General features: G+C 71.7%; 52 protein-coding genes and 2 pseudogenes (2 of these 54 only partly in view). 36 read left to right on the top strand and 18 right to left on the bottom strand.

What is annotated here, in order from left to right; all coding sequences use genetic code 11:
- From BMY07_RS19575 to BMY07_RS19515, 13 genes are all read left to right on the top strand, one after another.
- Positions 1 to 188 carry the 3' portion of a ribbon-helix-helix domain-containing protein gene (locus tag BMY07_RS19575; protein ID WP_092780376.1) on the top strand. Its footprint begins 49 nt before the window's first position, so only the last 188 of its 237 coding nucleotides appear in the window; the start codon falls outside the window, past its left edge; the stop codon is at positions 186 to 188.
- Complete coding sequence (locus BMY07_RS19570; protein WP_092780371.1) at positions 175 to 522, top strand: type II toxin-antitoxin system PemK/MazF family toxin; 348 nt, start codon at positions 175 to 177, stop codon at positions 520 to 522. The genes BMY07_RS19575 and BMY07_RS19570 overlap by 14 nt, the downstream gene beginning before the upstream one ends.
- Positions 523 to 650: 128 nt before the next feature.
- Positions 651 to 1,169 (top strand): Rieske (2Fe-2S) protein, encoded by a 519-nt coding sequence (locus BMY07_RS19565; protein ID WP_245782503.1) that lies wholly within the window; start codon positions 651 to 653, stop codon positions 1,167 to 1,169.
- 148 nt (positions 1,170 to 1,317) lie between these two features.
- Positions 1,318 to 2,337: a GDSL-type esterase/lipase family protein gene (locus BMY07_RS19560; RefSeq protein ID WP_177215653.1), complete on the top strand. Its 1,020-nt coding sequence runs from the start codon at positions 1,318 to 1,320 to the stop codon at positions 2,335 to 2,337.
- A gap of 117 nt (positions 2,338 to 2,454) precedes the next feature.
- Entirely contained in the window at positions 2,455 to 4,407 is a 1,953-nt protein-coding gene (uvrC, locus tag BMY07_RS19555) for an excinuclease ABC subunit UvrC (RefSeq protein ID WP_092780368.1), read from the top strand.
- Entirely contained in the window at positions 4,404 to 5,288 is an 885-nt protein-coding gene (rapZ, locus tag BMY07_RS19550) for an RNase adapter RapZ (RefSeq protein WP_092780365.1), read from the top strand. The genes uvrC and rapZ overlap by 4 nt, the downstream gene beginning before the upstream one ends.
- 125 nt (positions 5,289 to 5,413) lie before the next feature.
- Positions 5,414 to 6,361, top strand: coding sequence for a gluconeogenesis factor YvcK family protein (locus BMY07_RS19545; RefSeq protein WP_092781086.1), 948 nt, complete (start codon positions 5,414 to 5,416; stop codon positions 6,359 to 6,361).
- A gap of 64 nt (positions 6,362 to 6,425) precedes the next feature.
- A complete protein-coding gene (gene whiA / locus BMY07_RS19540; protein ID WP_092780362.1) occupies positions 6,426 to 7,412 on the top strand; it encodes a DNA-binding protein WhiA in 987 nt (328 codons plus the stop codon).
- A gap of 407 nt (positions 7,413 to 7,819) precedes the next feature.
- On the top strand, positions 7,820 to 8,824 hold the full coding sequence (gene gap / locus BMY07_RS19535) for a type I glyceraldehyde-3-phosphate dehydrogenase (protein WP_092780359.1): 1,005 nt from the start codon (positions 7,820 to 7,822) through the stop codon (positions 8,822 to 8,824).
- Between the two features lie 11 nt (positions 8,825 to 8,835).
- On the top strand, positions 8,836 to 10,035 hold the full coding sequence (locus BMY07_RS19530) for a phosphoglycerate kinase (RefSeq protein ID WP_092780356.1): 1,200 nt from the start codon (positions 8,836 to 8,838) through the stop codon (positions 10,033 to 10,035).
- Positions 10,035 to 10,820 (top strand): triose-phosphate isomerase, encoded by a 786-nt coding sequence (tpiA, locus tag BMY07_RS19525; protein WP_092780353.1) that lies wholly within the window; start codon positions 10,035 to 10,037, stop codon positions 10,818 to 10,820. Before BMY07_RS19530 ends, tpiA begins: the two co-directional genes overlap by 1 nt.
- Positions 10,821 to 11,050: 230 nt before the next feature.
- Complete coding sequence (gene secG / locus BMY07_RS19520) at positions 11,051 to 11,284, top strand: preprotein translocase subunit SecG (protein WP_092780350.1); 234 nt, start codon at positions 11,051 to 11,053, stop codon at positions 11,282 to 11,284.
- A 90-nt stretch (positions 11,285 to 11,374) separates the two neighbouring features.
- Entirely contained in the window at positions 11,375 to 11,716 is a 342-nt protein-coding gene (locus BMY07_RS19515; protein WP_092780347.1) for an RNA polymerase-binding protein RbpA, read from the top strand.
- 576 nt (positions 11,717 to 12,292) lie between these two features.
- Here BMY07_RS19515 and BMY07_RS19510 read toward each other — a convergent pair.
- Both BMY07_RS19510 and BMY07_RS19505 read right to left on the bottom strand, forming a co-directional pair.
- A complete protein-coding gene (locus BMY07_RS19510; RefSeq protein WP_092780344.1) occupies positions 12,293 to 13,906 on the bottom strand; it encodes a methyl-accepting chemotaxis protein in 1,614 nt (537 codons plus the stop codon).
- A gap of 125 nt (positions 13,907 to 14,031) precedes the next feature.
- Complete coding sequence (locus BMY07_RS19505; RefSeq protein WP_245782502.1) at positions 14,032 to 15,435, bottom strand: histidine kinase; 1,404 nt, start codon at positions 15,433 to 15,435, stop codon at positions 14,032 to 14,034.
- A gap of 201 nt (positions 15,436 to 15,636) precedes the next feature.
- Here BMY07_RS19505 and pabB point away from each other — a divergent pair, with 201 nt between their 5' ends.
- From pabB to BMY07_RS35470, 3 genes and pseudogenes are all read left to right on the top strand, one after another.
- Complete coding sequence (pabB, locus tag BMY07_RS19500) at positions 15,637 to 17,697, top strand: aminodeoxychorismate synthase component I (protein ID WP_092780338.1); 2,061 nt, start codon at positions 15,637 to 15,639, stop codon at positions 17,695 to 17,697.
- Between the two features lie 107 nt (positions 17,698 to 17,804).
- A pseudogene (locus BMY07_RS35475) lies at positions 17,805 to 18,851 on the top strand (glycerophosphodiester phosphodiesterase family protein); the annotation flags it as partial.
- Complete coding sequence (locus BMY07_RS35470) at positions 18,837 to 19,844, top strand: glycerophosphodiester phosphodiesterase family protein (RefSeq protein ID WP_245782530.1); 1,008 nt, start codon at positions 18,837 to 18,839, stop codon at positions 19,842 to 19,844. The pseudogene BMY07_RS35475 and the gene BMY07_RS35470, both read left to right, overlap by 15 nt.
- A 61-nt stretch (positions 19,845 to 19,905) precedes the next feature.
- On the opposite strand, the gene pgl is transcribed toward BMY07_RS35470, so the two are convergent.
- The 6 genes from pgl to tkt form a co-directional block, all read right to left on the bottom strand.
- On the bottom strand, positions 19,906 to 20,619 hold the full coding sequence (pgl, locus tag BMY07_RS19490; RefSeq protein WP_092780332.1) for a 6-phosphogluconolactonase: 714 nt from the start codon (positions 20,617 to 20,619) through the stop codon (positions 19,906 to 19,908).
- Complete coding sequence (opcA, locus tag BMY07_RS19485; RefSeq protein WP_092780329.1) at positions 20,616 to 21,743, bottom strand: glucose-6-phosphate dehydrogenase assembly protein OpcA; 1,128 nt, start codon at positions 21,741 to 21,743, stop codon at positions 20,616 to 20,618. The genes pgl and opcA overlap by 4 nt, the downstream gene beginning before the upstream one ends.
- Positions 21,744 to 21,813: 70 nt before the next feature.
- Entirely contained in the window at positions 21,814 to 23,346 is a 1,533-nt protein-coding gene (gene zwf / locus BMY07_RS19480; RefSeq protein WP_092780326.1) for a glucose-6-phosphate dehydrogenase, read from the bottom strand.
- The gene (locus BMY07_RS19475) at positions 23,343 to 24,968 is read right to left on the bottom strand and encodes a glucose-6-phosphate isomerase (RefSeq protein ID WP_092780323.1); all 1,626 of its coding nucleotides are present in this window, start codon (positions 24,966 to 24,968) and stop codon (positions 23,343 to 23,345) included. The genes zwf and BMY07_RS19475 overlap by 4 nt, the downstream gene beginning before the upstream one ends.
- 26 nt (positions 24,969 to 24,994) lie before the next feature.
- The gene (tal, locus tag BMY07_RS19470) at positions 24,995 to 26,104 is read right to left on the bottom strand and encodes a transaldolase (RefSeq protein ID WP_092780320.1); all 1,110 of its coding nucleotides are present in this window, start codon (positions 26,102 to 26,104) and stop codon (positions 24,995 to 24,997) included.
- On the bottom strand, positions 26,101 to 28,218 hold the full coding sequence (gene tkt / locus BMY07_RS19465) for a transketolase (protein ID WP_425426328.1): 2,118 nt from the start codon (positions 28,216 to 28,218) through the stop codon (positions 26,101 to 26,103). Before tkt ends, tal begins: the two co-directional genes overlap by 4 nt.
- Before the next feature lie 320 nt (positions 28,219 to 28,538).
- Here tkt and BMY07_RS19460 point away from each other — a divergent pair, with 320 nt between their 5' ends.
- The 3 genes and pseudogenes from BMY07_RS19460 to BMY07_RS35465 all read left to right on the top strand — a co-directional run bounded on the left by BMY07_RS19460 (position 28,539) and on the right by BMY07_RS35465 (position 30,411).
- Complete coding sequence (locus BMY07_RS19460) at positions 28,539 to 29,486, top strand: heme o synthase (protein ID WP_092780317.1); 948 nt, start codon at positions 28,539 to 28,541, stop codon at positions 29,484 to 29,486.
- A gap of 526 nt (positions 29,487 to 30,012) precedes the next feature.
- Positions 30,013 to 30,168 (top strand): annotated as a pseudogene (locus BMY07_RS36235) (peptidoglycan-binding domain-containing protein); the annotation flags it as partial.
- A gap of 93 nt (positions 30,169 to 30,261) precedes the next feature.
- Positions 30,262 to 30,411, top strand: coding sequence for a peptidoglycan-binding protein (locus BMY07_RS35465; RefSeq protein WP_245782501.1), 150 nt, complete (start codon positions 30,262 to 30,264; stop codon positions 30,409 to 30,411).
- 60 nt (positions 30,412 to 30,471) lie between these two features.
- On the opposite strand, the gene BMY07_RS19450 is transcribed toward BMY07_RS35465, so the two are convergent.
- The 3 genes from BMY07_RS19450 to BMY07_RS19440 form a co-directional block, all read right to left on the bottom strand.
- Complete coding sequence (locus BMY07_RS19450) at positions 30,472 to 31,137, bottom strand: HD domain-containing protein (RefSeq protein ID WP_092780311.1); 666 nt, start codon at positions 31,135 to 31,137, stop codon at positions 30,472 to 30,474.
- Positions 31,138 to 31,213: 76 nt separating this feature from the next.
- On the bottom strand, positions 31,214 to 31,867 hold the full coding sequence (locus BMY07_RS19445) for a hypothetical protein (protein WP_092780308.1): 654 nt from the start codon (positions 31,865 to 31,867) through the stop codon (positions 31,214 to 31,216).
- Positions 31,867 to 32,826, bottom strand: a complete 960-nt coding sequence (locus BMY07_RS19440; RefSeq protein WP_092781081.1) for a hypothetical protein — start codon at positions 32,824 to 32,826, stop codon at positions 31,867 to 31,869. The genes BMY07_RS19445 and BMY07_RS19440 overlap by 1 nt, the downstream gene beginning before the upstream one ends.
- A gap of 239 nt (positions 32,827 to 33,065) precedes the next feature.
- On the opposite strand from BMY07_RS19440, the gene BMY07_RS19435 reads away from it, so the two are divergent.
- Positions 33,066 to 33,662, top strand: coding sequence for an FKBP-type peptidyl-prolyl cis-trans isomerase (locus tag BMY07_RS19435; protein WP_092780305.1), 597 nt, complete (start codon positions 33,066 to 33,068; stop codon positions 33,660 to 33,662).
- A gap of 69 nt (positions 33,663 to 33,731) precedes the next feature.
- On the opposite strand, the gene BMY07_RS19430 is transcribed toward BMY07_RS19435, so the two are convergent.
- Positions 33,732 to 35,789 (bottom strand): MMPL family transporter, encoded by a 2,058-nt coding sequence (locus BMY07_RS19430; protein ID WP_092780302.1) that lies wholly within the window; start codon positions 35,787 to 35,789, stop codon positions 33,732 to 33,734.
- A gap of 83 nt (positions 35,790 to 35,872) precedes the next feature.
- Here BMY07_RS19430 and BMY07_RS19425 point away from each other — a divergent pair, with 83 nt between their 5' ends.
- Complete coding sequence (locus BMY07_RS19425) at positions 35,873 to 36,334, top strand: MarR family winged helix-turn-helix transcriptional regulator (protein ID WP_245782500.1); 462 nt, start codon at positions 35,873 to 35,875, stop codon at positions 36,332 to 36,334.
- Positions 36,335 to 36,686: 352 nt separating this feature from the next.
- Here the strand turns inward: BMY07_RS19425 and BMY07_RS19420 are convergent, their stop codons facing one another.
- A complete protein-coding gene (locus BMY07_RS19420; protein WP_092780299.1) occupies positions 36,687 to 37,664 on the bottom strand; it encodes a quinone oxidoreductase family protein in 978 nt (325 codons plus the stop codon).
- Between the two features lie 145 nt (positions 37,665 to 37,809).
- Between BMY07_RS19420 and BMY07_RS19415 the strand changes: the two genes are divergently transcribed.
- On the top strand, positions 37,810 to 38,127 hold the full coding sequence (locus tag BMY07_RS19415; RefSeq protein ID WP_092780296.1) for a hypothetical protein: 318 nt from the start codon (positions 37,810 to 37,812) through the stop codon (positions 38,125 to 38,127).
- A gap of 76 nt (positions 38,128 to 38,203) precedes the next feature.
- Here the strand turns inward: BMY07_RS19415 and BMY07_RS19410 are convergent, their stop codons facing one another.
- From BMY07_RS19410 to mptB, 4 genes are all read right to left on the bottom strand, one after another.
- Positions 38,204 to 39,148, bottom strand: a complete 945-nt coding sequence (locus tag BMY07_RS19410) for a COX15/CtaA family protein (protein WP_092781075.1) — start codon at positions 39,146 to 39,148, stop codon at positions 38,204 to 38,206.
- Between the two features lie 315 nt (positions 39,149 to 39,463).
- The gene (locus BMY07_RS19405; RefSeq protein ID WP_092781071.1) at positions 39,464 to 40,180 is read right to left on the bottom strand and encodes an ABC transporter permease; all 717 of its coding nucleotides are present in this window, start codon (positions 40,178 to 40,180) and stop codon (positions 39,464 to 39,466) included.
- 163 nt (positions 40,181 to 40,343) lie between these two features.
- The gene (locus BMY07_RS19400) at positions 40,344 to 41,270 is read right to left on the bottom strand and encodes an ABC transporter ATP-binding protein (protein ID WP_092781067.1); all 927 of its coding nucleotides are present in this window, start codon (positions 41,268 to 41,270) and stop codon (positions 40,344 to 40,346) included.
- 11 nt (positions 41,271 to 41,281) lie between these two features.
- Positions 41,282 to 42,907 carry a polyprenol phosphomannose-dependent alpha 1,6 mannosyltransferase MptB gene (gene mptB, locus BMY07_RS19395; RefSeq protein WP_245782499.1) on the bottom strand — a complete coding sequence of 542 codons (1,626 nt, stop codon included), beginning with the start codon at positions 42,905 to 42,907 and terminating at the stop codon, positions 41,282 to 41,284.
- A 144-nt stretch (positions 42,908 to 43,051) separates the two neighbouring features.
- Here mptB and BMY07_RS19390 point away from each other — a divergent pair, with 144 nt between their 5' ends.
- From BMY07_RS19390 to BMY07_RS19325, 14 genes are all read left to right on the top strand, one after another.
- The gene (locus tag BMY07_RS19390) at positions 43,052 to 44,296 is read left to right on the top strand and encodes a hypothetical protein (RefSeq protein WP_143073554.1); all 1,245 of its coding nucleotides are present in this window, start codon (positions 43,052 to 43,054) and stop codon (positions 44,294 to 44,296) included.
- 46 nt (positions 44,297 to 44,342) lie between these two features.
- A complete protein-coding gene (locus BMY07_RS19385; protein WP_092780287.1) occupies positions 44,343 to 44,744 on the top strand; it encodes a hypothetical protein in 402 nt (133 codons plus the stop codon).
- A 102-nt stretch (positions 44,745 to 44,846) separates the two neighbouring features.
- Positions 44,847 to 45,554, top strand: a complete 708-nt coding sequence (locus BMY07_RS19380; RefSeq protein WP_177215652.1) for a helix-turn-helix transcriptional regulator — start codon at positions 44,847 to 44,849, stop codon at positions 45,552 to 45,554.
- 70 nt (positions 45,555 to 45,624) lie between these two features.
- Positions 45,625 to 47,073 carry a Fe-S cluster assembly protein SufB gene (gene sufB, locus BMY07_RS19375; protein WP_092780281.1) on the top strand — a complete coding sequence of 483 codons (1,449 nt, stop codon included), beginning with the start codon at positions 45,625 to 45,627 and terminating at the stop codon, positions 47,071 to 47,073.
- On the top strand, positions 47,074 to 48,237 hold the full coding sequence (sufD, locus tag BMY07_RS19370) for a Fe-S cluster assembly protein SufD (RefSeq protein WP_092780279.1): 1,164 nt from the start codon (positions 47,074 to 47,076) through the stop codon (positions 48,235 to 48,237).
- A complete protein-coding gene (locus tag BMY07_RS19365) occupies positions 48,234 to 48,560 on the top strand; it encodes a non-heme iron oxygenase ferredoxin subunit (protein WP_092780276.1) in 327 nt (108 codons plus the stop codon). Before sufD ends, BMY07_RS19365 begins: the two co-directional genes overlap by 4 nt.
- A gap of 35 nt (positions 48,561 to 48,595) precedes the next feature.
- Entirely contained in the window at positions 48,596 to 49,366 is a 771-nt protein-coding gene (sufC, locus tag BMY07_RS19360; RefSeq protein ID WP_092780273.1) for a Fe-S cluster assembly ATPase SufC, read from the top strand.
- 48 nt (positions 49,367 to 49,414) lie between these two features.
- Complete coding sequence (locus BMY07_RS19355; protein ID WP_092780271.1) at positions 49,415 to 50,692, top strand: cysteine desulfurase; 1,278 nt, start codon at positions 49,415 to 49,417, stop codon at positions 50,690 to 50,692.
- The gene (gene sufU / locus BMY07_RS19350; protein ID WP_092780269.1) at positions 50,692 to 51,141 is read left to right on the top strand and encodes a Fe-S cluster assembly sulfur transfer protein SufU; all 450 of its coding nucleotides are present in this window, start codon (positions 50,692 to 50,694) and stop codon (positions 51,139 to 51,141) included. Before BMY07_RS19355 ends, sufU begins: the two co-directional genes overlap by 1 nt.
- Before the next feature lie 140 nt (positions 51,142 to 51,281).
- Complete coding sequence (locus tag BMY07_RS19345) at positions 51,282 to 51,623, top strand: metal-sulfur cluster assembly factor (RefSeq protein ID WP_092781064.1); 342 nt, start codon at positions 51,282 to 51,284, stop codon at positions 51,621 to 51,623.
- Positions 51,624 to 51,942: 319 nt separating this feature from the next.
- Positions 51,943 to 52,485, top strand: coding sequence for a G/U mismatch-specific DNA glycosylase (gene mug, locus BMY07_RS19340; RefSeq protein WP_245782498.1), 543 nt, complete (start codon positions 51,943 to 51,945; stop codon positions 52,483 to 52,485).
- Positions 52,486 to 52,540: 55 nt separating this feature from the next.
- On the top strand, positions 52,541 to 52,807 hold the full coding sequence (locus BMY07_RS19335; RefSeq protein ID WP_092780267.1) for a hypothetical protein: 267 nt from the start codon (positions 52,541 to 52,543) through the stop codon (positions 52,805 to 52,807).
- An 11-nt stretch (positions 52,808 to 52,818) separates the two neighbouring features.
- Positions 52,819 to 54,633, top strand: a complete 1,815-nt coding sequence (glmS, locus tag BMY07_RS19330) for a glutamine--fructose-6-phosphate transaminase (isomerizing) (RefSeq protein ID WP_092780265.1) — start codon at positions 52,819 to 52,821, stop codon at positions 54,631 to 54,633.
- A 169-nt stretch (positions 54,634 to 54,802) separates the two neighbouring features.
- The gene (locus tag BMY07_RS19325) at positions 54,803 to 56,938 is read left to right on the top strand and encodes a M4 family metallopeptidase (RefSeq protein WP_092780263.1); all 2,136 of its coding nucleotides are present in this window, start codon (positions 54,803 to 54,805) and stop codon (positions 56,936 to 56,938) included.
- A gap of 244 nt (positions 56,939 to 57,182) precedes the next feature.
- Here BMY07_RS19325 and BMY07_RS19320 read toward each other — a convergent pair whose 3' ends face one another.
- On the bottom strand, positions 57,183 to 57,671 hold the 3' portion of the coding sequence (locus tag BMY07_RS19320) for a helix-turn-helix transcriptional regulator (protein ID WP_092780261.1). Its footprint extends 2,187 nt past the window's final position; only the last 489 of its 2,676 coding nucleotides appear in the window; its start codon lies off the right edge, out of view; the stop codon is at positions 57,183 to 57,185.

Below are 57,671 nucleotides of genomic sequence, written 5' to 3'. Positions count from 1 at the left end.
AGTACCTGTCGCGGGGGGAGGGGGGGAGTCGGTCGGCGGTTATCCAGCTGGCGCTGGGGTTGCTGCGGGAGTCCTCGATGCGCGAGGAGTACGCGGTGGCCTTCGCCGAGTGGGATGCCTCGGATGATGCCGCGTTGTGGGAGTCGACCGCCGCCGATGACTTCGTGGTTGTCGATGCGGCGCGGTGATATCCGCCTGGTCGACCTGGATCCCGGTCGGGGGTCGGAGGCGAACAAGGTTCGGCCTGCGGTGATCGTCAGCAACGACGCGGCCAACCAGGCCGCGCAGCGCGCTGGGCGTGGGGTGGTCACGGTCGTTCCGATCACGTCCAACACCGCGCGGGTGTTCCCGTTCCAGGTGCTGCTGCCCGCCGGTGACTGCGGCCTGGTCACCGACTCGAAAGCGCAGGCCGAGCAGGTTCGCTCGGTCGCCACCGCCAGGATCGGCCGCCGTCTCGGGCGTGTTCCGGACCGGCTGCTGCCATCCCTCGACGACGCTCTGCGGGTGCACCTCGGCCTCTGACCGGGTCGCTCGCACGGGTGGGTGGTTCCTGTGCACGCACTGTGAAAACCCCAGATCGGTGAACCCGCCGCCGCGCGGAGGCGTTGGCCTCGGTGTATCCCTGGACTGATTTCCCGAGGAGGCCCAGCGTGACTGTCGTCGACCCCACCACCACCGATCCCCGCAGCCCGGCCCAGCCCGTCGAGCGCAACCGCAGGCAGGTCCTGTGCGGCCTGATGGTGGCCCTGGTGGCGCCCGGTGTGCTCGCCGCGTGCGGCACCAGCGATACCCCGGGCGGGACCACCACTCCCGCCCCGGGTACGACCGGCGGTAGCACCCCCACCGGCGGCGGCGCGACCACCGGCGGAGGGTCGACCGGCGCGCTGAGCACCGTGGCGGCCATCCCCGACGGCGGTGGCGTGCTGGTCGACAGCCCCTCCGGCGGGAAGGTCCTGCTCGTCCGCTCCGGCAGCACGGTCGCCGGTTTCGACCCGTCCTGCCCGCACCAGGGCGCGACCGTCGACCCGCCGAAGGACGGCGTGATCACCTGCCCCCGGCACTTCAGCACCTTCAACGCGACCACCGGCGCGCGCATCAGCGGCCAGGCCCAGACCGGCCTCAAGACCGTCGCGGTGAAGGTCGACGGCGACAGCGTGGTGCTGGCCTGACCCCCCGGCTCACCCCTACCGTCGCTCCACAGTGGACGGTAGGGGTAAGCCGGACGGCCCCCGGACCCAGGTCCGTTCGGGTTATGGATTCACCGGATCCGGCGTGGTTGGGTCAGAGCTGACCATCACCTGATCCGGGGAGGCCCCCATGCCGTCCATCCGTGTCCTGGGCCTCGTCGCGGGGGTGCTGGCCGCTGGCCTGTTGGCCGCGCCGCAGGCCGCCGCCGACGAGCGGCCCACCGCCGTCGTCTCCCTCGGCGACAGCGCGATCTCCGGGGAGGGCGCGGGCGACTACGAACCGGGCACCCGCGGCGAGAACGGCAACTGGTGCCACCGCTCGGCCAACGCGCTGATCCACAAGACCCAGGTCGCCCAGCGCACCGTCAACCTCGCCTGCTCCGGCGCCGACGCGGCCAACGTGTCCCTCGCCGACACCACGCACTACACCGAGGGCTCGCAGGCCCGCCGCCTGATCGACGTCGCCAAGGCCAACCGGGTCGTCGCCGTCGTGCTCCAGGTCGGCGCGAACGACGAACCGGCCTTCGCCGACACCCTCGTCGGCTGCATCAAGAAGTGGTTCAACCCCTTCGGCACGGGCTGCGCCAAGGACCTGCGCGTGCAGTGGCCCGCCCGCCTCGCCGCGATGGCACCGAGGGTCGAGCGCGCTGTCGCCGACGTGAAAACCGCCATGCGCCAAGCCGGTTACGCTGACGGCAGCTACAAGTTCGTCATCACCTCTTACGCTTCCCCGGTGACCGAGAAGATGGACGCGATCAACCACGGCCCCCAGGGCTGCCCACTACGCCTCGCCGACGCCGCCTACGGTCGCACCGAGGCCGTGCCGCAGTTCGCTGACACGTACCGAGGTATCGCCGCCCGCAACGGACTGTCCTACCTGGACATCTCCCGCGCCACCGAGGGCCACGAAGCGTGCAGCGGCGGCGAGAACTCGGCCACCGAGTGGCAGAACCGGGTCCTGGTCGACCCCTACGCCTGGGTCTTCGGCGGCCTCGACTCCGTCGGCATCCACATGGCCCAGCAGTCCTTCCACCCCAACGCCCGCGGCCACGCCCAGCTGGGTCGCTGCCTCACCGAGTACCTCGCCACCACCGCCCCCGCCGCCCGCTGCCTGACCGGCGCGGACGGCAACCTGCACGCCGTGGCCTGATCGCCGCGCCAGGACGGCCCCCGGCCCACCAGGACCGGGGGCCGTCCGCGATCTGCCGGGTGATCGCCCGGCGGGTGCGGTGGGTGAGTGTCGGTGGGCGGTCGTAGGGTTGGTGGTGTGCCTGATCCGTCCACCTACCGCCCCTCGGCCGGGACCATTCCGGAAGCCCCGGGGGTCTACAAGTTCCGGGATCCCGGCGGCCGGGTCATCTACGTCGGCAAGGCGAAGAGCCTGCGCAGCCGGTTGAACTCCTACTTCGCCGACGTCTCCTCGCTGCACCCCAGGACGCGGCAGATGGTGACGACCGCGGGGGCCGTCGAGTGGACCGTGGTGTCCACCGAGGTCGAGGCGCTGCAGCTGGAGTACAACTGGATCAAGGAGTTCGACCCGCGGTTCAACGTCCGCTACCGCGACGACAAGTCCTACCCCGTCCTCGCCGTCACCCTCAACGAGGACTACCCCCGCCTGCACGTCTACCGCGGTCCGCGCAAGAAGGGCGTCCGCTACTTCGGCCCCTACGCCCACGCCTGGGCCATCCGCGAGACCCTGGACCTGCTGCTGCGCGTCTTCCCGGCCCGCACCTGCTCCAAGGGCGTGTTCAAGCGGCACGGCCAGATCGGGCGGCCCTGCCTGCTCGGCTACATCGACAAGTGCTCGGCGCCCTGCGTCGGCCGGGTCGACGAGGCCGAGCACCGGGGCATCGTCGAGGACTTCTGCGACTTCCTCTCCGGCAAGACCGACGCCATGGTCCGGCGGCTGGAGAAGGAGATGGGCGCCGCCTCCGCCGAGCTGGAGTTCGAGCGGGCCGCCCGGCTGCGCGACGACATCGGCGCGCTCAAGCGGGCCCTGGAGAAGCAGGCCGTCGTGCTCGGCGACGGGACCGACGCCGACGTGGTGGCCTTCGCCTTCGACGAACTGGAGGCCGCCGTCCAGGTGTTCCACGTGCGCGGCGGCCGGGTCCGCGGCCAGCGCGGCTGGGTGATCGACCGGCTCGACGACGCCGACGAGTCGCCGGTGGCCGCGCTGGTCGACCGGTTCCTCAGCCAGTTCTACGGCGACCAGGTCGAGCTGGCCGAGGAGGGCAGCCCGGTGCCCAAGGAGATCCTGGTCCCCGAACTGCCCGGCGACGCCGACGCGGTCGCCGACTGGCTCAGCGGCCTGCGCGGGTCAAGGACGGCGTTGCGGGTGCCGCAGCGCGGCGACAAGCGGGCGCTGATGGAGACCGTCGAGCGCAACGCGAAAGAGGCCTTCACCCAGCACAAGCTGCGCCGCGCCGGTGACCTGACCGCCCGCTCGGCCGCACTGCAGGAGTTGCAGGACAACCTCGGTCTCGACACCGCGCCGCTGCGCATCGAGTGCGTCGACATCTCCCACATCCAGGGCAGCGATGTGGTGGCCTCGCTGGTGGTGTTCGAGGACGGCCTGGCGCGCAAGTCCGAGTACCGCCGGTTCGCGCTGCGCGAGGCCGCCACCGAGGGCGACGTCGCCTCGATCGCCGAGGTGGTGCGGCGCCGGTTCGCGAAGTACCGCGGTGAGACCGGCGGGCAGGACCCGACCCCCGGCATCGACCCCGAGACCGGCAAGCCCAAGCGCTTCGCCTACCCGCCCAACCTGCTCGTCGTCGACGGCGCCGGACCGCAGGCCAACGCCGCCGCCGACGTGCTCGCCGATCTCGGCGTCACCGACGTCGCGGTGATCGGGCTGGCCAAGCGGCTCGAAGAGGTCTGGCTGCCCGGCGACCCCGACCCGGCGATCCTGCCGCGCACCAGCGAGGCGCTCTACCTGCTGCAGCGCGTGCGCGACGAGGCGCACCGCTTCGCCATCGCCTACCACCGGCAGAAGCGGTCCACGAAGCTCACCGCCTCCGCCCTCGACGAGATCCCCGGACTCGGCCAGGGCCGCAAGGCGGTGCTGATCAAGCACTTCGGCTCGCTGAAACGACTGCGAGCGGCCAGCATCGACGAGATCAGCGGGGTACCCGGCATCGGGGTGGCCACCGCGAAGGCAGTGCACAGCGCGCTGGCGGGCGAGCCCGCCGCGCACCCGAGAGCAGGGGAACAACAGCAGTGAGCACCGATACGGGTGGCCCCGGCATCGAGGTCGCCGTCGTCACCGGACTGTCCGGAGCGGGCCGCAGCACCGCGGCCAAGTGCCTCGAGGACCTCGGCTGGTTCGTCGTGGACAACCTGCCACCCGAGCTGATCTCCACCATGGTCGAGCTCGGCGCGCAGGCGCGCGGGGTGATCACCAAGGTCGCGGTCGTGATGGACGTGCGCAGCCGCGCGTTCACCGAGGACCTCTCCTCGATCATCAAGGACCTCGACGCCAAGGGCTACCGGCCGCGCGTGCTGTTCCTGGAGGCCACCACCGACGTGCTGGTGCGCCGCTTCGAGCACGTCCGCCGCGGCCACCCCATGCAGGGCGAGGGCAGGCTCATCGACGGCATCGGCGCCGAGCGGGAACTGCTGCGCCCGCTGCGCGAGGAGGCCGACCTGGTGCTCGACACCTCGACGCTGTCGGTGCACCAGCTGCGCGCCAAGATCGAGGACGCGTTCGGCTCCGACGCCGCGGCCACCACCCGGGTCACCGTGCTGTCCTTCGGCTACAAGTACGGCCTGCCGATGGACGCCGACCTGGTGATGGACGTGCGCTTCCTGCCCAACCCGTTCTGGATCCCCGAGCTCAAGGACCAGACCGGCCGCGACTCCGACGTGCGCAACTACGTCCTGAGCCAGGAGGGCGCCGACGAGTTCCTCGACCGCTACCACGAACTCCTCCGCCTCATCGGCGCCGGTTACCGCCGCGAGGGCAAGCGCTACCTGACCCTGGCCATCGGCTGCACCGGCGGCAAGCACCGCAGCGTCGCCATCTCCGAGGAACTCGCCAGGCGCCTGGCCGACGAGGACGGCATGGCGGTCAAGGTCGTCCACCGCGACCTGGGGCGCGAGTGACCAACCCCGACCCGACACCCCCAGCCATAACCCCACCCGGCACCACCGCGCCGGACCCACGACCGAGCAGGACCGCGCCGTCGAACGGTGCTGCTGTGCCGAGCGGTGCGCCGGCGGAGCGGCCGTTGCGGGCGGTGGCGTTGGGGGGTGGGCGGGGGTTGCACGTGACGCTCAGTGCGTTGCGGTTGATCACGGATGATGTGACCGCTGTGGTCACCGTCGCTGATGACGGGGGGTCGTCGGGGCGGTTGCGGCGGGAGTTGGGGTTGTTGCCGCCGGGGGACCTGCGCAAGGCGTTGACCGCGCTGGCGGGGGCCGGGGGGCCGTGGCCCGAGGTGTTCGAGCACCGGTTCGGGGGGACCGGGGCGCTGGCCGGGCACGCGGTGGGGAACCTGCTCCTCGCCGGGCTGCTGGAGGTCACGCAGGACCCGGTGCGGGCCCTCGCGGAGGCGGCCGCGCTGATGGGGGTCACCGGGCGCGTCCTGCCGATGTCGACCGGGCCGCTCGACATCGAGGCCGAGGTGACCGGGCTGGAGGAGAACCCGGACACGGTGCGGCGGATCAGGGGGCAGGTCGCGGTGGCCACCACGCCGGGGCGGGTCCGGCGGATCCGGCTGCACAACGCCAACCGCAAGGACGAGGCGCCCACGGCGTGCCCGGAGGCGGTCGAGGCGGTGCTCGGGGCCGATGTCGTGCTGCTCGGGCCGGGCTCGTGGTTCACCAGCGTGCTGCCGCACCTGCTCGTGCCGGAACTGCACGAGGCGCTCGTGCGGACCGCCGCGGCGCGGGTCGTGGTGCTCAACCTCGTCCCCCAACCGGGGGAAACCGCCGGGTTCTCGCCGGAGCGCCACCTCGACGTACTCTGCGAGCACGCGCCCCGGCTCCGGGTCGACGCCGTCATCGCCGACGCCGACTCCGTGCCCACCCCGGACCGGCTCCGACGTGCGGCCTCGGTGCTGGGCGCGGACATGTGGCTGGCGTCGGTGGCCGCCCCCGCGCGGCCGGACCGGCACGACCCGGCGGCGCTGGCGACCAGCCTGCGCCGGGCGATCACCTCGGTGAGGGCGCGCTGAACCCACCCGGCGCTCGTGGTGGGATGTACCGGCGCCCGAACCGGGGCTGGGAAAGGAGGACCCTGTGGCGATGACCGCCGCTGTCAAGGACGAGCTGAGCAGGCTGGCCGTTGCCAAGACCTGTTGCCGCCGCGCCGAGGTGTCCTCGCTGCTGCGCTTCGCGGGCGGCCTGCACATCGTCGCGGGCCGGGTCGTGGTCGAGGCCGAGCTGGACACCGGGGCGACCGCCCGGCGGCTGCGCAAGGAGATCCACGAGCTCTACGGCCACCACGCCGACGTGCACGTGATCACCTCGGGCGGCCTGCGCAAGGGCACGCGGTACGTGGTGCGGGTGGTCAAGGACGGCGACGGGCTCGCCCGCCAGACCGGGCTGCTCGACCCGCGCGGCCGACCGGTGCGCGGACTGCCCGCTCCGGTCGTCTCCGGCGGGGTGTGCGACGCCGAGGCCGCCTGGCGCGGCGCGTTCCTCGCGCACGGCTCGCTCACCGAGCCCGGCCGCTCGTCCGCGCTGGAGATCACCTGCCCCGGCCCCGAGGCCGCGCTGGCCATCGTCGGCGCCGCCCGCCGGATGGGCATCGCCGCCAAGTCCCGCGAGGTCCGCGGCGCCGACCGGGTGGTCGTGCGCGACGGCGACGCGATCGGCGCGCTGCTGACCAGGCTCGGCGCGCACTCCAGCGTGCTCGCCTGGGAGGAGCGCCGGATGCGGCGCGAGGTCAGGGCCACCGCCAACCGGCTGGCCAACTTCGACGACGCCAACCTGCGCCGCTCGGCCAGGGCCGCCGTCGCCGCCGCGGCCAGGGTCCAGCGGGCGATGGAGATCCTCGGCCCCGACGCCCCGGAGCACCTCACCGCGGCGGGGGAGTTGCGGCTGCAGAACAAGCAGGCCTCCCTGGAGGAACTCGGCCAGCTCTCCGACCCGCCGATGACCAAGGACGCCGTCGCGGGCCGCATCCGCCGCCTGCTGGCCATGGCCGACAAGCGCGCCAAGGACCTGGGCCTGCCCGACACCGAATCCGCCGTCACCCCGGACATGCTCGAGGCCGACGCGTAGTCCGTCACCTGGCCGTGTGACGTGGGTCTCGCCGGGTATCTGGTGCTGGATCCCCCGCCTCCTGACTTCCGGGAGCGCGGGTGCCGCTTGGGGGAGGGGCACCCGCGGGGGGAGAAGTGGAGTGGAGTCCGCCCGGCGTGGGGGCTGGCGGACTCCACTCCACTGTTGTGCGGGGACTGCACCGGTTCCGATAAGGGCGATTCGGTCACAGCCCAGAGGTGCTCGCGCGTCCGACTACGCGCTCGTCGAACAGTTGTCCCTGGCCGCGCGGTCTGATTCGATAAAGAGAGACCGCTGACCTCGTGACCTGCGCGCGGACTGGTGAACGCTAGGGTTCGTGGGAGGGCGGATGCTTCCGCCGGGCCCGTTCGGCCCGGCCAACCAGTCGCAGAAACGAGGAGACCCAGGTGACGGTTCGCGTAGGTGTCAACGGTTTCGGTCGGATCGGTCGCAACTTCTGGCGAGCCGTGCAGGCGAGCGACCACGACATCGAGATCGTGGCCTTCAACGACCTCGGTGACGTCGCGACCATGGCCCACCTGCTCAAGTACGACAGCATCCTGGGCAGGCTGCCGCAGGACGTGTCGGTGACGGCCGAGGGCATCAAGGTCGGCGACACCACCATCAAGGCGCTCGCCGAGCGCGACCCGGGCAAGCTGCCCTGGAAGGACCTGGGCGTCGACGTCGTCGTCGAGTCCACCGGGTTCTTCACCAAGGCCGCCGACGCCCGCAAGCACGTCGACGAGGGTGGCGCCAAGAAGGTCATCATCTCCGCGCCAGCCAAGGGCGAGGACCTGACCGTGGTGCTCGGCGCGAACGAGGGCCAGTACGACGGTTCGCAGACGGTGATCTCCAACGCCTCCTGCACCACCAACTGCCTGGCGCCGCTGGCGAAGGTCCTGCACGACGCGTTCACCATCGAGCGCGGCCTGATGACCACGATCCACGCCTACACCCAGGACCAGAACCTGCAGGACGCCCCGCACAGCGACCTGCGCAGGGCCCGCGCCGCCGCGCTCAACATCGTGCCCACCTCGACCGGCGCCGCGAAGGCGATCGGCCTGGTGCTGCCCGACCTCAACGGCAAGCTCGACGGCTACGCGCTGCGCGTCCCGGTGCCGACCGGCTCGGCGACCGACCTGACCGTCACCCTGGGCCGCGACGTGACCCTCGACGAGGTCCAGGCCGCCTACCAGGCCGCCGCCGACGGCCCGCTCAAGGGCATCCTGCGCTACAACACCGACCCGATCGTCTCCGCCGACATCGTCACCGACCCGGCGTCGTGCATCTACGACGCGCCGCTGACCAAGGTCAGCGGGAACCTGGTCAAGGTCGTCGGCTGGTACGACAACGAGTGGGGCTACTCCAACCGCCTCGCCGACCTGACCGCGCTCGTCGCCTCGAAGCTGTAGAGGGGTCCGGCTTGAAGACTCTCGACGACCTGCTCGCCGAGGGCGTGACCGGTCGGCGCGTGCTCGTGCGCGCCGACCTCAACGTCCCGCTCGACGGTGACGTGATCACCGACGACGGCCGGATCCGCGCGTCGCTGCCCACCATCACCCGCCTCGCCGAGGCCGGTGCCCGGGTGGTCGTCGCCGCGCACCTGGGCCGCCCCAAGGGCGCGCCCGAGGCCAGGTACTCGCTCGCCCCGGTCGCCAAGCGGCTCGGTGAGCTGCTCGGCCGCCCGGTGTCCCTGGCCGCCGATGTGGCGGGCGAGTCGGCGGCGGCCACCACCGGGGGCCTCGCCGACGGTGACGTGGCCCTGCTGGAGAACGTGCGGTTCGACCCGCGCGAGACCAGCAAGGACGCCGCGGAGCGGGACGCGCTGGCCGACGAGCTCGCCGCGCTGGCCGACGCGTTCGTCTCCGACGGGTTCGGCGTGGTGCACCGCAAGCAGGCCTCGGTCTACGAGGTCGCCACCAAGCTCCCGGCCTACGCCGGTGGCCTGGTGCTCGCCGAGGTCGAGGTGCTGCGCAAGCTCACCGGCGACGCGGCCCGCCCGTACGTGGTGGTGCTCGGCGGCTCGAAGGTCTCCGACAAGCTCGCCGTCATCGAGTCGCTGCTGCCCAAGGTGGACGCGATCCTGGTCGGCGGCGGCATGTGCTTCACCTTCCTGGCCGCCGAGGGGCTCGGGGTGGGTGACTCGCTGCTGGAGGCCGAGATGATCGACACCTGCAAGCGGCTGCTCGCCGAGCACCCGGAGAAGATCCTGCTCCCGGCCGACGTGGTCATCGCCGACGCGTTCGCCGCCGACGCCAACACCCACACCGTGCTCGCGGCCAACATCCGCGAGGGCTGGAAGGGCCTCGACGTCGGACCGATCACCGTCGAGCGCTACCGCGAGGTCATCGCGGGCGCGGGCACGGTGTTCTGGAACGGCCCGATGGGCGTGTTCGAGCTCGCCCCGTTCGCCGAGGGCACCAGGGGGGTCGCCGAGGCCATCGTCGCCTCGGACGCCTTCTCGGTGGTCGGCGGCGGCGACTCGGCCGCCGCGGTCCGGCTGCTGGGGCTGCCCGAGGACGGGTTCTCGCACATCTCCACCGGCGGCGGTGCCTCCCTGGAGTTCCTCGAGGGCAAGGACCTGCCCGGCGTCCGGGTCATCGAGACCGGGGTGGGTGGCTGATGGCCAGGCAGGTGCTCGTCGCGGGCAACTGGAAGATGAACCTCAACCACCTCGAGGCCATCTCCCTGGTGCAGAAGATCGCCTTCTCGCTGCCGGAGAAGTACTACGCCAAGGTCGAGGTGGCGGTGCTGCCGCCGTTCACCGACATCCGGTCGATCCAGACCATGGTCGACGGCGACAAGCTGCTGCTGCGCTACGGCGCCCAGGACATCTCGCGCTACGACTCCGGTGCCTACACCGGTGAGGTGTCCGGCCTGATGCTGGCCAAGCTCGGCTGCTCCTACGTCACCGTGGGGCACTCGGAGCGGCGCGAGTACCACGCCGAGACCGACGAGCTGGTGAACTCCAAGGTCAAGGCCGCCCTCAAGCACGGCGTCGCGCCGATCCTGTGCCTGGGCGAGCGGCTGGAGGTCCGCGAGTCCGGCGAGCACGTGGCGCACTGCGTCGCACAACTCGTCGCCGGTCTCAAGGGGCTCAAGGCCGAGCAGGTCACCAAGGTCGTCGTGGCCTACGAGCCGGTCTGGGCGATCGGCACCGGCAAGGTCGCCACCGCGGCCGACGCCCAGGAGGTCTGCGGCGCGCTGCGGGCCGCCCTGGCCGAGAAGTACGGCGACGAGGTCGCCGCGACCGTCCGCGTGCTCTACGGCGGGTCGGTGAAATCGGGCAACATCGGCGAGTTGGTGGCCCAGGACGACATCGATGGCGCGTTGGTCGGCGGCGCGAGCCTGCAGGCCGACGAGTTCACGAAACTGTGCGCGATGGCAGCAGGCGGGCCGCTGCCCTAATGGTCGCGCCGCTGCCGTAGCGCTGTTCACGCAGGTCAGGGCGTCGGGAATGATTTCTCCCGGCGCCCTGGCGCATTCTTGCGTCCGTGCAGGTGCACGTGCGGACGCCGCGTCGGCGGTGGTCGTGGGGAAACTGGTAACGGCCTGGGCACGCCACGTCGGGGCGGTGGTCGAACACGGGCGGGTCACCGGGTAATCTGAGGCCTCAACCACACGACCGCGAGGACCCGATGATTCTGACGCTGCAGATCGCTCTGATCGCCTCCAGCCTTCTGCTGATCCTGCTGGTGCTGCTGCACCGCGGCCGCGGTGGCGGTCTGTCCTCGCTGTTCGGCGGCGGCATGCAGTCGAGCCTGTCCGGGTCCAGCGTCGTGGAGAAGAACCTGGACCGGGTCACCCTGTTCGTCGGCGCGGTGTGGATCATCTGCGTCATCGGCCTCGGCCTGCTGGTCAAGATCAGCTGAAACCCGCGCAGGCGGTTCGGCGGTCCATGAAGAGAGCGACGGACGCGGCACAGCCCCGCGTCCGACCACGTGGTGGGGGTGTGAACGTCAATGGCCGGTGGTAACGCGATCCGGGGTACCCGGGTCGGTGCTGGTCCCATGGGTGAGTCCGAGCGCGGGGAGTCCGCGCCTCGGCAGCGGGTGTCCTACTGGTGCGCCAACGGCCACGAGTCGCGGCCGTCCTTCGCGCTGGAGGCCGAGAAGCCGGAATCCTGGGACTGCCCGCGCTGCGGCCTCCCAGCGGGCCTGGACGAACAAGCGCCACCGAAGGCGCCCCGCAACGAGCCGTACAAGACCCACCTCGCCTACGTCAAGGAGCGCCGCTCCGACGCCGACGGCGAGGCGATTCTTGCCGAGGCCCTGGCGAAGCTGCGCGCGAGGCGCGAGGGCTGAGCTAGGCGCCCTCCGGGGCGAGACGGTGTGGTGGGTAGTGCGATGGCCCCGTGTCCTGGCGGACGCGGGGCTGTTTGCTGTCCTGGGCGGGCTGCCCACAGAGGCCCCTCCCAGGTGTTGGCCCACAACCAGCCCCTCTACGACGTTGGCCCCACCGCGCTCCTCGGATCCGCTGGTGCCAAGCCGGCTCGATGGGGCGGACTTGTTTTGTGTGGGGGGGACGGCACCCGTAGCGTCGTTCGCGGCAGGGCCTGCTTTTCGGCCCCTGCTTTGCGGTTCTGCCCGGGTGTCGTAGGGCCCCGCACAAAACAAGTTCGCCCCATCGAGCTCTTCGCCTTCTCGCGCCCCACCGCAATGCCGAAGGCGAGCCGTCGACCGTCGACGCCGCAGGCGAGACCGAGAGCCGCCCCTCAAGATCAAACCGCCCCAAGCGCCCCCCGATATACAGCTTACCGAGAGCCACCGACAAGCCGCTCCCAGCGAACCACAGAGCGAACCACAGACTGTGGACAACCCACCACCGACAGACAGCTGCCCCGCGTTCACGAGGAACGCGGGGCAGCGGTTGGAGCGAGATCAGTAGCGGAACGCGCTGATCAGGGTGCGGAGGTCGGCCGAGGCCTCGCTCAGGGTCTCCGCGGTGCGCTTGGCGGCGCTGGCGGCGGAGCTGGTGTCCTCGGTGGCGGTGGCGAGTCCGCCGATGCCGTTGCCGATCTGGACGACGGCGTTGGCGGTTTCGTGGACGTTGCGGCTCATCTCGGCGGTGGTGGCGGTCTGCTCCTCGACGGCGGCGGCGATGACGGTCTGGGTGTCGCAGATGGAGCTGACGACCTGGCCGATCTGGTGGATGGCCGAGGTGGCCTCCGCGCTGCCCTGCTCGATGGCCTTGATCCGGCGGATGATGTCCTCGGTGGCCGTCGCGGTCTGCTGGGCCAGTTCCTTGACCTCACCGGCGACCACGGCGAAGCCCTTGCCGGACTCGCCCGCGCGGGCCGCCTCGATGGTGGCGTTGAGGGCGAGCAGGTTGGTCTGCTCGGCGATGGAGCTGATCAGCTTCACCACGGCGCCGATCTCGGCGGTGGCCTCACCCAGGGCGGCGACGGCCAGGTTGGCGGTCTCGGTGTCGCGGACGCCGTCGGTGGCGACGTCGGCGGCGCGGCTGGCGTTCTGGGTGATCTCGTCGATCGCGGCGCGCATCTGCTCCGAGGCGCTGGCCATCGCGGTGACCATGTTGGACACGTCGGTGGCGGTCTCGTTGATCGAGTTGGCCTCCTGGCTGGTCTCGCCCGCGGTCTCGGCCAGCTTGCCGCTGACCGTGGTCAGCTCGCTCGACGCCCCGGCGACCTCCTCGGCGCGGGCGGCGACCCGGCCGATGAGCTCCTGGGTGCGCTCGGCGAGCAGGTTGAAGCCGGTGGCGACCTCGCCGAGCTCGTCGGCGCGGCCCTGCTCGATGCGCTGGGTCAGGTCGCCACCGGCGATCCCGGCCAGCCCGGCGCGCAGCCTGCTCAGCGGCTTGGTGATCGAGCGCACCAGCAGCACGGTCAGCCCGGCGCCGGTGAGGAAGGCCGCGATGGCCAGCAGGATGGTGGTCAGCACGCCCTCGTCGGCGCGGGTACCGGCCATCGCGATGGCCGCCGCCGACTCCTTCTCCACGTCCTGGACCAGCACGTCGATCCGCTCGGCGATCTTGTTGAAGATCTCGATCTCGTCGACAGCGACCAGCTCGTTGGCCTTGAGGTAGTCGGCCCACGCGCCGGAGCGGTAGTCGCCGACGATCTGCTCGTCGAGCTTCATGAAGTCGCCGAAGAGCCCGGAGATGGTGGTGACGTCGGCGCTCTGGTCGGCGTCGAGGCCGAAGGCCTGCAGCGCCGCGAGCTCCTTGCGGAACGACTCGGCGGAGGCCAGGAAGGTGGCCCGCGCGCCGGTCGTGTCACCGGTGGCGTTGGGCACCGCCCGCATCACGTCGAAGGCGTAGGCGGTCTGCCAGCCGTTGAAGTCACCGGACCGGAACTTGACCTGCATCGCCAGCTGGGTCAGTTGCCTGGCCCTGGCGATCTCGTTCGCGGACTCGCGTTCGCGCTCCATGCCCGACACCGCGACCGTCGCCAGTGCCGCGAGCAGCACCAGCAGCACGGCCATCGCCGCGCCGACCCGTACACCGACCCGCAGGTCCGAGATTCGCTTCAGCATGTGCCACCGTTCCACTCGCGCGGCCATTGCCGCGGGTCTTGGCTCAGATCGCCAGGCCCTTCGGCGGGTGGTGGTGGTACTTGAGGCGAACGCACCGACATGCCCCGATTGCGCTATCGGGCCGGTCAGTCCGCCAGCGGGTACCTGGCCCTGACCTCGAAACCGCCGTTGTCGGTCGGCCCCGCGTGGAAGGTGCCGCCGAGCAACCCGGCCCGTTCGCGCAGCCCGAGCAGGCCGTGGCCGCCGGAGGGCAGGGTGCCGACGTGCCGCCGCCGCGGCGGGTCGTTGCGGATCTCCACGACCAGGGCGTCCGCGTCGGCGACCACCCGGACCGAGGTCCACGAGCCCGCCGCGTGCTTGCGCACGTTGGTCAGCGCCTCCTGGACCGTCCGGTAGGCCGCCCGCGACACCGGGCCGGGTGTCTCCGCCGGGCAGGCGTCCATGGACAGCCGGACGTCGGCGCCCTGGGTCAGGTCGGCGATGTCCTCCAGGCCGGGCTGGGCCTCGTCGTCGTCCACCCCGGACCGCAGCACCCCGACCAGCTCGCGCAGCTCCTCCAGGGTCTTGGTGCTCAGCGACCGGATGGTCTCCGCGGCCTCCCTGGTGACCGGGTCGCGCACGTCGACCTGCATGGCGCCCGCCTGCATCGCGATCAGCGTCACCTGGTGGGAGACCACGTCGTGCATCTCCCTGGCCAGCTTCGCCCGCTCGGCCGAGCGCACCGTCGCCGCGTGCAGCCGCTTCTCCCGCTCGCGGCTTCGGGCCAGTTCCTTGAGCCGGGTGGACAGCTCCTGGCGCACCGCGAACAGCAGCCCGATGGCCACCGGCATGCCTGCCACCAGCACCCCGTAGACCACGTCCCGCAGGTGCTCGCGCCAGGTCAGGTCCAGGAACGCCGACCACGGCCACAGCATGAACCTGCTGACCCCGACCAGCGCCGCGCCCACCGCGGTCTGCCAGCTGATCAGCTGCCGCCTGGCCAGCGTGCCCAGCGCGATCATCGCCGAGAGCTGGGCCCAGCCCGCGAAGAAGCCGGGGATGGTGATCAGCAGCGCCACCAGCGGCACGTGCCTGCGCAGCAGCATCGCGGGCAGCGTCAGCCAGGACAGCCAGTGCGAGTACCACGCGGCGTCCCCGTTCATCCCCGCGTACACGTCGAGCGCGGCGACGATCAGGGCCAGCGCGTCCGAACCCAGGTCGCGGACCGCCTTGCGTTCGCGCAAGCGGGCCAGCGCGAGCGGTAAGCGCAACCGGGGCAGGGTGCCCGCGGTGAGCCGGGACCGGCGCTGGGGTGGTTCGGTGCTCTCGGGGCGGGCCTCCGGGCCGACGCTGTCGGGGGTCAGCATGGGCGTCCGCACGTCCGCGCCTCCTCCCGCGCCCGGACCGGGATCCGCGGCGACGACGTCACCCGGGGTGGGGTTCGCCGCCACCCGGGACCGGTCGTGCCCGCCCGCGCGCTGGGAGGGGACGCCGCCGCGGGCGCTACCATTCTCCCGGTCCTGGGCCGGGCCGCTCCGGCGCTGTGGCATGGAACGCCCTTCCTGCGACGACCTGCCGCACGGTGCTTCGCCAGCGGAGCCGGGTCGCGGCGTCGCGGGGGTGGGTCGGTGTGTGGTGTGTCGTCACCCATCAAGACAGACAACACCGGCTCCGGGACGGCGCCCGCCCAACAACTGTGCGGGAGCAAACGCACGGTGCCCGATCGGAGCAGAGGGGAGGCGGCACGCCAGGTGCGCACGCTCATCGTCGACAACCACGACTCCTTCACCTACAACCTCTACCAGGCACTCGCCCGCCTCGACGGTGCCAGGCCCACGGTGGTGCGCAACGACGAGGACTGGGACCTCGGCGGTCTGGTCGACTTCGACAACGTGGTCATCTCCCCCGGTCCCGGTCATCCTGGCGTGCCCGGTGACTTCGGTCTCAGCCGGGCCGTGCTCGCGGCCGCGCGGCAGCCGCTGCTGGGGGTGTGCCTCGGTCACCAAGGGCTCTGCCTCCTCGCGGGCGCGCGCGTCGAGCACGCCCCGCAGGTGCGACACGGGCGGCTGTCAGAGGTACACCACGACGGGCGGGATCTGTTCCACGGTTTGCCCTCTCCGATGCGAGTCGTGCGATACCACTCTCTTGCCGCGGTAGACCTCCCGGACGCTCTAGAGGCAACGGCGTGGAGTGACGACGGTGTGCTGATGGGGGTCCGGCACCGCGAGCGCCCGGCCTGGGGCGTCCAGTTCCACCCCGAGTCGGTCGCGACCGAGCACGGCGTCGACCTGCTGGCCAACTTCGAGGCGATGACCAGGCGGTGGTGGACCCGGCACCCGAGGGAGTCGGTGGCGGTCCGGTCGGCCCCGGTGCCCGCGCCCGCGGTGGTGGCGCCGGAGCCGGTGGCCGGGGTGGTGGTCGTGCGGACCACGGTCGCGGTCACCGCCGAGGAGGCCTTCGCCGAGCTGTACGGGGACTCGGCGCACGCGTTCTGGCTGGACAGCGCCGCGGACGGGCGGTTCTCCTTCCTCGGCGACGCGAGTGGCCCGTTGGCCAGGGTCGCCACCGCCGACGTGGCCGCGGGCACGGTGACGATCACCAGCGCCGGGGGAGTGGAGGTGGTCGAGAGCGGGTTCCTGGACTGGCTCGACGCCGACCTCGCCGCGTACCCGGTGACCGCGCCGCCGCTGCCGTTCGACTTCGCCCTGGGCTGGGTCGGGTACCTGGGCTACGAGCTGAAGGCCGAGTGCGGCGGCGACCGGGCGCACCGCGCGGCCGACCCGGACGCCCAGCTGGTCTTCGCCGACCGGGCGCTGGCGTTCGACCACGAGACAGGTGAGGTCTATCTCCTCGCGCTTGCCGGTGACGAGGACTGGCTTAGCGCTACCGCCGCGCGTTTGGAGCAGGTGCCCGCGTTGGCGCTACCGGTGTCTCCGGCCGTAGAGGTCGAGTTGACCGCGCGGCACGACCGGCCCGAGTACCTCGCGATGATCGCCGAGTGCCAGCGCGCGATCGGCGACGGCGAGACGTACGAGGTGTGCCTGACCAACGAGCTGACCGGGTCCGCCGACATCGACGCGTGGGACACCTACCGGGTCCTGCGCCGCGCCAACCCGGCCCGCTACGGCGCGCTGCTGCGCCTGGGCTGCCTGTCGGTGCTGAGCACCTCACCCGAGCGCTTCCTCACCATCACCGCCGACGGCACCGTGGAGTCCCGCCCCATCAAGGGCACCCGCCCGCGCGGCGCGACCCCCGCCGAGGACGAGCGGCTGCGCCACGACCTGGCCACGGGGGAGAAGGACCACGCCGAGAACCTGATGATCGTCGACCTGGTCCGCAACGACCTCGGCGTCTACGCGGAGATCGGCTCCGTCGAGGTCCCCGGCCTGTTCGAGGTCGAGACCTACCCCACGGTCCACCAGCTGGTCAGCACCGTCCGCGCCCGCCTCGCCGAGGGCGTCTCCGCGGTCCGCTGCGTCCGCGCCGCCTTCCCCGGCGGCTCCATGACCGGCGCCCCGAAAGAGCGAACGATGCAGATCATCGACCGCCTCGAACACGGCCCCCGCGGCATCTACTCCGGCGCCATCGGCTACTTCTCCCTCACCGGCGCGGCCGACCTGAGCGTGGTGATCAGGACCATGGTGCTGCGCGACGCCCAGGTGTCGTTCGGCGTCGGCGGCGCGATCATCGCCCTGTCTGACCCGGCGGCGGAGTTCGAGGAGACAGCGGTGAAGGCGAAGACGATGGTGGACGTACTGGGTGCCCGGTTTCCGGGGCGGGTCCCGTTGAGCGGCGGCCGGTCGCTGGGCTGAGGGGACCGCAGGGCGGTGGGGTGATCGCGGGTGGTGGCGGTCGGGCGTTCGGCTGGGGGTCATCCGGGGGTCATGGGGTGTCTCCTTTGGGTTGTCAGGATCCGGCCATGACGACCCCTTCTCTGTTCGTGCGCGCCGGTGTGGTGGCGGTGGCCGCGCTGGCCGTCGCCGCCGCGGTGCCCGGTGCGGCCGCGGCGCACCCGCGGCAGCGTGAGTTCGACCTGCAGGCGCACCGCGGTGGGCTCGGGTTGCGGGTGGAGAGCAGCCTGAGCTCCTTCGGCAACGCGCTGCGCCTGGGTGTCAGCACCCTGGAGCTCGACGTGCAGATCACCGAGGACGACCAGGCCGTGGTCACCCACGACCGCCGCGTCGACGGCCGCAAGTGCCGCGACACCGCCCCCGTGACCGCGGGCGACCCGGAGTTCCCCTACGTCGGCAAGTACGTCAACACCCTCACCCTCGCCCAGGTCAAGACCCTGGACTGCGGCTCGACCCCGCTCGCCGGGTTCCCGCGCCAGGAGCTGACCCCCGGGTCGCGGATCCCGCTGCTGAGCGAGGTCTTCGCGCTGGTCGAGCGCTACGGCGCCGACGACGTGCGGTTCAACATCGAGACCAAGGTCGAGGCGGGCGCCCCGCAGGAGACCGCGCCGCGGGAGAAGTTCGTCCAGATCACCGCGCGGGAGGTCCAGGCCGCCGGGGTGTCGCGCCGGGTGAGCATCCAGAGCTTCGACTGGGGCTCGCTGATCCGCATGCGCCAGGTCGCGCCCCGGCTGCCCGTCGTCGCGCTGACCAACTACGACTTCCTGCAGACCGGTCAGCCCGGCAAGTCCCCGTGGCTCGGTGGCCTGGACATCGACGACTTCGGCGGCGACCCGGTCAAGGCCATCAAGACCTTCGGCGCCACCGCGTTCTCCCCGGTGCACGGCTTCCCCCAGGGCGGCACCGTCAACGACCCCGGCTACCGCCCGTACGTCACCGCCGACCTCGTGCGCCACGCCCACCGCAACGGGATCAAGGTCATCCCGTGGACCGTCGACGACGTCCCCACCATGGCCAAGCTGATCGACGACGGCGTGGACGGCCTCATCACCGACTACCCGGACCTGCTGCGCGGCCTGCTCGCCCGGCGCGGCTACCGCCTGCCCAAGGCCCACGCCTCCCCGTTCGACGTCCAGGGCCACCGCGGCGCGCGGGCCGTCCGCCCGGAGAACACCCTCGCCGCGTTCCGCTACGCACTGGCGAACCCCGCGGTGTCCACTGTGGAGCTGGACACCGGCATCACCGAGGACGGCGCCGTCGTCGTCATCCACGACCGCACCATCAACGGCTCGCACTGCGTCGACACCGCCCCGGTCCGCCCCGGCGACCCGGAGTTCCCGTACGTGGGCAAGCGCGTGCGCGACCTGACCCTCGCGCAGGTCAAGACCCTCGACTGCGGCTCGAAGACGCTGGCCGAGTTCCCGCGCCAGGTCGCCGTTCCCGGTGAGCGGATCCCGACGCTGGCCGAGGTGTTCGCCGCGGCCAGGGTCCGCTCCGACATCCGGTTCAACATCGAGACCAAGATCAGCCCCACCGCCGACGACACCGCGCCGTACGAGGTGTTCACCCGCAAGGTGGTCGGCGAGATCAGCCGCGCCAACGTGATCGACCGCAGCACCCTCCAGTCGTTCGACTGGCGCACCATCCAGCTGTCCAAGCGGATCCAGCCCCGCCTGGAGACCGTGGCCCTGGTGTGGCAGTACGGCCCCGCCGAGTGCGCCACCATCGCCGACGAGTGCTCCCTGCAGGCCGTCTACGGCAACCCCGCGGTCAAGTCCCCGTGGACCGGCGGCCTCGACTGGTGGAAGTCGCGCGACCTGGCCAGGCTGGTCCGCCAGTCCGGTGCCTCGACCGTCTCGGCCAACTGGCAGGTCCACGACCCCGCGCAGCGCACCGTCACCAGCCCCGACTGGTACCTGCGCCAGGACCCGTCCTACTTCCACGGCCCCGACATCGCGGGCCTGCACCGCAAGGGCCTCAAGGTGGTCCCCTACACCGTCAACGACGAGCCCACCATCCAGCACGTCATCGACCTCGGCGTCGACGGCCTCATCTCCGACGACCCGGATCTCTTGATCTCGGTGGCCAAGCGCAACGGGTTGCGCTAAACCACGAACGACAGTGGCCGCACCTCGAAGTTGAGGTGCGGCCACTGTCGTGTATGGACTGTCAGCGCCCCGCGGCTGCCTTGTCCAGCAGCCAGAGGGTCAGCTCGCGGCCCTGCGCGCCCGCCGCCGGGAGGTCCACTTCGGACGCACCGGACAGCGCGGTGGTGACCGCCTCGGCCTTGCTGGTGCCCGTGGTCATCAGCCACACCTGCGACGCCTGGCGGGCGGCCGGGAGGGTGAGGGAGATGCGGACCGGTGGCGGCTTCGGGCAGTCGCGGACCGCGACGACCGTGGCCTCGGTCTCGTGGACGGCGGGGGAGTCCGGGAACACCGAGAGCGTGTGCCCCTCCTCGCCCACCCCGGCCAGCAGGATGTCGAGCGTGACGCCGTCCAGCTCCTTGGCGTAGGCAGCCGCGGCCAGGTCGGCGTCGTCGCCGTACGGGCCGTCGGACGGGGCCACCGCGTGGATGCGGCCCTTGGGGATCTTGATGTGGTCCAGCAGCGCGGCCCTGGCCTGGGTCTCGTTGCGGTCAGGGTGCTTGCCGGGCAGGAACCGCTCGTCACCCCAGAAGATGTCCACGGCGGACCAGTCGATCGCGGTCGCCGCCGTGTTCACCCGCAGGTGCTCCAACACCGCCGTGCCGGTGCGGCCGCCGGTCAGCGCGATCGCGACCGAGGGCTGGGTGGCCTGCAGGTCGGTGATGGCCGTGACCAGCCGGGCCGCCGTGGCGCTGGCCAGCAGCGGTGGGTCGGTGTAGACGATCACGCGGTTCATGACTTCCCCTTGCCCGCCCTGGCGGGCGTCCTGGTGGAACCCGCCGCGCGCGGCTTCTTCGCCGCGCTCGGCTTGCCATCCCCGTTCTTCGACCCGGCGCTGCTGGACTCCTTGGCCGACAGCGTGGCCTGGGCGTCCGCGGCGGTCACCACGGGGGCGTCGTCGGCGACGGGCGGTGCCTTCGTCGGCGTCTTCACCGGCGTGCGGCCGCGCACGACCTTCGCCAGCCCCTTGAGGGTCTCCTCGTAGGGCTCGTCCGGGTCGAGCCTGCGCAGCTCCTCCGACAGGCAGTCGCGCACCTCGCGCCGCTGCAACGCCACCCGGCGGGCGGGCTGGCCCGGCTGGGTCAGCGTGCCGACCTTGCCATCGGGCCGCAGCAGCTCCACCGGACCGGACTTGCGCTGCAGCGCCACCGACACGATGCCCTGTCCGTTGGCCGCCTTCACCCGGCGCACCGGCACGTTCAACCGCGCCGCCAGCCACCCGGCCAGCAGGTCGGTCGACGGCGAGTCGGCCTCACCGGTCACCGTCGCGTCGGTGACCTTCTCGTACGGCGGCAGGTCCAGCGAGGCGGCCAGCACCGCGCGCCACAGCGTCAACCTGGTCCACGCCAGGTCGGTGTCGCCCTCGGCGTAGTGCTTCTGCCGGACCTCCAGCGCCTTGATCGGGTTGCGCTCCGCGGCCGAGTCGGTGATCCGGCGCTGCGCCAGCCGCCCGATCGGGTCGTCGGCAGGCCGGGCGGGCGCCTCGAACGGCCACCACGCCACGACCGGCGCGTCCGGCAGCAGCAGCGGGATCACGCAGCTGGCACCGGCGTCGGCGAGCGCGCCGTAGAGCCGCAGCACCAGCACCTCGCTGGCGCCCGCGTCCCCGCCGACCCGGATCTGCGCGTCCAGCCGGGCCGCCGCCTTGCGCGCGCCCCTGGCGACCACGATCACCCGGCACGGGTGCTCCCGGCTGGCGTCGTTGGCCGCGTCGATCGCGTCCTCGGTCTTGGCGCCGTCGTCGGTGACGATCACCAGGGTCAGTACCCGGCCCAGGGTGGTCGCGCCGCCCTGCTCGCGCAGGTGCACCAGCTTCGAGTTGACCTGCGAGGTGGTGGTCGAGGGCAGGTCGATGATCACGGTCGCCTCCTGTGCGATCGCGGGACACCCGCACCCGGTCGGCAGCCGGGGTGCGGGACTCGGGCGTCGCTCACGGGCGCCTCCAATGACGGCCGGTGCGGGAAAGCATCTTGTCGGCGGACTCAGGACCCCAGGTACCCGACGGGTAGCCCTCCGGCTTGCCGGTGGTCTTCCAGTACTTGAGCACCGGCTCCAGGATCTCCCAGGACAGCTCGACCTCCTGGTTGACCGGGAACAGCGACGGCTCGCCGAGCAGCACGTCGAGCAGCAGCCGCTCGTAGGCCTCCGGGGAGGACTCGGTGAACGAGTGCCCGTAGCTGAAGTCCATCGACACGTCCCGGACCTCCATGGCGTTGCCCGGCACCTTCGAGCCGAACCGCATGGTCACGCCCTCGTCCGGCTGCACCCGCACCACCAGGGCGTTCTGCCCCAGCTCCTCGGTGGCGGTGTCGTCGAAGGGCAGGTGCGGGGCGCGCTTGAACACGACCGCGATCTCGGTGACCCGCCTGCCCAACCGCTTGCCGGTGCGCAGGTAGAACGGCACCCCGGCCCAGCGGCGGGTGTTCACCTCCAGGGTGATCGCCGCGTAGGTCTCGGTGGTGGAGTTCTTGTCGAACCCCTCCTCCTCCAGCAGACCGGGCACCTTCTGCCCGCCCTGCCAGCCGCCGAGGTACTGCCCGCGCGCGGTGGTCTCGCCGAACGGCCCGACCGCCTTCGTGGCCTCGAGCACCTTGGACTTCTCGGTGCGCAAGGCCTTGGGGCGGAAGGAGACCGGCTCCTCCATCGCGGTCAGCGCCAGCAGTTGCAGCAGGTGGTTCTGGATCACGTCCCGCGCGGCGCCGATGCCGTCGTAGTACCCGGCGCGACCGCCCAGGCCGATGTCCTCGGCCATGGTGATCTGCACGTGGTCGACGTAGTTGGCGTTCCAGATCGGCTCGAACAGCTGGTTGGCGAAGCGCAGCGCCAGCAGGTTCTGCACCGTCTCCTTGCCGAGGTAGTGGTCGATGCGGAACACCGAGTCCTCGGGGAACACGTCGTTGACGATCTTGTTGAGCTGCCGGGCGCTGGCCAGGTCGTGGCCGAACGGCTTCTCGATCACCACCCGCCGCCACTGGTCGGCGCGCTGCGGCTTGGCCAGCCCGGAGCGGGCCAGCTGCTGGGTCACCACCGGGAACGCGCCGGGCGGGATCGACAGGTAGAACGCGTGGTTGCCGCTGGTGCCGCGCAGCTCGTCGAGCTCGGCGACGGTCTCGGCCAGCTTGTCGAACGCGGCGTCGTCGTCGAAGGTGCCCTGCACGAACCGGAACCCCTCGGCGAGGCGGTCCCACACCTGCTCCCGGAACGGGGTGCGGGCGTGCTGCTTGACCGCCTCGTACACCACCTGCCCGAAGTCCTGGTCCTCCCACTCCCGGCGGGCGAACCCGACCAGCGAGAAGCCGGGCGGCAGCAGCCCGCGGTTGGCCAGGTCGTAGATCGCGGGCATCAGCTTCTTGCGGGACAGGTCCCCGGTCACGCCGAAGATCACCAGCCCGCACGGTCCCGCGATGCGCGGCAGCCGCTTGTCCCGCTCGTCGCGCAGCGGGTTCACCCAGGCGCGGGTCACCGACCGACCTCCGCCAGCGCCTCGACCAGCCGCGCCAGCCCGGCCGCGCGGTCGGTGAAGTGCAGCCGCAGCACCGGCCTGCCGTGGTCGGCGAGCACCTGCCCGTCGCCAAGCGCCTGCGCCAGCTGGAGGCTGCCCAGGGTGTACGGGCGCTCCGGCACCGCGATGTCCTGCTCCACCGCGCCGGTGATCTGCAGGAACACGCCGTTCTGGTGCCCGCCCTTGTGGTACTGCCCGGTGGAGTGCAGGAACCGAGGCCCCCACCCGAAGGTGGTCTGGAGCCCGGACGAGCGGGCCAGCTGCGTGCGCAGCAGCACCGCGGAGGCGTCGTCGAGGCGGTCGAGGTAGACCTGCACCGACACGTACCCGGCGGCCGGGGCGGTGGCCAGCAGCGCGTGCACCGCGCCTGCCAGCGAGTCCGTCCCCGCAGGCAACAAACCCTCGGACGGGTGAACCTCGACCGGGCCCGAGACGAACGCGGGCGCCGGGGCGGCGGAGTCCGACGAGTCCAGCAGCGCGCGCGCCGCCTTCTTCGCCGCTTCCACGTCCGGCTGGTCGAACGGGTTGATGGCCAGCAGCCTGCCGACCACCGCCGTGGCGTACTCCCACAGCAGGATCAGCCCGCCGAGGGTGCCGGTGGTGCCGAGCACGGCGCCGTCGGCTGGCGAGCCGATCGACACCGCGGTCGCGTCGTCGCCCGCGTTCGAGAACCCGGGCGACTGCGGGGTTTCCACGACGACCGGCAGCAGACCGGTGCCGCCCTTGCCGGTGGACTCGGCCACCAGCTGCTCGGCCCAGTCGCCGAAGCCCTTGATGCCGGAACCGGTGTCGGCGAGCACGACCTTCTCCGCGCCGCGCGCGTGCGCCGCGCCCAGCGCCGAGGCCAGCACCAGCGCCGGGTTGTCGTCGCTGTCGGCGGACAGGACGGCCACCGCGGCCTCGGCCTCGTCGAGCAGACCGGCGACGTCCGCGCCCGCCAGCCCGGCGGGCACCAGGCCGAACGCGGTCAGCGCCGAGTAGCGGCCACCCACGTCCGGGTCGGCCTGGAACACCCTGCGGTACCCGGCCTCGACCGAGGTCTTCTCCAGCGGGGAGCCCGGGTCGGTGACCACGACGATGTGCCGCGCCGGGTCGAGGCCCTCCTCGGCGAAGGCCGCCGCGAAGACCCGCCGGTGGCTGTCGGTCTCCACAGTGGACCCTGACTTGGACGACACCACCAGCACGGTACGGGCAAGCTCGCCCGCGAGCGCGTCGGCGACCTGGCCGGGGTCGGTCGTGTCCAGCACGACCAGCGGGACCCCGGCGGTGGCGGTGATGACCTCGGGGGCGAGCGACGAGCCGCCCATGCCCGCCAGCACCACCCGGTCGACGCCCTCGGCGGCCAACTCCGCGCGCAGGGCGTCGATCTCGGCGAGCAACGGGCGCGAGCTGGTCGCCAAGGAGGTCCAGGAGAGGCGGACGCGCGCCTCCGACTCGGCGTCGGGTCCCCACAGCGTGGGGTCCTGCGCGGTGAGCCGGGACGCCACCCGGTCCTCGACCAGTTGACGCACGAGCGGGGCCGCCTCCTCGGCGAGCCGCTCGTCAACGATGGAAATTGCGACTTCTCCGGGGTGCGCTGCCATCTGCGGCGTCAGCCTCTCCTGGGTCCCTAGCTCTTGGCTGTGTCTAGCTGGCCCTGGACCGTCTCGAGCAACTCGGCCCACGACTTGTCGAACTTCTCCACGCCCTCGGTCTCGAGGACGCGGTAGACGTCGGCGACATCGATCCCGACCGCGCTGAGCCGGTCGTAGACCGCCTGGGCAGCGTCGGCGGTGCCCGTGACGGTGTCACCCGTGATCTTGCCGTGTTCGGCCACCGCGTGCAGCGTCTTCTCCGGCATGGTGTTGACCGTGTCGGCCACCACCAGCTGGTCGACGTACAGCGTGGGGGAGTAGTCCGGGTTCTTCACCCCGGTCGACGCCCACAGTGGACGCTGCCGGTTCGCGCCGTCCGCGGCGAGGGCGTCCCAGCGCGGGCCCTGGAAGACCTCCAGGAACGCGGCGTACGCCAGGCGGGCGTTGGCCACGGCGGCCTGCCCGCGCAGCGCCTTCGCCTCGTCGGTGCCGATCCCCTCCAGCCGCCCGTCCACCTCGGAGTCCACACGGGACACGAAGAAGGACGCGACGGAGTGGATCGAGCGCAGGTCGTGCCCGTTGGCCTTGGCCTGCTCCAGACCGGCCAGGTAGGCGTCCATCACGGCCCGGTACCGCTCGACGGAGAAGATCAGCGTCACGTTCACGCTGACCCCCTCGGCGAGGGTCCTGGTGATCGCGGGCAGGCCCTCCTCGGTCGCCGGGATCTTCACCAGCAGGTTGGGCCGGTCCACGGTCTTCCACAGGTCGAGCGCCTCGGCCGCGGTGGCGTCGGTGTCGCGCGCCAGGCCCGGGTCCACCTCGATGGAGACCCGGCCGTCGACGCCGCCGCTGCGCTGGTGCACGTCGCGGAACAGGTCGCAGGCGTTGCGCACGTCGGTGGTGGTCAGCTCGCGGACCACGTCCGCCAGCGACGCGCCGCGCGCGGCCAGCTCGCGGACCTGCGCGTCGTAGGCCTCGCCGTCCGACAGCGCACCGGCGAAGATCGTCGGGTTGGTGGTGACGCCCACCACGTGCCTGTCCCGGATCAGCTCGGCGAGGTTGCCGGAGGTCAGCCGCTCGCGGGACAGGTCGTCCAGCCAGACGGAGACCCCGGCGTCGGAGAGCTGCTTGAGGGTGTCGGTCACTTGTCGCCTCCAGTCTTGTCGATGGAGCGCTTGGCCGCCGCGACGACGGCCTCGGTGGTGATGCCGAACTCGCGGTAGAGGGTCTGGTAGTCCGCGGACGCGCCGAAGTGCTCCAGGGACACGATCTCGCCCGCGTCGCCGGTGAACCGGTGCCACGGCTGGGCGATCCCGGCCTCGACCACCACGCGCGCCTTGACCGCGGGCGGCAGGACCGACTCGCGGTAGGCCTGGTCCTGGGCGTCGAACAGCTCGATCGAGGGAACCGACACGACCCGCGCGGCCACGCCATCCCCGGCCAGCACATCCGCGGCCTCGACGGCGATCTGCAGCTCGGACCCGGTGCCGACCAGCACGATGTCCGGTGTGCCCTCGGTGTCGCGCAGGACGTACGCGCCCTTGGCGACGCCCTCGCGGGCCTTCTCCCTGGTGCCCTCGAGCACCGGCAGGTTCTGCCTGGTGAGCGCGAGGCCGACCGGGGCGTCGTGCTGCGCGAGGATCGCGCGCCACGCGGCGGCGGTCTCGTTCGCGTCACCCGGGCGCAACACGATCAGGCCGGGGATGGCGCGCAGCGCGGCCAGGTGCTCCACCGGCTGGTGGGTCGGACCGTCCTCGCCGAGCCCGATCGAGTCGTGCGTCCACACGTAGGTGACCGGGAGCTTGCTCAGCGCGGCGAGCCGCACCGCGGGCCGCATGTAGTCGCTGAACACCAGGAACGTGCCGCCGTACGGGCGGGTCGGGCCGTGCAGCACGATGCCGTTGAGGATCGAGCCCATGGCGTGCTCGCGGACGCCGAAGTGCAGCGTGCGGCCGTACGGGGTGGTGTTCCAGTGCGCGGTACTGGCCGAGGGCGGGCCGAACGAGTCGGCGCCCTTGATGGTGGTGTTGTTGCTCTCGGCCAGGTCGGCCGAGCCGCCCCACAGCTCCGGCAGCAGCCCGCCGATGGCGTTGAGCACCTCGCCGGAGGCCTTGCGGGTGGCCAGGCCCTTCGCGTCCGGCTCCCAGCTGGGCAGGGCCTCGTCGAAGCCCTCGGGCAGCTCGTAGGCCTGCGCCCGCACGAGCAGCGCGTGCCGCTGCGGGTTAGCCGCCTTCCACGCGTCGAACGACTTCTGCCACTCGGCGTGCGCCGCCTCGCCGCGCTTGGCGACCTCGCGGGCGTGCGCGAGCACCTCGGGCGCGACCTCGAAGGTCTGCTCCGGGTCGAAGCCCAGGATCTTCTTGACCGCCGCGACCTCGTCGGTGCCCAGCGCGGCGCCGTGCGCCTTGCCGGTGTTCTGCAGCGTCGGCGCGGGGAAGCCGATCACGGTGCGCAGCAGGATGAACGAGGGGCGCCCGGTCTCCGCCTTCGCGGCTTCCAGCGCCTCCAGGATCCCGGTGACGTTCTCGCCGCCCAGCACTACCTGCACGTGCCAGCCGTAGGACTCGTACCGCTTGGCGGTGTCCTCCGACAGGGCGACGGCGGTGTCGTCCTCGATGGAGATCTTGTTGTCGTCGTAGACGACCGTGAGGTTGCCGAGCTCCTGGCGGCCCGCGAGCGACGACGCCTCGCTGGTCACACCCTCCTCGATGTCACCGTCGGAGGCGATCACGTAGACGTGGTGGTCGAACACGCTCTCGCCCGGCGCGGCGTCGGGGTCGAACAGCCCGCGCTCGCGGCGCGCGGCCATCGCCATGCCGACCGCGGAGGCCAGGCCCTGGCCGAGCGGACCGGTGGTGATCTCGACACCCTTGGTGTGGTTCACCTCCGGGTGACCCGGGGTCTTGGAGCCCCAGGTGCGCAGCGCCTTGAGGTCGTCGAGCTCGAGGCCGTAGCCGGAGAGGAACAGCTGGATGTACTGGGTGAGGCTGGAGTGACCGGCGGAGAGCACGAACCGGTCGCGGCCGATCCAGTGCGGGTCGGTCGGGTCGTGCCGCATCACGCGCTGGTAGAGCGCGTACGCGACCGGGGCCAGGCTCATCGCCGTGCCGGGGTGGCCGTTGCCGACCTTCTGGACCGCGTCCGCGGCCAGCACCCGCGCCGTGTCGACCGCCCTGCGGTCGAGGTCGGTCCAGTCCTGCGGCAGCGTCGCTCGGGTGAGTTCGGTCAGGTCGGCGGGCAGTTCACTACTGACGGACACGGACTTCGGCTCCTACTTCCACGTCTGGCGGAATCGTCGCGCACAGTCTCCCGCATCCGGGCTGGATCGATCCCGGCAACCGGCGACTCGGCGGATCCGCGTGTCATCCCTGGTCCGGTGACCAGCCTAGTCGCCAACTGCTCGGGGTGTGATCTCCGACCGTCCCCTGGCGACACCCGGCCACCCGATACGGGTACCCGGATACCGCGCGGTTAACATTTCCCTCGGTGCCGCGGCCCTCCCCGCGGTGTGGAATCGATCGCGGTGACCGGGGTTACACCAGGTCGCGGCGGATCGCTGAAGGACCAACGAGGAGCGAGATGTCGTCGGTGACCCCCGTGCCCGTCGACACGAAGGCAACCCCGGGTCGGTCCGACTTCCGCACGGTGCTGCGCGCCTACGTGGCGCTGACCAAGCCGCGCATCATCGAGCTGCTGCTGGTCACCACCGTCCCGGCGATGCTGCTCGCCGCGCGCGGGATCCCGTCGCCGTGGCTGGTGCTCAACACCCTCATCGGCGGCACGATGGCCGCGGGCAGCGCCAACGCGCTCAACTGCGTGGTCGACGCCGACATCGACGCGGTGATGAAGCGCACGTCCGCCCGCCCGCTGGCCAGGCACGCGGTGCCGACCCGCAACGCGCTGGTGTTCGGCCTGGTGCTGGGCGTCCTGTCGTTCGGCTGGCTCTACGCCACCACCAACCTGCTCGCCGCCGCGATGGCCGTCGGCGCGATCGTGTTCTACGTCCTCGTCTACACGATGCTCCTCAAGCGACGGACGTCGCAGAACATCGTGTGGGGCGGCGCGGCGGGCTGCATGCCGGTGGTCATCGGCTGGTCCGCGGTCACCGGCGACGTCGGCTGGCAGGCCCTGGTCATGTTCGGCGTCATCTTCTTCTGGACCCCCCCGCACTTCTGGGCCCTGGCGATGAAGTTCCGCGACGACTACGCCAAGGCAGGAGTGCCTATGCTGCCGGTGGTCGCGACCCCGCAGCACGTCGCGAAGCAGATCGTTGTCTACTCGTGGGTGATGGTGGCGTGGACGCTGTTGCTGGTGCCTGCCACGGGGTGGGTCTACACGGTGTTCACGGTGGCGGCGGGGGCTTGGTTCTTGGTGTTCGCACATCGGTTGAACAGCGCGGTGCGGCGGGATAAGCCGACTAATCCGATGAAGTTGTTCCACCTGTCGAATACTTATTTGACGGCGGTGTTCGTGGCGTTGGCGGTGGACTCGGCGTTGTCGTTGCCGGTTGCCGGGTGGCCGTTCTGAGGCTTGGTCGCTTGGGGTGGGTTGATCTTGGGGCCGCTTGGGGCGGTTGATCTTGTGGGTGGGGGTTGTCCACAGGGTGGTGGCTTGCTCTGCCCGGTTTGTCGGTGTTGCCCGGTAAGCTGTATATCGGGGGCTGCTTTGAGCGGTTTGATCTTGAGCTGGGGGTAGGCGGCTCTCGGTCTCGCCTACGCCATCGACGGAACCGCCTCGCCTGCGGCATTGGCCCGGGCGCGAGTTTCGAGCTGTGCTCGATGGGGTGGACTCGTTTTGTGCGGGGCACCTGCACCCTCCTGGGAAGAGCACAAAGGCGGGGCCTGAAGAGACGGCCCTCCCCCGCGCGGAGAGCTTACGGATGCCGCCACCCCACACAAAACAAGTCCGCCCCATCGAGCCGGCTTGGCACCAGCGACTCCGAGGAGCGTTGTTCGGCCAACACCTGAGAGGGGCGTGTTGGGACCAACGATTGTGAGGGCCGGGTGGGGACCATCGCCTGTGAGGGACGTGTTGCAGGTCAAGCCGGGGCAGCGTGGGGGGACCGTGCTGGCGTTGCAGTCTCAATCTGCGCAAGCGCGGGTACCCGCTGGTCGGTACCGGTAGCTACCAGGGCAATACCCTCGCGGCCGTCCGCGATTTCCAGCGGGCGCACGGGATCGAGGACAGTGGGATCGTCGGCCCCAAGACCTGGCGGGCGTTGCTTGCCGACACCTATACCGCCAGTGACATCGGGGCGCGGCGTGGTGCGCGGCTCCTTCCGGGGGCTCGGGATCGGGGTGCGGTGATCGAACTGCGGGCGTACCTGGAGGCGATCTCCCCGTACCAGGGGGCCACCGGGGCGGAGGACTGGTACGGGCCGGGGCTTCAGGGGCTGGTGCGGGACTTCCAGCGGCGGTCGGGGATCAAGCCCAGTGGGATCGTCGGGCCGTAGACCTGGTTGGCGCTGGGGCGGGCGGTCGCCGTCACGGGTGGGTTCTCCTGCTGAGGGAGCTCAGGCCACGGCGGTGAGGAGGCGCTCGACGGTGGGGTCGTCCAGGGATTCCTGGATGCACTGCCAGAGGGTGAGGTTGGCGGTGGCCCAGCGGGAGTACGCGGCCGCCGCGGCGGGGGAGTAGAAGTAGAAGCCCTCGTCGTGGGGGTCGCGTTGTTCGCCGACGATCTTGTCGGCCAGTTCGCGCAGGCTGACGCCGTTCTCGGCCAGGTAGCGGTGGGCCAGGACGACCGGGGTGACCGGGAGCGCCTTGAACAGGGTGTCGGCGTCGCTGAGGGCCTGGGACTCGAGGGTGATGTCGCGGTGGCGGGTGCGCATCTCGGCCTCGTCGACGATGGCGTCGATCCAGTGCGCGACCTCGGGTCCCACGCCCGCGGCGGCGAGGATCGACAGGCGCAGACCGCTGCCCGCCGCCGCGGTGGAGTTGCGGCGGACGAGGTAGTTGACGTCGTGCACCAGGGCGGCGGTCTCCACCACCGCGACGTCCGAGCCGTTGCCCGCGGCGAACTCGGCCGCCTTGTCGCGCACGAAGCTCACGTGGTGCCAGCCGTGGAACGGCAACCGGGCCGCGTGGCGCTCGCACAGGGCGCGGACCTGGCGCTCGACGGCGGTGATCGTGGGTCGCGCGATGGTGTCGGACACCGAGGCGGTGCTGGATGCGGACATGCCGACCTTCCCCTTCCGTTGGACAAACGGGTGGGGCGATGCTATAGGCCGTCGCCGGTGGGGACGGTCGGCTCCGTCACAGCAGGCCGGTGAGCTCCCCCAGCCGGGCCTCCACCGGCACGTGCCGGTGACCGGTCCCGGTGGTCGGGTCCCAGGACAGGCTCCACCGCCGCACCGGGCGCGACTTGACCAGGAACGTCATGGTGCCGTCCTGCGCGCGCGGGATGCGGTGGAAGTCCTGCGCCACCAGGAAACCGGAGTCCCCGGCCACGCACTCGGTGCGCGCGGTCAACCGGACCCCGGTGATCAGCCCGGTGTCGGCGTCGGTGGTGGTCGTGTAGCGCTCGTGCCGGTAGCCGCCCCGCAGGATCACGGTGCAGAAGTGGTAGCGGTGGTTGTGCACCGAGTCCGCGTACCCCGGCCGCCACTCGTGCCGCGGCTTGTACTCGTGCAGCCAGAAGGTGAACGGTTCGTCGGCGTGGTCGCGCAGGCACCAGGCGAAGTGCGTCGTGGTCTCCCGGGAGCGCGCCGCCAGCGCCTCGGCGTGCCGGGGGTCGAGCTCGGCGAGGTGGCGGCGCAGCACCGCGCGCAGCACCGCACCGTCCACCCAGGACGACACGCCCCGGTAGACCTCGGACCAGCGCTGGGGTGGGTCGGCTCGGGTGGGTTCGATCTCGCGCATGCGCTGTGCCAGCTGGGACAGCGCGGGCACCGGGGAGGACACGGGCATCAGCTCTCAAGCTCGGCTTTGGTGGAGAACTCGTGGCGGAACTGGTGGAACTTCGCCTCCAGGTCGAGGAACTCGGCCTCGGACAGGGAGGAGCCGGTGATCGTCGCGAAGTGCGCGCAGAACTCCGCGCGGCTGGTGTCGGGGGTGAGCACGAAGCGGTGCGCCTCGCGGGCGGCGTGCACCCTGGCGAACTCCGCGCGCTGCATGTCGTAGATGAACGAGCCCTCGGAGAAGCGCAGCGTGCGCGGGTACAGCGACGGCGCGCCCGCGACGGCGCTGTAGAGGGTGATCCACACGCAGTCGTCGAACAGCTCCACCCGGTCCAGCGGCGGGTCGGCGATGACGGTGACGTCGATGCCCGCGCAGCGCGCCCGCGCCAGGTACAGCCCGACCAGGCCGATCCGGATCTCCTCGTGCAGGGCCAGCTGGATCTTCTCGAAGTCCGCGCTGGCGCCCTGGTGCCTGGCCTGGTGCCGGGCCCTGCCGCTGATCGCGCCGCGCTCGCGCGGGTCGGCCAGCACCGCCCGCACCTCCCACTGGGCGGGCGAGAGCAGCATCCGCGCGGCGGCGTAGCGGCCGGAGAAGCCGCGGAACCACAGCTGCCTGGTCTGCCGCAGGTCGGACATGATCAGCGCGTTGAACGCGCGGTCCGGCTCGGTGCTCGCCTCGAACACGTGGGTGGGGAAGAACTCCTGGTTGAGCGAGCGGTACTCCGCGGACAGCTCACGCAGGGCCTTGCGGCTCTCCTCGATCACCGGGGTGAGCATGGCGCGCTGCGCGGCGCTCGCGGTGATCAGCGTCTGGCCGAAGCCCACCACCGCCGACACCAGGGTCCCGGTGCCCAGCGCGGTCAGCAGGTTGCGGCCGAGCCCGGGGGCGAGCTCGTTGGACACCCACATCGACAACCCGGACACGACGAGCAGCACGACCAGCAGCAGGCCGGTGCGGGTCCAGAACATCTCCTGGATCGGGTGGGTGCGGCGGACCGTGCCGTCCGCGGACAAGGTAGGTCACCTCCTTGGCGCACCCGCACGGCAGCGATGGGTGTACGAACGGGGGCTGTGAGTCACTTTACGCCGCCTGGCCAGGGAATTGGTTGCGAACATCGGGTGAGGGCGGTGGATCACCACCGGGTCGCGGTCCGCACCGCCGGGGCACCCCGCGCCCGCCGCGATCCGGGGACCTAAGCTCACCAGCCATGCGCAACGTCGGCAAGTTCATGATCGCGGTGGCCGTGGGGATCAGCCTCACCGCCTGCGCCAACTCCGAGCAGGCGTCCTCCCAGCCGCCCGGGGACCCCACGGTGAGCGCCAAGGCGAAGCCCACCGCGAGCAGCGCGGCACCGACCACGGTCGCACCGTCCACCGCCGCCCAGTCCGGTGGCCAGGAGTGCTCCGTCGACGACATCCTGGTCGAGGGTGCCCCCGGCGCCAAGCCCAAGATCACCATCCCGCCCGCGTGCGCCGCGCCCAAGGGGCTGCAGAGCAAGGACCTCGTCGAGGGCACCGGGCCGGTGGTCAAGGCCGGGGTCACCATGGACACCCACTACCTGCTGGTCACCTGGTCCAACCGGCAGGAGAAGGACTCGTCCTGGGACCGCGGCGAGCCCTACCCGCTGGAGAACGTCGGCCAGGCCCAGGTCATCGACGGCTGGAACGAGGGCCTGATCGGGATGAAGCAGGGCGGCCGCAGGCTGCTCGTGGTGCCGCCGGAGAAGGGCTACGGCCAGGGCGGCAACGGCATCGCGCCCAACGAGACGCTGGTGTTCGTCATCGACGCCGTCAAGGTCACCTGATCACCCGTCCGACCGCTCACCCGTCCGATCGCCGAAGGGCGCGCCCGCACCGGGCGCGCCCTTCGGCTTTCAGCCGACCTTGCCCGGCCACCACACCCTGCGTCCGATGTCGACGGTCAGCGCGGGCACCAGCAGCGAGCGCACCAGCAGGGTGTCGAGCAGCACGCCGAAGGCGACCAGGAACGCGATCTGGGCCAGGAACAGGATCGGCAGCACCGCGAGCGCGGCGAAGGTGGCCGCCAGCACGACACCGGCCGAGGTGATCACACCGCCGGTGACGGTCAGCCCGCGCAGCACCCCGTCGCGGGTGCCGTGCGCGAGCGCTTCCTCGCGGACCCTGGTCATCAGGAAGATGTTGTAGTCGATGCCCAGCGCCACCAGGAAGACGAAGGCGAACAGCGGCACGCTCGGGTCGGCGCCGGGGAAGCCGAGCACGTGGTTGAACACCAGCGCGCTCACCCCGAGCGTCGCGGCGAACGAGAGCACGACGGTCGCGATCAGCAGCAGCGGCGCCAGCAGCGCGCGCAGCAGCAGCGCCAGGATCAGGAAGATCACCGCGAGCACCACCGGGATGATGATCTTCCGGTCGTGCAGCGAGCTGGTGCGCACGTCGAGCTGGCCCGCGGTCGCGCCGCCGACCAGGGTGCCGCCGACGTCCCTCGTCCGCTCCCGCAGCCGTTGCACCGTGTCGAGCGCGTTCGGACTGTCCGCCGCGTCCTTGAGGACCGCGTTGATCTCGACCTTCCCGTCGACGATCTTCGCCCCGCGCACGGCCGCGTCGGCGACGCCCTCGGTCTCCTTGGCCAGCCGCACGACCTGTTCCGCCGAGGACGCCGCGGTCACCAGGATCGCGGGGGAGCCGGTGCCGCCGGGGAAGTGCCGGGTCAGCACCTGCTGGCCGGTGACCGAGTCGACCTCGGTGAGGAACAGCTCGCTCTGCGCCACCCCGTCCGCCCGCAGCTGCGGCAGGAAGCCGACCCCGATCGCGAGCACGAGCGTGCTCAGCAGCCACACCGCGCGCGGCCGCCGCCCGACCAGCCCGGCCACCCTCGGCCACACCCCTCGGCGCGGCTTCTCGTGCTCGACCGGGTCGACCGACTCGTACCGGGGGCGGGCGGGCCAGAACGCGGCCCGGCCGAGCAGCACCAGCACCGCGGGCAGGAACGTCAGCGCGGCGGCCAGCGAGGCGGCGATGCCGATCGCGGCGACCGGGCCGAGGCTGGAGTTGGACCGCAGGTCGGAGATCAGCAGGCAGAGCAGCCCGGCGATGACCGTGCCCGCCGACGCCGCGATCGGTCCGGCGGCCGCCCGCAGCGCGGCCCGCATCGCCGCGCCCTTGCTCTCGTGCCTGCGCAGCTCCTCGCGCAGCCGCGCGATCAGCAGCAGCGCGTAGTCGGTCGCGGCGCCGAACACGAGGATGAACAGGATGCCCTGGCTCTGCCCGTTGAGCAGCAGCACACCGGCCTTGGCCAGCGCGTAGACCACCGCGACGGCCAGGCAGAGCGCGAGCCCCGCGGTCAGCAGCACCACGAGCGGTAGCACGGGACTGCGGTAGACGACCACCAGGATCAACGCGACCACCGCCGCGGTCACGCCGAGCAGCAGGCCGTCGATGCCGCCGAACGCGGCGGTGAAGTCGGCGATCAGGCCGCCGGGACCGGTCACGTGCGCGGCCAGCCCGTCCGGCAGGCCGTCGAGCCGCTCCCGGATGTCGGCGACGACCACGCGGGGCTTCGCGCCGCCGGTGGGCAGCAGCGCGACCGCCTGGGCCGCCTCGTCGTCCTGTGTGGACAGCTTGAGCGGGGTCACCGGGCCGACACCGGGCACCTCGGCCACCTCGGCCAGCGCGGCGGTGATCGCCTGCTGGTCGGCGCCGGTGAGGCCGCCGGGGCGCTCGAACACCAGCACCGCGGGCAGGGCGTTGACCTCGGCGAAGCCCTTCTGCAGCTCGCCGACCCTGGTCGACTCGGCAGACTCGGGCAGGAACGCGGCGTTGTCGTTGGTCTGCACCGTGCTCAACTGGCCCTGCAGCGGTCCGCCGACGCCGCCGACCACGAGCCAGGCGACGATCAGCAGAGCGGGCAGGATCCAGCGCGCGGCGCGGGCGCGGGTACGGTTGTCTGTCATCGCGTCCCTGTGGCTGCTAGGTGGGGTGGGGCCGTGGCACATGATTATTCAGCACGCTGAACAACGCAACTCCGGAGGTGCGGGTGGGCGCAGGGGACCCGGTGGCCTCGTGGCCGACCGGACGGCTGCTCTCGGTCGCCGCCCGGCTGGTCGAGCACTCCTGGCAGGAGTTCCTGGCCACCAGGGGGCTCACCCACGCCGGGCTGATCGCGCTGCACCTGCTGCGCGAGGGGCCGCGCACCCAGCGGGCGCTCGCGCACGGCGCCAAGGTGACCGACCAGACCATGAGCCGGACGGTGGAGCGGCTGCACCGCGCGGGGTTCGTCGAGCGCGGTGTCGACCCGGTCGACCGCCGCAGGATGGTCGTGTCGCTGACCGACGAGGGCCGCGAGGTGCACGCCGAGGCGTTGCGCGCAGAGCGGGAGGAGCCCGAGGTTCTCGGCGCGGTGCGCGACTACGAGGCGTTCCGGCGGCAGCTGGTCGAGCTGGTCACCGTGCTCGGGGTGGACCGGACCACCTCGGCCCGTCCGGACCCTCGGGGGTAGTGCGGGTCCCTGGCCACCCGGGACCCCGGTGGACCGGCCGGAGGTGAAGGCCGGTCGCGTCCCGCGCTTCCGCACCGGCTAAGGCGTTGCTCTTTTCGCGGGTACGCCGACTCGGATGATCGCTGCGGCGCCGGGTCCATTCACGGCCGATTTCCGGGGCCTGTGTAATGCAGATCACCATGCGTTTTTCGGCCATCGAGCGCGCCCTTGCTGCGACTGGCGGAATGGCGCGCGGGAATTCCGAGACCGCCCGCGGGTGAACCATTTCGCTCGGTCCACTGACGCGGGCGGTGCTCTCCCCGACCCTCACCGCACAATGCCTCCGCTCGGTGACTTCCTTACCTTTCCGGCGTCACGGGATCAGCAGCAGCTTCCCGGTGGTCAGCCTGCCCTCGAGCTCCTCGTGGGACCTGCGCGCGTCGACCAGCGGGTAGCGCCCTGTCACGCTGACCCGCAGGTCGCCGCCGGTGATGGCGCCGAACAGCTCGCCCACCCGCCAGCGGGTCTCCTCGGGGGTGGCGAGGTGGTCGGACAGCGTCGGCCTGGCGAGGAACACCGAGCCCGCCGCGTTGAGCCGCTGCGGGTCCACCGGCGGCACCGGGCCGCTGGCCGCCCCGAACAGCGCCAGCACGCCGCGGCGGCGCAGCACCTGGAGGCTGCCGTCGAAGGTGGTGGCGCCGACCCCGTCGTACACGGCCGCGACGCCCTCGCCGCCGGTCAGCTCCTTGGTGCGGGCGACGAAGTCCTGCTCGTCGTAGCGGATGACCTCGTCGGCCCCCGCGTCCCTGGCCAGCCGCTCCTTGTCCGGTGTGGACACCGTGCCGATCACCCTGGCGCCGCGCGCCTTCGCCAGTTGCACGAGCAGGAGCCCGACCCCTCCGGCGGCGGCGTGGACCAGGACCGTGTCGCCTTCCTGCACCGGGTAGGTCGACGCCGACAGGTAGTGCGCGGTCAGGCCCTGCAGGAGCACCGCCGCGGCCGTCTCGTCGTCCACCTCGTCCGGGACGGGAACCGCCCACGTCGCCGGTATCACGACCTGCTCGGCGTAGCTGCCGATCGAGTGCGTCCACGCCACCCGGTCCCCGACGGCGAAGTCGGTGACGCCGTCGCCGACCGCCTCGACGGTGCCCGAGCCCTCCAGGCCGGGGGTGAACGGCAGCGGCACGGGGTAGGCGCCGGTGCGCTGGTAGGTGTCGATGTAGTTCACCCCGGCGGCGGCGACCCGGACCAGCAGGCTGCCCGCGCCCGGTCCGGAGATGTCCACCTCCGCCGCGATGAGGACCTCCGGCCCGCCGTTCTCCGAAACAACGATCGCCTTGGGCACAGTCATTCTCCTTGTGTGTGGGTGATCCCGCCGTCCCCGTTTGTGGTCGACCGGGGCCGCGCGTTCTGGGGTACCCCTACCACCCGGTCACCGAGTGCGTCCGCTCACGGTGACCGGGTGTGGTGGCCGCCGACGACCTAGGCTCTGGGTCATGGCGAACTCAGCTGAGGAGAACACGGGAACGCGGGTCCCGGACGCGGCACTGCACTCCGCCACCGCCTTCGTCGCGGCGCACGGTACGCCGTCCCGGGGTGTCGTCGAGGGTATCGGCCGAACCGGCGCCCGGGTGGTGCTCATCGGCAAGGACGGCGCCATGGGTGACGTGCTGGTACCCGACCTCGAGACGGGCGCCGCCCTGGTGGACCGGGTAACCGGCCTGGAGCGGTCCGATTGGGACCGCGACACCGTGGCGGCCACCCGCATTGGCCCGGCCCACCGCGCCAAGATGGCCTCCCGCACCCGCGGCTGACCGGCCCATCAGGTCCGGTTCGAACCACCCGTCAGGACACCAGATTCACCCGATGACCGGGTGACCCGGCTGGCGGTTACGCGGCGACGAGCTCGGCGGGGGTGGTGGTGCGGGCTCGGGTGCCGCACCAGAGGGCTGAGGTGGCGGCGACTACCGCGGTGGCGCCGAGGACGTGGAGGGAGACGAGGAGTTCGGGGACTCCGGTCCAGAACTGGACGAAGCCGAGGGCGCCCTGGGCGAGGACCACGGCTACCACGATCCAGTAGCGGCGCCACAGGGTTCGGCTGGAGGTGCCGGTGCGCAGCAGCAGGCCCGCGGCCAGGAGCATTCCCAGGTATACGAACAGGAACGCGGCGTGGACGTGGGCGAGGGTCTCCACCGGGAGGGCCAAGCGGGGGGTTTCCGGGTCGCCCGCGTGGGGGCCCGCGCCGGTGACCATCGTGCCTGCGATCAAGAGGCCCACCAGGACGACCACCGAACCGGTCAGCAGCCCCGGCAGCGCTGACGGCACCCGCACCGGGTCACGCTCCGCCGGGTCGACCGCGTCGACGAGCAGTACCGACAGCCAGACCATCACCGCGGAGACCATCAGGTGCACCGCCACGGTCCACCACAGCAGGTCGAAGCGGACCGTGAGCCCGCCCAGGACCGCCTGCACCACGACACCCACCGGCATCGCCAACGCCAACCGCACGTAGTGCCTGCGCCGCGGCCGGGCCAGGTACGCCAACGCGAACGCGGCGAACGCGACGATCCCCACCACACCGGTCAGCAGCCGGTTGCCGAACTCGATCCACTGGTTGAGCGCCGCGAACTCCGGGTGCGACACCGGCACCAGGCTGCCGGGCTGGCACTGCGGCCACGTCGAGCACCCCAGACCCGACCCCGTCACCCGGACCACCGACCCGGTCACCGCGATCAACGCCTGGGTCACCACCACCGCGATCGCCACCGCGCGCTGGACGCGCGTGCTCGGGGTGGGCAGGGCATCGATACGGGCCTTCAACGTCTCCAGCGGCACCCGCCGATGGTAGGCCCGCGTCACTGGGAGTCGTGGTCAGGGCCTGCCTAGCGTGCCCTGGCTCTCACCACCCGCCGATCGGCGAAAGTGTGGTCATGCTCGCGAAAGGACCCCACGCGGTGATCACGGGGAACTACACTCCGTCGCGGAAGCGCGGATTCCCCCACCCGCCTTCCCGGCTGCCGTCGGTCCGGTTACTCCCCCACGACCCGCCCGGCGGCAGCCTCCGTATCCATTCCCTCCCGCCACCCGCCCCCACGTCCCCGCCCGGCATCGTTCCCGGCTTGGCGGGCTAGCGCGATCTGGCGGTCGCGCCTAGGTCAGCTTGGTGGTCTTGGTGGCGACTAGGCCCGCGATGCCGCCCCAGGCCAACAGTGGGGCCACTGTGGACAGGGCGGGGGCGGTGCCGTGGACGAGGGCGTCGGTAAAGCCTTCAGTGAGGGCGGCGGAGGGGAGTAGGCGAACCACGTCGGCCATGCCCGTGGGGAGGGTGTCGGCGGTCAGGACCACGCCGCCCGCCAGCAGGAGCACCAGCCAGATGACGTTGGCCAGGGCCAGCACCACCTCCGCCTTCAACGCCCCGCCCAGCAGCACCCCGATGGCGCCGAAGGACAGCGTGCCCAGCACCCCCAGCACCACTGTCCACACCAGACCAACCGCGGACGGCGACCAGCCCAGCAAGGCCGCCGCGATCCCGAGCACCACCAGTTGCAGCGCCACCACCGCCAAGCAGCCCAGGACCCGGCCCGCCACCAGCAGCCAGCGCGGCAACGCCGTTGCCGCCAGGCGTTTGACCACCCCGTAGCGCCGGTCGAAGCCGAGGGCGATGGCCTGCCCGGTGAACGCCGTCGACATCACCGCGAGCGCGAACACCCGCGGTACCAGGGAGTCCACCCGCGGCTCCGGCAGGTCGATCACCGTGACGTTGGCCAGGCCCACCAGCAGCGCGAGCGGGATGAGCAGGGTCAGCAGCACCTGCTCGCCGTTGCGCATGGTCAGCACCGCCTCGGTGCGGGCGTGCGTGCGCAGCATCCGCAGCGGGGCGCCCGCGCCGGGGGCGGGGGAGAAGGTGCCGGGGGTGAACCGCCCGGTCGGCGGCAGGTCGGTCACAGGCGCGGCTCTCGTCCGGTCGACATCATCTGGGTGGGCACGGGCGGGCGTGTGATCTGGGTGGGCACGGGCGGGCGTGTGGCAGTCACGAGCGCAGTTCCCGCCCGGTCAGGTCCAGGAACACGTCCTCCAGGCTGCGCCTGCCCACCCGCAGCTCCTCGGCGAGCACCCCCTGCTGCGCGCACCACGCGGTCACCGTCGAGACGACCTGCGGGTCGACGGTGCCGGTCACCAGGTACCCGCCGGGGGAGGGTTCCGACACCAGGCAGCCCTCGGGCAGCGCGGCGACGAGCAGCCCGGTGTCCATGCCGGAGCGGGCCCGGAACCGCAGCGCCTGGGCGTCCGGGTGCTCCTCGGTGAGCTGCGCGGGGCTGCCCTCGGCGACCACCCGGCCACCGTCGATGATCACGACGTGGTCGGCGAGCGCCTCGGCCTCCTCCATCAGGTGCGTGGTCAGCAGCACGGACGCGCCGTCCGCGCGCAGTGCCGACACCAGCTCCCACACCAGTCGCCGCGCCTGCGGGTCCATGCCCGCGGTCGGCTCGTCGAGGAACAGCAGTTCGGGGCGGCCGACCAGGGCACAGGCCAGCGACAGCCGCTGCTGCTGCCCGCCGGAGAGCCGCTTGTAGGGGGTGCGCGCGCAACCGGAGAGCCCCAGGACGTCGATCAGCCACGCCGGGTCGAGCGGGTTCGCCGCGCACGCCGCCACCAGCCGCAGCATCTCGCCCGCGCGCACCCCGGGGTAGGCGCCGCCGCCCTGCGGCATCACGCCGATGCGCGGCCGCAGCTTGGAACCGTCGGCGGCCGGGTCGAGCCCGAGCACCCGCACCGCGCCGGAGTCCGACCGCAGGAAGCCCTCGCAGATCTCCACGGTGGTCGTCTTGCCCGCGCCGTTGGGGCCCAGCAGCGCCAGCACCGAGCCGGGCGCCATCCGGAAGCCGACGCCGTCGACCGCCGTGGTCGACCCGTACGACTTGACCAGGTCGGACACCTCGACGGCGGGCGTGTTCACAGTGGTCAAGCCTAGGACGTGGGCGCCGTCACGGCCCCGGCGGGCGCCCACTCGGCACGCGGGATGTGCTTGCGGACCGCGGTCACCGCCAGCAGGGTCACCGCGATCGCGCCGATGTAGGCGTAGGGCAGCACGAACACCCGCCCGTCGAAGGTCGCCCCGGTCGGGCCGAGCGCGACCGCCAGACCCGCGCTGACCACCATCGCCGCGGTGCGGAACCGGGTGTTGCCCGCGCCCGCGGCCAGCGGCACCGCCGCCCACAGCAGGTACCAGGGCTGCACCGTCGCGCCGAACACCAGCACCGCGCCGAGCCCGACGCCGAGGCCGGTCAGCGGGCGCAGCTTCCAGCGGAAGCTGTCGAGCAGCAGCTTCGCCGCGATCAGCGGACCGATCACCGCGCCGACCGTGCGGCTGGCGGTGATCGCGGCGTCGATGTGGTTGCCGAGGCCGAGCACGATGCCCAGCCAGCCCGCGCCGAAGCCCAGCGCGGTCATCGGCGCCATCCAGCTCTTGATGGTGGCCGCGGTGTTGAGCGTCGCGACCCAGCCGTAGCCCAGGCCGCTGCCCAGCGAGGTCGCGGTCAGCACCACGGCGAACACCACGCCGAGCCCGCCCGCCACCGCGAACAGGTTCTTCCACGAGCCGCCCATCCGGCGGGCGATCATCACGCCGAGGAAACCGAGCGCCAGCGCGGCCGGGATCTTCACCGCCGCGCCCAGGGTGATCACCGCGGCGCCGACCCCGTACCAGAGCAGTTCCCCGCGCTGCCACGGCGGGAACGGCCCGTCCGGGGTGACCCGCGGCATCCGGCGCAGCGCCAGCTCGAACCCGACCAGCATCAGCCCGATCGCCAGCGCCTCGTTGTGCACGCCGACCACCAGGTGGAACAGCACCAGCGGGTTCGCCGCGCCCAGCCACAGCGCGCTGACCGGGCTCACCCCGAACCGGCGGGCCAGCCGGGGCAGCGCCCAGATGACCATCGCCAGGCCGAGCAGCGCCAGCGCCCGGTGCGCGGCGACGCCGAGCACCACGTGGTCGCCGGTGAGCCAGTTGACCGCCTTGCCCAGGGTGAGGAACAGCGGCCCGTACGGCGACGGCGTCTCCCGCCACATCGTCGGCACGCCCTGGGTGAGCGGGTGGTTGATGCCCAGCGCCTGCGCCGGGCCGACGGTGTACGGGTCCTGGCCCATCGCCACGATCTCGCTCTGCGCCAGGTAGCTGTAGACGTCGCGGCTGAAGCTGGGCACGGTGAACACCAGCGGCGCGATCCACATGACCAGCGTGCGGGCCATCTGCGGCACCGACACCGCGCGCGCCCGGCCCGGCCGCGACAGCCTGCCCAGCGCCAGCCAGGCCAGCACGATCATGAACACGCCGGTGAACGCGAACGCCAGCGACACCGTGGTCATCCGGCTGAACAGGCCGAGCACCGGGAGCCGGAACACCGGGTTGAACACCGGGGCCGCGCCCGCGCCGAGCGAGCCGATGGTCAGCAGCAGCGACCCGACCGTGCCGAAGCGGCGCACCACGTCGAGCTGCCTGCGTTCGCGCTCGTCGAGCGGACCGGAGTCCGCCCGCCCCGGCTCGCCCTCCGCGCGCGTGCGCGTCGCGTCCCCCACAGTGTCACCGGCTACCACGTCCGGAAGGGTAGCGGCAGGCCGATTCCGGCGAACCGCACCTGGCGCGCCGGGCACCGCGCTACCGTCGTGATCATCCGAGCCGTCCCGGCCGGTACCGGCGTCCCCGGGCGCCGCGGTGTGGTGGTGGTGAGGGGCGGTCTCATGCCGGATCCGACTCTGCTGTCGATCGTCCTCGCGGCTCTCGCGGGGGTGCTCGCCGCGGTCAAGCGGCTCGAACGCGCCGACTGGGTGCTCCCGCTGCCGTGGGTCGACCTGGCGCTCGCCGTCGCGTTCGCGGTCACCGCCGGTGCGTTCGACGACCCCGCGTGGTGGGTCGCCGTCGTCGCGTTCGCCCTGGGCCTGTTCGGGTTCGGATTCCTGGCCGGTATCGCCGCGCTGACCCTGATCCGGCTCCCCGACCCCGAGCTGATGGCGATGACCGTCGTGCCGCTGCTCGTCGGTTTCGCCCTGCACCACTTCCTGCGCGCCGCCAACGGCAAGCAGCTGCCGTTCGAGGCGGCGGAGCGCGACAGCGCCAGGTCGGACCTGCGGTGGTCGCTGGCGGCCAGGATCGCGCCCCTGGTCCCGTTCGCGTTCGTCCTCGGCGTCCCCCTGCCCGGCGGCGATCTCACCGACACCGCGGTGCGCCTGCTCGGTGCCGCGGTGATCGCGCTGTACCTGGTCGCCGTGGACCGGATCCGGGTGGCGTTGCTGCGCCCGCGCCGCCGGATCCTGCGCGCGGCCGAGCTGAACAACGCCCTCGTCGCCACCGTGCTCGCCGCGAGCCCGATCGGCGCCGAGGCCGTCGCCTGGTGGGGGCGCGCCCCGCAGCCGATGGGCTGGGAGTGGTACCGGCTCGTCGCCGTCGTCTTCTCGGTGTTCGTCGTGCTGGCGGTGGTCATCGGCAACAACATGGTCCGCGGACCGCTGCTCGTGGTCGTCCTCGCCCTCGGGCACCTGGCCAGGCTCGCCGTCGCCACCGGATTGGTGTTCACCGCGGCCATCGCGCTGTTCCACCCGGACCGCGACCTGCTGGTGCCCGCCGTGATCGGTGGACTGCCCGCACTGGTCATCGGCTGGCTGTCGATCAGGCGCGGCATGGTCTTCCGGCAGTTGGCCGACGCGGCCCTGCTGTCCACCCTGACCGAGTCCAAGAGGGCCGCGGTGATCGACACGTGGGTCACCGAGAAGGTCCTCGTCGCCGCGCCCGACCTCTCGCTGCCCGACGCGGTCGGCGCCCTGGCGTTGCGCTCGCTCGCCGACGAACGGGCGCAGCCGCCGTGGCTGGTGCGCACCGACGAGGCGCTCGCCGTCGCCGACGCCCTGCTCGACGCCGTGGACCGGCGGGTGGCGCGGGACGGGATCACCGACGACCAGGTCGACCGCGCCCGGCTGGCCGCGCGGTGACCTCGCGCTCTGGCAGGCCAAGATCCGGGGCGAGCGGGGTGACGCGGTGGGCGCGCTGGCCGCCGCCAAGGACGCGGTGACCGCGTTCGACGCCGCGGGCGCCCGGTTCGGCACCGCGCTGGCGTGGTCCGCGATGGCCGACCACGCCGACGCCGACCCGGACCTCGACGTCATCGCCGAGATCGACGGCTGGCTGGCCGCGCACGACCTGCCCGCGGCGGCCAGGCGGCACGCGGCGGGCTCGGCGGCGCGGGTCGCGGCCGACCGGGGTGACCTCGCCACCGCCCGTGACCGCCTGCACGCCGCGCGCCGCACCCCCGCCCCGGTGGGGGCCTTCGCGGCCGCGATGCGCGCCGACCGGGTCCACTTCGGGGCCACCCCGCGCGAGCTGTGCGGCATCATGCTGCTGGTCGAGCGGCAGGTCCTGGCCGTGGTAACACCGCGGTGACGACCGGACAGCCGGGCGTCACCCGGACGGGTCTTGTGAGCCACGACACCACCGCTGACCCCCACCTTTGCCAGCCGCCGGGAAATAAGACACACTTGTGTTGTGAAAAAGACCGCTCCCGCTCCGCGGACCGCTGCGGAGGCCGACGCCCCCGCCGCGGCCGGGCAGCAAGCCGAGGGTCGCACCCGCGAGGGCGTGGCCAGGCTGCTGCTGGAGCAGGGGCCGGTCACGGCGGTCGCGATCGCCGAGGCGCTGGGGCTGAGCCCGACCGCCGTCCGCAGGCATCTGGACGCACTGGTCGCCGACGGGGAGGCGTACACCCGTGACGCGCCCCGCCTGGGGACCAGGGGCCGCGGGCGACCGGCGAGGCTGTTCCTGCTCACCGAGGCCGGTCGGTCGCGGTTCGGGCACGCCTACGACGACCTCGCGATCTCCGCGCTGCGCTTCCTCGCCGAGACCGGGGGGGAGCAGGCGGTCCGCGCGTTCGCCGCGCGCCGGGTGGCCACACTGGTCGACCGGCACCGCGACGACGTGACCGCGCCGCAAGACCCGGCTGGCCGCGCCGAGGCCCTGGCCGCGGCGCTGACCAGGGAGGGCTACGCCGCCTCGACGCGCAGCGTCGGGGCGGGGGAGCAGTTGTGCCAGCACCACTGCCCGGTCGCGCACGTCGCGGCCGAGTTCCCCCAGCTGTGCGAGGTCGAGACGGCGGCGTTCGCCGACCTGCTCGGCACCCACGTGCAGCGGTTGGCCACCATCGCCAGGGGCGACGCGGCGTGCACCACGCACGTCCCGCACCAGACGGTCCCGTAGCGCTCCCGGCGGCGGGCACGACAGCAGTACAGCACCACAGCTCGACAGATCCCGGATGGAGGGAAGTCCCATGACTGCCGCTGCGCAGCAGCGCACCACCACACCCCAGCCGCTCACCCAGGACGAGACCCTGGCGACGCTCGGGCGGTACGAGTACGGCTGGGCCGACTCCGACAGCGCGGGCGCGATCGCCCAGCGCGGCTTGTCGGAGGCCGTGGTCCGGGACATCTCGGCCAAGAAGAGCGAGCCGGAGTGGATGCTCGAGTCCCGGCTCAAGGCGCTGCGCCTGTTCGACCGCAAGCCCATGCCCAGCTGGGGCGCCGACCTGTCCGGCATCGACTTCGACAACATCAAGTACTTCGTGCGCTCCACCGAGAAGCAGGCCCAGTCCTGGGAGGACCTGCCGGAGGACATCAAGAACACCTACGACAAGCTGGGCATCCCCGAGGCCGAGAAGGCCCGCCTGGTCTCCGGTGTCGCCGCGCAGTACGAGTCCGAAGTGGTCTACCACAAGATCAACGAGGAACTCGAGAAGCAGGGTGTCATCTTCCTCGACACCGACACCGCGCTCAAGGAGCACCCGGAGCTGTTCGAGGAGTACTACGGCTCGGTGATCCCGCACGGGGACAACAAGTTCTCCGCGCTCAACGGCGCCGTGTGGTCGGGCGGCTCGTTCATCTACGTTCCCAAGGGCGTGCACGTCGAGATCCCGCTGCAGGCCTACTTCCGGATCAACACCGAGAACATGGGCCAGTTCGAGCGCACCCTGATCATCGTCGACGAAGACGCCTACGTGCACTACGTCGAGGGCTGCACCGCGCCGATCTACTCCTCGGACTCGCTGCACTCGGCGGTCGTGGAGATCGTGGTGAAGAAGGGCGCGCGCTGCCGCTACACCACCATCCAGAACTGGTCGAACAACGTCTACAACCTGGTCACCAAGCGGGCCAAGGCCGAGGCGGGCGCGACCATGGAGTGGGTCGACGGCAACATCGGCTCCAAGGTGACCATGAAGTACCCGGCGGTGTTCCTGATGGGCGAGCACGCCAAGGGCGAGGTGCTCTCCATCGCCTTCGCCGGTGAGGGCCAGCACCAGGACGCGGGCGCCAAGATGGTCCACATGGCACCGCACACGTCCTCGACGATCATCTCCAAGTCGGTGGCGCGCGGCGGTGGCCGCACCTCCTACCGCGGTCTCGTGCAGGTCAACAAGCGCGCGCACCACTCGAAGTCCACGGTGAAGTGCGACGCGCTGCTGGTCGACCAGATCAGCCGGTCCGACACCTACCCCTACGTCGACGTCCGCGAGGACGACGTGGCGATGGGGCACGAGGCGACGGTGTCCAAGGTCAGCGACGACCAGCTGTTCTACCTGATGTCGCGCGGCCTGACCGAGGACGAGGCGATGGCCATGATCGTGCGCGGGTTCGTCGAGCCCATCGCGCGCGAGCTGCCCATGGAGTACGCGCTCGAACTCAACCGGCTTATCGAACTCCAGATGGAAGGAGCGGTCGGCTAGATGACCGCCGCAGTTGAGAAGCAGTCCCACTCGCACGGGGCGGTCGTTCCCGAGTCGTCCCGTGCGGAGTGGTTCACCTCGTTCGACGTGAACGCGTTCGAGGTGCCCTCGGGGCGCGAGGAGATCTGGCGCTTCACCCCGATGAAGCGGCTCGCCGGTCTGCACACCGGGGTCGAGGCGACCGGCTCGGCGACCGTCGAGGTCGACGCGCCCGCCGAGGTCACGGTGGAGACCGTCGAGCGCGGGGACTCCCGGCTCGGCGCGGCGGGCGTGCCCGCCGACCGGGTCGCGGCGCAGGCGTTCAGCTCGTTCACCGCGGCCACGGTCCTCACCGTGGCCAAGGAGACCAAGGCGTCCGCGCCGGTCCTGGTCACCGTGACCGGGCCGGGCGCGGGGCAGGTCGCCTACGGGCACCTGCAGGTGCGGGCGGAGCGGTTCGCCGAGGCCGTCGTCGTGCTCGACCACCGCGGGTCCGGCGTGTACGCCGACAACGTGGAGTTCGTGCTGGCCGACGGCGCGAAGCTGACCGTGGTGTCCATCCAGGACTGGGCGGACGACGCGGTGCACGTCTCAGCGCAGCACGCCAGCATCGGCCGCGACGCGCTGTTGCGGCACACGGTGGTCACCCTCGGCGGCGACCTGGTCCGGGTGTCCCCGACCGCGGCGTTCGCCGACAAGGGCGCCGAGGTCGAGCTGAACGGGCTCTACTTCGCTGACGCGGGGCAGCACTTCGAGCACCGCACCTTCGTCGACCACTCGCAGGCCAACTGCACGTCCAATGTGGTCTACAAGGGCGCGCTGCAAGGAAACGACGCGCACACGGTGTGGATCGGCGATGTGCTGATCCGCGCGGCGGCCGAGGGAACGCAGACCTACGAGCTGAACCGTAACCTGCTGCTGACCGATGGCGCCCGCGCCGACTCGGTGCCGAACCTGGAGATCGAGACCGGTGAGATCGCCGGTGCCGGTCACGCCAGCGCGACCGGCCGCTTCGACGACGAGCAGCTGTTCTACTTGCAGGCCCGCGGGATCCCCGAGGACCAGGCCCGCCGTCTGGTGGTGCGCGGCTTCTTCCACGAGCTGCTGATGAAGATCCAGGTCCCCGAGGTGCGCGAGCGCCTCGAGGCGGCCATCGAGGCCGAACTGGAAGCCGTGGGCGTATGAGCCGGGCTTGTGCGCTGTCCGATCTGGACGACGACAAGCCGTTCGCCGTCGAGGTCGACGACGTCGCCGTGGTGCTGGTGCGCCGCGGCGACGAGGTCCACGCGCTGCGCGACGAGTGCTCGCACGCCTCGGTGGCGCTGTCGGAGGGCGAGCTGACCCGCAAGGGCCTGGAGTGCTGGCTGCACGGGTCGTGCTTCGACCTGCGCACCGGCGCCCCCTCCGCGCCACCGGCCACCGAACCGGTCGACGTGTACGCGGTGACCATCACCGGTGACGACGTGCTCGTCGACGTCACCCGCGCCGTGAACCACCCCCCGAACTGACTGAACTCTTTGCGCACAGGAGAAGAAGAACCACCATGGCCACCCTGGAGATCAAGGACCTGCACGTCTCGGTCGCGACCGACGACGGCGCCAAGGAGATCCTCAAGGGCGTCGACCTGACCGTCCGGGCAGGCGAGACGCACGCGATCATGGGCCCCAACGGGTCCGGCAAGTCCACCCTGTCCTACGCCGTGGCCGGGCACCCCAAGTACGAGGTGACCTCCGGGTCGGTGACCCTCGACGGTGACGACGTGCTCGCGATGAGCGTGGACGAGCGGGCCCGCGCGGGCCTGTTCCTCGCCATGCAGTACCCGGTCGAGGTCCCCGGCGTGTCGATGTCGAACTTCCTGCGCACCGCGGCCACCGCCGTGCGCGGCGAGGCGCCGAAGCTGCGCACCTGGGTCAAGGAGGTGAAGGCGGCGATGTCCGAGCTGGAGATCGACCCGGCCTTCGCCGAGCGCAGCGTCAACGAGGGCTTCTCCGGCGGCGAGAAGAAGCGGCACGAGATCCTGCAGCTCGCCCTGCTCAGCCCGAAGATCGCCATCCTGGACGAGACCGACTCCGGCCTCGACGTGGACGCGCTGCGCGTGGTGTCCGACGGGGTGAACCGGTTCAAGGCCTCCGGCGAGACCGGCGTCCTGCTGATCACGCACTACACCCGGATCCTGCGCCACATCACCCCCGACTTCGTGCACGTCTTCGCGGGCGGCCGCATCGTCGAGTCCGGCGGGTCGGAGCTGGCGAACGTGCTGGAGGCCGAGGGTTACGTGAAGTACACCGGCAGCCAGGAAGCCGCGGGCGTCTGAGCGCGTTGCACCGGGTACGGGTCTGAGCAAGAAGGGGGTACCGGTCAGGTGACCGCAGTGACCGCACCACTGGACGTCGACGCCCTGCGCGCCGACTTCCCCATCCTCGGCCGCACCGTCCGCGACGGCAAACCGCTGGTGTACCTGGACTCCGGGGCCACCGCGCAGCACCCGTCGCAGGTGATCGAGGCCGAGCGCGCCTTCCTCACCGAGCACAACGCCGCCGTGCACCGCGGCGCGCACCAGCTCGCCGAGGAGGCCACCGACGCCTACGAGTCGGCGCGCGCCCGCATCGCGGCGTTCATCGGCGCGACGCCGGGCGAGGTGGTGTTCACCAAGAACGCCACCGAGGGCATCAACCTGGTCGCGTACGCCATGGGCAACGCGTCCACCGCCGGACCGGAGGCGGCCCGCTTCGCCCTCGGCCCCGGCGACGAGATCGTCACCACCGAGATGGAGCACCACGCGAACCTGGTGCCGTGGCAGCAGCTGGCCCAGCGCACCGGGGCGACCCTGCGCTGGCTGGGTGTGACCGACGACGGAAGGCTCGACCTGTCCACCCTGGACGAGGTGGTGAACCCGCGCACGAAGGTGCTGGCGTTCACCCACCAGTCCAACGTGCTGGGCACCGTCAACCCGGTCGAGCCGCTGGTGGCGCGGGCGCGCGAGGTGGGCGCGCTGGTCGTGCTCGACGCGTGCCAGTCGGTGCCGCACTCGGTGGTCGACTTCCACGCCCTCGGCGTGGACTTCGCGGTGTTCTCCGCGCACAAGATGCTCGGCCCGTACGGGCTGGGCGTGCTCTACGGCCGCCAGGAGCTGCTCGCGGCCATGCCGCCGTTCCTCACCGGCGGGTCGATGATCGAGATGGTGGAGATGGCGCGGTCCACCTTCGCCCCGCCGCCGCAGCGGTTCGAGGCGGGCACGCCGATGACCTCGCAGGCGGTGGCGCTCGGCGCGGCCGTGGACTACCTGAGCGCCGTCGGCATGGACCGCATCGCCGCGCACGAGCACCTGCTCACCGTCGCCGCGCTCGACGGCCTCGCCGAGATCCCGGGCATCCGGGTCATCGGCCCGGTCGACGGGCACGCGCGCGGGGGAGCGGTGTCCTTCGTCGTCGACGGCATCCACCCGCACGACGTCGGGCAGGTACTCGACGACCAGGGCGTCGCCGTGCGCGTCGGGCACCACTGCGCGTGGCCGCTGCACCGGCGGCTGGGCGTCCCGGCGTCGGTTCGTGCCAGCTTCTACCTGTACAACGACCTGCGGGACGTGGACACGTTCCTGGCCGGGGTGCGGGAGACGCGCCGCTTCTTCGGGGTGGCCTGATGCAGCTGCAGCAGATGTACCAGGAGATCATCCTGGACCACTACAAGAACCCGCACGGCCGCGGCCTGCGCGACCCGTTCGACACCGAGTCCTTCCAGGTCAACCCGACCTGCGGGGACGAGGTGACGCTGCGGGTGCGGTTGGACGGCGGGGTCGTCGCCGACGTGTCCTACGACGGGCAGGGCTGCTCCATCAGCCAGGCCTCGACGTCGGTGCTGACGGACCTGGTGGTGGGTCGACCGCTGGCCGAGGCCATGGTCAAGTTCGACGCGTTCCACGAGCTGATGCACGGCCGCGGCAAGGTCGAGCCGGACGAGGACGTGCTGGAGGACGGCATCGCGTTCGCCGGTGTCGCGAAGTACCCCGCCAGGGTGAAGTGCGCCCTGCTCGGCTGGATGGCGTTCAAGGACGCGGTCACCCGCGCCCGCGGTGAAGGAGGTCCGGCATGACGGAACCAGAGGTCGGGCACGGCACCGCCGCTGTCGCGCAGACGGCTGCCGGGTCGGCGGTGACCCCCGCCGCGGCGGAGGTGGCTGCCGGGTCGGACGTGGCGGCCGCTGGCTCGGAGGTGGAGCGCGGCGCCGCCGGGATGCCCACCCAGGCCCCCCGCGCCGACGTGGCCTCGCTCGACGACCTCGAAGAGGCCATGCGCGACGTCGTGGACCCGGAGCTCGGCATCAACGTGGTCGACCTGGGCCTGGTCTACGACATCCGCGTCGAGCCGGACAACACCGCCACCATCGACATGACCCTGACCTCGGCCGCCTGCCCGCTGACCGATGTCATCGAGGACCAGACCCGCACCGCCCTCACCGGCGGCGGCCTGGTCGACGACTTCCGCATCAACTGGGTCTGGATGCCCCCCTGGGGCCCCGAGAAGATCACCGACGACGGCCGCGAACAACTCCGAGCCCTCGGCTTCACCGTCTGACCCCGCTCTCCCGAACGGCCCGCCCCCTCCCGGGGGCGGGCCGTTGCGCGTTGACGGCATTCGCCGTTGTGACGCAGCGGTGCTCGGCCTCGCCGGGCAGTAACGGCCGGTTAACGTCCACAGAGGACAACGCAGCCGCGTGGTGGGTTGTCCACAGGACTGGGCCGGGTTCTTGTGGTGTTGTCACAACCCGTGGTGAGTCCCGGTGTTCCGGCCACCGCGGGAACCGGCTGGTGGGCAACGGGTCCGGTCGGGTGTCGGCGGGGCACATCGACGTTCGTCGGTGGCGGGGGTGATCGACTTCTGCTCCCATGGGTGCGTGCCTCGACCTACTCGCGCCGAGCTCGCGGCGGCCAGGGACCGGACCGTGCCCGATGTGATCGGTGCCGGTCTCGCGGTGCTGTTCTGCGGGATCAACCCCAGCCTGTACTCCGGCGCCACCGGCCGCCACTTCGCCCGGCCGGGCAACCGGTTCTGGCCCGCCCTGCACCTGTCCGGGTTCACCCCGCGGCTGCTCGACCCCGGCGAACAGGGCCTGCTGACCGACTACGGCCTCGGCGTCACCAACCTGGTCGCCAGGGCCACCGCGCGCGCCGACGAGCTGTCCGACGACGAGCTGACCCGGGGCGGCCACCGGCTGCGCGGCCTCGTCGCCGAGTACGAGCCCCGGGTGGTGGCGGTCGTCGGCATCACCGCCTACCGGGTGGCGTTCGCCGCGCCCAAGGCGGTCATCGGGGCGCAGGCGGAGCTGTTCGAGTCGGTGCGGGTGTGGGTGCTGCCCAACCCGAGCGGCCTCAACGCGCACTACCAGCTGCCCGACCTCGCCGCGGAGTTCCGCCGGCTGCGCGAGTCCCTGGGCTGACCCGATATCGGGCACAGGAGTTGCCTCGGCGGTCGAAACAGTGCCAGGGTCGTGCGTGACCGAACCACCCGCCGACCTCGTGCGGTACGTCACGGGGACCACCGGTCTCCCGCCGGGGATCGCGGCCAGGGTCGTCGCCGACGTCATGGCCTACTTCGGCGAACCGGTCGAGCAGTACGTGCGGCGCAGGCACACCGAGCTGCGGCGCGCGCGGCTGCGCAACGCCGAGATCTGGGCGCGGGTGGCCGGGGAGCTGGCCGCGCGCCCGGTCGCGGCGCCCGCGCTGAGCGAACGGCAGCTGCGGCGGATCATCTACGGCTAGGGAGCGAAGCTATGTGTGGAATCGTCGGCTACCTGGGGGTGCGTCCGGCGACGCCCGTGCTGGTGGAGGGGTTGCACCGGCTGGAGTACCGGGGCTACGACTCCGCCGGGGTCGCGGTGGTGCAGGACGGCGACATCGTTGTCACCAAGACCGCAGGCCGGGTGCAAGACCTGCGGGACAAGCTCACCGACAACCCCGCCACCGTGGGTATCGCACACACCCGCTGGGCGACGCACGGTGAGCCGTCCGATCGCAACGCGCACCCGCACCTGGACGCCGCCGGCCGGGTCGCCGTGGTGCACAACGGGATCATCGAGAACGCCGAGCAGCTGCGCGCTCAGCTCACCGCGGATGGCGTGGTGTTCGTCTCCGAGACCGACACCGAGGTGCTGGCACACCTGGTCGCCCGCGAGGACGCCGCGACCCTGGAGGACGCCGTCCGCGCCGCGCTGCGCGGTGTCGAGGGCACCTACGGGCTGGTCGTGCTCGACCGCTCCCGGCCGGGGGAGCTGGTGGTCGCCCGCAACGGCAGCCCCATCGTGCTGGGCATCGGCGACGGCGAGATGTTCATCGCCTCCGACGTGGCCGCGCTGGTGCACCACACCCAGCAGGTCGTCTTCCTCGACGACGGCGAGCTGGCCACGGTGACCGCCGAGGGGTTCCGCACGTCCACTGTGGAGGCGCGGCGGACCAGCAAGACGCCCACCACCGTCGAGCACGCCGCCGACGACTACGAGCTGGGCGGGCACACCGACTTCATGCGCAAGGAGATGGCCGAGCAGCCCGAGGCCATCGCCAGGGCGCTGCGCGGCAGGCTCGACGAGCGGTTCGCCACCGCGCACCTGGGCGGCCTCGGCCTGGACCCGATGGCGCTGCGCGCGGTCAAGCGGGTCAAGTTCCTCGGCTGCGGCTCGGCCTACTACGCGGGCCAGATGGGCGCCGCGCTGGTCGAGGAGCTGGCCAGGATCCCCGCCGACGCCGAACCCGCCTCCGAGTTCCGCTACCGCAACCCGGTGGTCGACCCGGACGCGCTCTACGTCGCGGTGAGCCAGTCCGGCGAGACCATCGACACCCTGGCCGCGGTGCAGGAGCTGCGGCGCAAGGGCGGCCGGGTGATCGGCGCGGTCAACGTCGTGGGCAGCGCCATCGCCCGCGAGTGCGGCAGCGGCGTGTTCCTGCACGCCGGACCGGAGGTGTCGGTCGCCTCCACCAAGGCGCTGACGAACATGACCGTCTCCTTCGCCATGCTCGCCCTGCTGCTGGGCCGGGTCCGCGACCTGAGCGCGGCCGCGGGGGCACGGATCGTGACCGGCCTGCGCGCGCTGCCCGGTCAGGTCGAGCGGGTGCTCGCCGACGACGCCGAGATCGCCCGCATCGCCAAGCGCTACGCCCACGCGCGGCACATGTTCTTCCTCGGGCGGGTCAGCGGCTGGCCGGTGGCCCGCGAGGGCGCGCAGAAGCTCAAGGAGATCTCCTACATCCACGCCGAGGCCTACCAGGCCGCCGAGCTCAAGCACGGCCCGCTGGCGCTGGTGGACGCGGACATGCCCAGCGTGGTCATCGTCCCCGCCGACGACCTGGTGGCCAAGAACATCGGCACCATCGAGCAGGTCAAGGCGCGCGGCGGGCCGGTCATCGCGATCACCAACGCCGACCTGCCCGACGGGCTGGCCGACGAGGTCATCCGGGTGCCGCGCGGCGAGCCGGAACTCGACCCGATCCTGCTCACCATCCCGCTGCAGCTGCTGGCCTACCACACCGCGTCGGTGCTGGGCCGCGATATCGACAAACCGCGCAACCTGGCCAAAAGCGTCACCGTGGAGTGATCGAGACATCCCCTTGAGCACCCCTTGCCGACCCCTTGCCTGGCAATCGATGTATTCATCCACGCGGGACTGACACCTAGTTTTCCGCGCACCGGTCCGCCAGCCCACCCCGTCCGCTCCACCGTGGACAGTGGGTTCCCCGTCCGCACGGGCCGGTGGAGGAGACGACATGTCACGCAAGGGTCGCAAGGCGCTGGTCGCCGCGGCTGTGGCCGCGGCGACCGCCGTGGGGGCGACGGTCATCGCGGTGACCGCTTCCCAGGCCGGTGCCGCGCAGGACCAGTCCGGCCCCGGCGCCAGGGCGCTGAGCCCGCAGCAGCGCGCCACCGAACTCGACCGCGCCGGTGCCGAGGCCACCTCGGCCGCCAAGGATCTCGGGTTGGGCGCCAAGGAGAAGCTGGTCGTCAAGGACGTGGTCGTCGACAACAACGGCGCCCGCCACGTCCGCTACGACCGCACCTACGACAAGCTGCCGGTCGTCGGGGGCGACCTGGTGGTGCACCGCGCGGCCGACGGCCGGATCACCGCCGTCGACCGCGCGAGCAGCGAGACGATCACGGTGCCGTCGGTCACGCCCACCATCGCGTCCACGAAGGCCGCCGCGCTGGCACCCGCGCTGACCGCGGAGAACAAGGACGGCGCGGCCAAGCCGGAGCTGGTCGTCTACGCCGTCAACCGCAAGCCGATCCTGGCCTACCGGACCACTGTGGAGGGTGGCGGCGCCGAGGTCGTCGTGACCGACGCCGCTAGCGGCGTGCTACTAGACCGCTACGAGAAGCGACACAAGGCCACCGGCAACGGCTACCACGTGGGCACCGTGGACATCAGCACCAGCAGCGCCTCCGGCGGCTACACGCTCACCGACACGACCCGGGGCAACACCCGCGTCCTCGACGGCAACGGCGGCTCCGAGACCAACCCGGCCGCGCGGGCGACCACGTTCACCGACGCCGACAACGTGTGGGGCACCGGCCAGCTGAGCAACCGGCAGACCATCGCCGTCGACGCGTACTACGGCCTGGCCAAGACCTGGGACTTCTACAAGAACACCTACGGCCGCAACGGCATCCGCAACAACGGCCAGGGCCACACGATGTACGTCCACATCGGATCTGGCCTGCTCAACGCCTTCTACGACGACAGCTGCTTCTGCATGGTCTTCGGCGACGGCAGCTCCACCAACCAGAACACCCCGCTGACCCAGATCGACGTCGTCGGCCACGAGATGACCCACGGCGTCACGGCGGCAACGGCGAACCTCAACTACTCCGGGGAGTCGGGCGGTCTCAACGAGTCCGCGAGCGACATCTTCGGCACCATGGTCGAGTTCTCGGCCGCCAACCCGAACGACCCGGCCGACTACTACATCGGCGAGAAGCTGCGCATGCCCAGCGGCTACTTCCGGCGCATGGACAACCCGGCCGCGGACGGGAACTCGTTGGGCTGCTGGCGGTCCACCGCGGGCCAGGTCGACGTGCACTACTCGTCCGGCATCGGCAACCGGTGGTTCTACCTGGCCTCCGAGGGCACCGGCAACAAGACCATCGGCGGCCTCGCGCACAGCGGCGGCACCTGCAACAGCACCACCTTCGCGGGCATCGGCCGGGACAAGGCCGCCGCGGTGTTCTACCGGGCGCTGAGCACGTACATGACCTCGACGACCAACTACGCCGGGGCCCGCACCGCGACCCTGCAGGCCGCCGCGGACCTGTACGGCACCAACAGCCAGGAGCGCTACCTGGTCAGCGTCGCCTGGGCCGCCGTCAGCGTCGGCACCGCCCTCCCCGCCCCCGGGACGACCACCACCCGCCCCACCACGACCACCACGACCAGCCCCACCGGCCCGACCACCACCACGACGGTTCCCCCCACGGGCAACGCCATCACCAACGGCGGCTTCGAATCCGGCCAGACCGGCTGGAGCGAGACCGCGGTGGTCACCAACAGCACCCAGCAAACCCCCCGCACCGGCTCCTACTACGCCTGGCTCCTGGGCAACGGCCGCGCCGCCAGCGAGGCCATCAGCCAACAGGTCAAGGTCCCCAGCACCGGTGCGCCCGCGCTGCGCTTCTGGCTGAAGGTCACCACTCAGGAAACAGGTACCACGGCGTATGACGTTCTGCGGGTCCAGGTGAATGGCACTACTGCCGTCACTTACTCGAACGCCAATGCTGGCACTACTTATGTGCAGCGAGCAGTGGATCTGTCCGCTTATCGCGGCCAGACTGTGACTGTTCGCTTCTCGGGTGTGGAGGATGCTTATCTGGCTACCAACTTCTTGTTGGATGATGTGACTTTGAGCTAGCCCTCGACCCCCCTCCCCGGTGTGTGTCCCCCCACCGGGGAGGGGCCCTCTCCCGCGACGTCCCTGAGCCGCCGGAGGCTTCCGTTGGGCCACTGTCCGAGAAGCCTCCGGCGGCTCAGGGCGGTTGTCGGCCAACGTCTGGAGGGGCGCGTGTGGGCCAACGCCTCTGAGGGGCGTGTTGGGGCCAACGTTGGTGAAGGCTGGGTGGGGTCGATGTTGTGGTGGGTGGGGAGCAGCCGCTCGGCTATGTGGAGAGTTCGGCGCGGTTGCGGATGCCGAGTTTGCGGTAGATGCGGGTGAGGTTGGCCTCGACCGCCTTGACTGAGAGGTGGAGGGCGGTGGCTATCTGGCGGTTGCTGTGGCCCTGGCGCAGGTGGGTGACGATCTGGTTCTCGAGGTCGGTCATGGGGGTGTCCTGGGTGTCCAGTTTGGACAGATCGGACTCCACCCGGTCGACCCAGGGGGTGCAGCCTGCGGTGGCGTAGCGGCGGAGCGATTCGGAGAGGGCTTCTCGGGCGGCGGCTTTGCGGCGGGCGCGGCGTTCCAGGGTGCCGAGGGTGTACCAGGCGCGGGCCAGTTCCATCGGGTACGGGTGGGTCGGCGGCAGGGCGGCGCGGAGGGTGTCGGCGGCGCCTCGGGGGTCGCCCGCGGTGGCGGCGATGACGGCGGCGGCGCGGGTCAGGCCCAGGGTGACGACAGGCCTGCCTTGGGCGTCCACTCTGGACTTGGCGTC

This window comes from Actinokineospora terrae, from assembly GCF_900111175.1.
Lineage (GTDB): Bacteria > Actinomycetota > Actinomycetes > Mycobacteriales > Pseudonocardiaceae > Actinokineospora > Actinokineospora terrae.
The sequence above is the reverse complement of the archived record's forward strand: the minus strand, read 5'-3'. Positions and strand labels throughout refer to the sequence as shown.

Coding starts and splice junctions, on each gene's coding strand:
- BMY07_RS19570 (WP_092780371.1), top strand. CDS start 175: ATGCGGCGCGGTGATATCCGCCTGGTCGACCTGGATCCCGGTCGGGGG.
- BMY07_RS19560 (WP_177215653.1), top strand. CDS start 1,318: ATGCCGTCCATCCGTGTCCTGGGCCTCGTCGCGGGGGTGCTGGCCGCT.
- tpiA (WP_092780353.1), top strand. CDS start 10,035: ATGGCCAGGCAGGTGCTCGTCGCGGGCAACTGGAAGATGAACCTCAAC.
- secG (WP_092780350.1), top strand. CDS start 11,051: ATGATTCTGACGCTGCAGATCGCTCTGATCGCCTCCAGCCTTCTGCTG.
- BMY07_RS19515 (WP_092780347.1), top strand. CDS start 11,375: ATGGCCGGTGGTAACGCGATCCGGGGTACCCGGGTCGGTGCTGGTCCC.
- BMY07_RS19510 (WP_092780344.1), bottom strand. CDS start 13,906: ATGCTGAAGCGAATCTCGGACCTGCGGGTCGGTGTACGGGTCGGCGCG.
- BMY07_RS19505 (WP_245782502.1), bottom strand. CDS start 15,435: ATGCCACAGCGCCGGAGCGGCCCGGCCCAGGACCGGGAGAATGGTAGC.
- pgl (WP_092780332.1), bottom strand. CDS start 20,619: ATGAACCGCGTGATCGTCTACACCGACCCACCGCTGCTGGCCAGCGCC.
- BMY07_RS19475 (WP_092780323.1), bottom strand. CDS start 24,968: ATGGCAGCGCACCCCGGAGAAGTCGCAATTTCCATCGTTGACGAGCGG.
- BMY07_RS19460 (WP_092780317.1), top strand. CDS start 28,539: ATGTCGTCGGTGACCCCCGTGCCCGTCGACACGAAGGCAACCCCGGGT.
- BMY07_RS19450 (WP_092780311.1), bottom strand. CDS start 31,137: ATGTCCGCATCCAGCACCGCCTCGGTGTCCGACACCATCGCGCGACCC.
- BMY07_RS19445 (WP_092780308.1), bottom strand. CDS start 31,867: ATGCCCGTGTCCTCCCCGGTGCCCGCGCTGTCCCAGCTGGCACAGCGC.
- BMY07_RS19440 (WP_092781081.1), bottom strand. CDS start 32,826: ATGTTCTGGACCCGCACCGGCCTGCTGCTGGTCGTGCTGCTCGTCGTG.
- BMY07_RS19435 (WP_092780305.1), top strand. CDS start 33,066: ATGCGCAACGTCGGCAAGTTCATGATCGCGGTGGCCGTGGGGATCAGC.
- BMY07_RS19430 (WP_092780302.1), bottom strand. CDS start 35,789: ATGACAGACAACCGTACCCGCGCCCGCGCCGCGCGCTGGATCCTGCCC.
- BMY07_RS19420 (WP_092780299.1), bottom strand. CDS start 37,664: ATGACTGTGCCCAAGGCGATCGTTGTTTCGGAGAACGGCGGGCCGGAG.
- BMY07_RS19415 (WP_092780296.1), top strand. CDS start 37,810: ATGGCGAACTCAGCTGAGGAGAACACGGGAACGCGGGTCCCGGACGCG.
- BMY07_RS19405 (WP_092781071.1), bottom strand. CDS start 40,180: ATGCTGCGCACGCACGCCCGCACCGAGGCGGTGCTGACCATGCGCAAC.
- BMY07_RS19390 (WP_143073554.1), top strand. CDS start 43,052: ATGCCGGATCCGACTCTGCTGTCGATCGTCCTCGCGGCTCTCGCGGGG.
- sufB (WP_092780281.1), top strand. CDS start 45,625: ATGACTGCCGCTGCGCAGCAGCGCACCACCACACCCCAGCCGCTCACC.
- sufD (WP_092780279.1), top strand. CDS start 47,074: ATGACCGCCGCAGTTGAGAAGCAGTCCCACTCGCACGGGGCGGTCGTT.
- BMY07_RS19365 (WP_092780276.1), top strand. CDS start 48,234: ATGAGCCGGGCTTGTGCGCTGTCCGATCTGGACGACGACAAGCCGTTC.
- sufC (WP_092780273.1), top strand. CDS start 48,596: ATGGCCACCCTGGAGATCAAGGACCTGCACGTCTCGGTCGCGACCGAC.
- sufU (WP_092780269.1), top strand. CDS start 50,692: ATGCAGCTGCAGCAGATGTACCAGGAGATCATCCTGGACCACTACAAG.
- BMY07_RS19345 (WP_092781064.1), top strand. CDS start 51,282: ATGCCCACCCAGGCCCCCCGCGCCGACGTGGCCTCGCTCGACGACCTC.
- glmS (WP_092780265.1), top strand. CDS start 52,819: ATGTGTGGAATCGTCGGCTACCTGGGGGTGCGTCCGGCGACGCCCGTG.
- BMY07_RS19325 (WP_092780263.1), top strand. CDS start 54,803: ATGTCACGCAAGGGTCGCAAGGCGCTGGTCGCCGCGGCTGTGGCCGCG.